Consider the following 57,671-nt stretch of genomic DNA (forward strand, 5'->3'; position numbering starts at 1 on the left):
GTTCAAGGCGCGCTGGCGAACGCGCGGGCCGGCACGCGGGCCGAGCGCCGCGACAGCCGTTCGAACTCGACCACGTCATGGCCGCAGCAGACCGTCACATGGCCGTCGCGCCGTTCCTTGAGCGCGCGCAGATGCCGCTGCGTGGCGAGCCGCGCCTCGCGGTCCTTTTCCATCATCCATTGATAGAAGCGCAGCCCCGGTGTGCACCAGGGCCGCACCGGGTCCAGCTCGCCGTGATGGAAGTAGGCATCGCCCGCTTGCAGCAGCCACTCGCCCTCGGCCTGCACCGCGATACCCGCATGACCGAAGGTGTGGCCCGGCAACGCGATCATCGCCACCTCCGGCGGCAGGCCGTCGAGCGTGCGCGCACGGTCGAAGCCGTACCAGCGCTCGCCGCCGTCGGGCGCATAGGTGCGCCAGCGCTCCTGCGTCGACCACTGCTGCGGGCGAAAGCGCTGGCGGTCCAGCCAGGTGCGCTGCAGCCGCGCATAGTCCCGTTCGGCCGCCAGCAGATGGACGGTGGCCCAGGGGAAATCGTCGAGTCCGCCGGCGTGGTCGAAGTCCAGGTGCGTCAGCACGATATGCCGCACATCGCGCGGATCGAAGCCCAGCGCCTCCACCTGCCGATAAGCGGTCATCTCGTCGCGGAAATCGGGCCGCAACAGGGTCAGGAAGAAGCCGCTCAGGCGCGAGCGCGGGTCCTGCACGTCGCGCCGTCCCATGCCGGTATCGACCAGCATCAGACAGTCCGGCAACTCGACCAGCAGGCAGTGGCAGGCCAGTTCGCCCCGCTCCAGGATCGAGCGGGAACGTCCGTCCATCAGGCGCCCGCCGAGCGGGCAGGTCGAGATGCAATTCAGATGGTGGATCCGCATGAAAGCCCTCCTGCAGGACTCATCCCTCGTGCAAGTCCCATTCCATGCCGTCCGCCGGTCGAAGCGAGCCTGTCTGTGACCGGCCGCACCGACCTGCACTGTACGCCGGCGCACCATCGTTCCGGGCTATTTCACGCGCTTGCCGCCACGCGCTTACCAGGACAGCCGATGCTGATTACGCAAGACGATCCGACCATGGGCCCCTCGTTCTCGCTGGGGAACCGCGTGCAGCGACAGATCTGGAACTGGGTCTGGCTGTTCCTGTTCCGTCCCAGCCCGCGGCCCGCGCACGCCTGGCGTGCGGCGCTGCTGCGGCTGTTCGGCGCCGAGCTGGGGCGCAATGTCCACGTCTACCCCGGCGTCCGGATCTGGGCGCCGTGGAATCTGCGCATCGGCAACAATGCCGGCGTCGCCGATGGAGTCACGCTGTACAACATCGAGCGGATCGACATCGGCGAGTACTGTGTGGTGTCGCAAGGCTCGCATCTGTGCACCGGCTCGCACGACTACAACAGCCCCAACTTCCAGTTGATCGCCTTCCCCATCACGCTGGCGCCGCGCGTGTGGATCTGCGCGGAGAGCTTCCTGTCACCGGGCGTGACAGTGGCCGAAGGCGCGGTGGTGGCGCCGCGCTCGGTGGTCACCAAATCGCTGGGCACGGCCTGGACCGTCTACGGGGGCACACCGGCGCGCCCGATCGGCAAGCGCAAGCCCCTTCCACGCTGACCGATTCCGGTGGCCGCAACGGCAGGCCGCGGTCAGCGCGCCAGCTCCATCACGATCTGCTGGTAGGTTTGCGCGAAGCGGCGGCGACGATGTGCCAGGTCGTCGCGTGCGATGCGCGCCTGCTCGGCTTCGTCGCCGGGCGAGAGAGAGCGGCCCAGGGCCTGTTCCATGGCATCGGCCAGCGCCGGCGCATCGTCGGGTGCGAAATACACGCCGCGCGCCGGCGCCTGTTCGCGATGGACCTCGATATCGGACAGCAGGATCGGCTTGTTCAGCGACTTGGCCTCCTCCACCGTGGTGCTCCACCCTTCGAAGCGCGACGGGTTGATCAGCGCGATCGCGCCGCGCATCAGCCCGGCCAGGTCGTCGTGCGGCACCACGCCCAGGATGCGGAAGTTCCGCTGCAGGCCTGCCTGCTCCGCGCTGCGCAGCAGCTGCTGGCCATAGCCAGGCTGCCGATGATCCGCGGTCTGGCCCGTCGACAGCACCAGCGCCTCGATGCCGCGCCGTCTCAGCAGGCGCAGCGCCTCGATCACGATGCCGTGGTTCTTGTGCTGCCACAGCTGGTTCGGCAAATGGAAGTAGGGGCCGCGAAAGCCGTAGCGGCGCTCGAGTTCGGCCACGGGCGGCACGGGCGCGAGCGGATTCATGTTGGCGACGAACTGCAGCACGCGGGCGCGATCGGCCTGCGCCGGATAGCAGCGCTGCAGGTCGCGGCACGCGGCGTGGCTGCTGACGAGAATCCGCGCGGACCCATGGCACAGCGTCTCGAACAGGCGCTCGCGCAGCGCGATCTCGCTGGCGGAAAACAGCTCGGGCAGATGCAGATGCTGAAAGTCCGGAATCCAGCCGAGCGTGGGCACGTCCGCGCGCGGCCCGAGCGGGTTGTGGTGCGACAACATCGCGATACCCTTGCCGGACAGATAGCGCGCCAGCATCACGTCCGTGCCGCTCGCCGCCTGGCACGCCTTGCGCAGGCACCACCATGGATGGCGGCGATCGAGCAGGCCCGTGCGATGCACCGGCAGCGGCGGCATGCCTTCGAGCAGCTCCGGCGGCGTGCGCTGGCCGGTCAGGATCACCGGATCGATGGTGCGCTCGGGCAGCGTGTGCAATGCCCACAGCAGATTGCGAAAGTAGCTGATGCCGCCAAGCCAGCCACGATCCTGGAAGGCGAAGACAAAGCCGACCTTAATCACGGCACACCGCCTCGAACCACCGCGCATAGCGCCGCACGCCGGTTTCCAGTGGGATTTGCGGCGCCCAGCCCGTGCCCAGCGTATGGCCGATATCGGCGCACTGGTCGCACGGATCGCCGTTGCGGGGCGCCAGCGAGAAGCGTGGATGACGACACGGCGCCAGTTCGCGATACAGCAGCGTCAGCACCTGCCTGACCGTGGTGGCCGTGCCGCTCGCGCCGTTATAGACAGGACACGCGGGCGACGCCTGCGCGGCCACCGCGGCCACCAGGCGCGCCGCGTCGTCGGCATGCAGCCAGTCGCGGGATTCCTCGCCTGTCCCGAAATAGAGATCGTCGTGCCGGCAGATCTTGCGGCATGCATCCCACAGCAATTGCTTGCGCTGCCCCTCGCCATAGACCGAAAAGAAGCGCACCACCGCCACCGATACGCCGAAGTGCGCGCCATACGAGGCGCACAACTGCTCGGCCATCAGCTTGTGCGTGCCATAGGGCGATGCCGGCCGCAGTCGCGCCGTGCCCCCTTCCTTCGCGGGGCAATGCGCCGCATTGCCATAGACAGCGGCGCTGGACGGATAAACCACTGCCGTATGCGGCGAATGGCGCCGAACGTATTCGAGCACGGCGGCCGTGCTGACGACGGTGCGGGCATGGTCGGCGAACGGGTCGCTCAACGACGCCGACACCGAGCCGCTGCCCGCGCAGTGCACCAGCAGGTCGGGCGCAAGTTCGAGCCGCACCAGCGTCCCGAGATCGACATCGCCGCGGTGCCAGACCGCCCGGCCCTCGCAACCGCTACCCGGACAGCCGTGACCGAGGCCGACCACGCGCCAGCCCGCGGCGAGATAGTGCTCGACGACGAAGCCGCCGAAGAACCCTCTCGCTCCGGTCACCAGCACGGTCTTTTCCGTCATCTTGCGATCGCCCGCAACGCGTTATCCAGCCAAAAGGTCTCTTTGTGTAGACAAGGTAGCGTTCCGCCCCGCGAGGAACTGTTGCCTTGACCACATAAGGCCATGGATTCTTCCGGTTTATCGTGTTGCCGATGCGGGACGGCGCCGGCAGGCGCCGCGCTAGACGCAATGGCTGCGCAGCAACTGCTTGACGTGCTCGCCGGCGCTGCGCCAGTTCAGGCGTTCGGCGTATTCGCGGTATGCGCCGCGCGCCAGCGCGCCATAGTGCGGCGCGGACTGGAACACGCGCTCGATGTAGTCGCACCACTCGGTGGGATCGGCTTCGAGCTCGAACGTCATGCCGTTGCGCCGATCGCGCACCGCGGTCGGAATGCCGCCGACGCGCGTGGCCAGCGACGGCAGCCCGAAGGAGCTGGCCTCGGCCAGAACCACGCCGTAGCACTCGGCGGTCGAGGGCAGCAGCAGGAAATGCGCCTCGCTCATCAGGCGTTCGAAACGGCGCCGGCCTTCTTCGGTCGTCTTCGGCACGAAGCCGTGCAGCTTGACGAAGCTTGGCGGCTCGTACGGCGGGCGGCAGCCGACCACATGCAGCTCGGTCGGAAGACCGCGGCGGTTCAGGCATTGCGCCACCGCCAGCGCGGTCTCGCCGCCCTTGCGCATCCAGTCCACGCCGACCATCAGCAGCCGGCAAACGCGGTAGTCCTTGCCGAGCACGAGGCGCTCGATATCCTGCGAGGTGCGCCGGCAATCGAGATTGGCGCCGAATGGCACCACCTTGACCTTGGCCGGGTCGACGTCGTAGTGGCGCAGCGCCGTCGCGGCGGCCCATTCGGAGCTATAGATCGCCAGCCGGCAGCGCGACAGCGCCTGCTGCTCGAGCCGATGGCCGTCGCGCAGCGTTTCCGCGCAGAAGTTGCTGAAGCCGGGATAAAAGCCGACCATGCCGTCGAAGGTCGCGTCGGTCCAGATCGCGATCGGCCGGTCGGTGTCCAGGCAGGACACCGCCAGCGTGCCGGGGCTGAGCACCGCGTCGCAATGCGCGTCTTCCAGGCGGCGCTGCACGCGCTGGGCGTAGCGGCGCGCCACCGTCGGCGAGCGGTCGCGCTGGTAGTCGCGCCGCAGCAGCCGCCGATAGGCCAGCGCCTTGGCGCGCTGCAGGCAGGCCAGCACCGGCCCCTCGTCCACCTTGTCGATCACCTCGGTCTCGATCGCGCTGCTGCGCAGCGCGCGCGGGATATAGCTTGCCGATCCCGACCAGGCATGAGGGTCGGAAGCATCGTAGGTCGTCACGTACGCCACTCGCATGGTTCTCTCCAACGGTGGCGGCACTGGCCGGCGGCAAGGGCCGGCTAGAAAGGGTCGACAGCAAGGGCCGACTACAGGGGCAACTGCATCGCTCTTCGTCGCTGCTCCTGTACCTTCAGCACCACCATGTATTCGTAGATCGATACCAGTACGCAGTAATGAAAGCCGGCCTTCCCGTCGATGAAGCCGAACTTGAGCAGGTACAGGTACAGAAAGCGCGCCACCGGCCGCATCGGCAGGCGGAACGACAGCTCTTTCAGCGCCCGCCGGCGCGCCGGCGGATCGGACGACAACAGCGAGGAAAGGCGGAACTTGTCCTCGTCCAGGCTGCGGATCGTCTCCAGCGCCTCACCCATCGAATATTTGTTGTGCTTGTCGAACCAGGCGTCGAAGCCCTTGTTGAAGCTGTAGTGCAGGAAATGATGACGCAGGAAGCCGACCGACCCGTCGACCACCGGCGCAGGATTGACCAGCCGCTCCCAGCGGACCTTGTCCGGCTGGAAGAAGCGCAGTACCCAGATCGGATAGCCGCCGGCGAAGCGGATCCATTTGCCGAGAAAGTAGTTCTTGTAGCGGACGCGGTAGGCGACATGCTGCGTGCCGCCTTCGCCTTGGCCGGCGCGGGCCGTGCCTTGCGCGCCGCTGCACGCGTCGCCGGCCGTCCTGTCCGCGATGTCGCGCAGCTCCGCGGCCAGCTCCGGGCTGACCACTTCATCCGCGTCGGAGTAGTAGACCCATTTGTGCTTGAAGTCGATGTTCTCGTTGGCCCAGTTCTGATGGGCCGACCAGTTGTCGAACTTGCGCTGGTAGACGCGCGCGCCGTGTCGCCGCGCGATCTCCAGCGTCTGATCGGTGCTGAACGAGTCCAGCACGACGACATCGTCGGACCACGACACCGACTCCAGGCAACGCGCGAGGTTCTTCTCCTCGTTCAGCGTCAGGATCAGCACCGACACCTTCGCGGTCCTGGTCGGCACGGCCTGCGCGCCGTCGGCAGCGCCCTGCGGCGTGTCCGGGCGCGCCACCGTTTGCGCCGGCAGGGTACGGGCCAGCGGAGCGGTCATTGGCCGTACCTCCGCAGCGCGATGCCGGCGCGCTGCAGCGCCGTGCGCAACTCGCCGGCGCTGACCAGCGGATCGGTTTCGCAGCGCCGCCACGGCTCGGCATAGCCGGGATGGACCGAGATCTCGGTGATGCCCTCGCGCAGCAGCTCCGGCAGACGCGCGGCCCAGTCGGCGTCTTCGTGATTGATCGCCCCGTAGTAGTGGGTATGACGCAGTCCGTTGAAGTAGCGCTGGCAATAGTTGTTCATCACCGCCTGGCGCGGATTGGCGGTGAAGTAGAGGTTCTGCGGCCGCCGTACCCATTCGAGTCTGGCGCGTTCGAGCTCCTTGCGCAGCGCGCTGATCACGATCGGAAACTTGTGCAGATGGCCGTGACTGTCGACATGGGTTACCTCGACGCCGTTGTCGCGCAGCTCTTCCAGCTGGACGCGGAACTCGCGCGCGATATCGTCCTCGGACAGCATCCAGGTCAGCGCGCGCACGCGCTGCCGATGGCTGGCGCGAAAGCGCCCATCGGGCGTGCACAGCGACGAGGGCCGCCCGGCATGCGGCAGATGGCCATCGACGATATTGAAATGCAGGCCGAAGGAGAAGCGGCCGCGGTTGCGGCGCGCGTAGTCGTACGCCTGCTGCGACGCCGGCCTGCCGGTCATGATGGTGGCGCTGGTCAGCAGCCCCGCCTCGAAGCAGGCGATGGTGGCGTCGCAGGTATCGGCATCCCAGCCGAAATCGTCGGCATTGAGGATCAGTTCTCGCATCTGAGGTCTCCCGGTCAACCGCTAAGGGGCCGCATGCGAAAGCGCCGTCCCGGGATCGCGGTCGGCCGGCGGCGCGCCATCGGCGCGGCCCTGAATGATGTCCAGCAGGCGTTGTCCGACCTGCCTGCTTTGGAAGCGCTTCGCGAACGAGGCGGGCGCGGCGGCGCGCATGCGCGCGCGCGTGGCCGCATCGGCGGTCAGCCATTCGCGCAGCGCCTGTTCGGTGCCGTCGACCGTGTCGCTACGCACGATGCCGGCGCCGTCGGCCTCGATCTCGCGCCAGATATTGACCTTGTCGGAGATCAGCACCGGCACGCCGCAACCGAGCGCCTCGACCACGGCCACGCCGAAGTTCTCCTGGTGCGACGGCAGGCAGAACACTTCGGCGGCATGGAAGGCGCCCCACTTCTGCGGGCCGGACAGCATGCCGGTCCACACCACGCGCGGGGCGACGCCGACTCGCTCGGCCAGCATCTCGAGCTCCTCGCGCAGCATCGGCGTGCCGGGCCCCGCAATGACCAGCTGCAGCGCCGGATCGACGTTCGCCACGCGGGCGAAGGCTTCGATCAGCAGATCGCAGCCCTTCTTCTCGTGGATGCGTCCGAAGAACAGCACGATGCGCTTGCCCTCGGTCTGCGGAAAGGCGGCGTGGAAGGCGGCGCGCAGCGTGCCGTCGTCGGCGGGCGGCTGCGCGGTGCCATAGGAGGCGATGCGTTCGGTGCAGCGGTACCAGGGAAACGACAGGCGCGCGCGCCGGCGCTCTTCGTCGCAGGTGAACAGCACCCCGGTGGCATGGCGCAGCGCGCGGCGCTCGAACAGCAGCCAGTACACCAGCTTCTTCAGATGCTTGAGCGGATAGCGGGCCTTGAACCACGGGTCCAGCATGCCGTGGGTGAACACGTAATAGGGAACCTTGCCGCGCAGGACCAGCAGTGCGGCCAGGCTGTGGAACTGCCACAGGCCCTCGATGATGACCGCGTCGTAGCGCGCCCCATTCTCCCGCAGCCACGGCAGCAGGCGCGGGTTATAGGTGTAGATGCCGCGGGACGGCCCCAGGGCGATCACGTTGAGCTCGCTCTCGCGCACCCATGGCGCGTCCGGATCGTCGCCGCAGACCACATCGACGCGCACGCCGCGTTCGACCAGCGGCACGCGCAACTGGCGCAGGCCTTCGATCGGGCCGCCGCCGGCCGGATTGATTGTCGCAATGATGTGAAGAAGCTTCATGGCCCTGACCGTATCGGCATGCAGCAAGATGGGATGGCGCACCGCGACGAAACATCCGCGCGCCAAGACGCGCCGTGCTGGCGGGCGGCGCTCCGTGCCACAAAGCGTAGGCAGCGCGATGGGCAGGCTCTGTTCGTTGGCGCACCCAGCACGCCCGACGCGGCCAGGCCCGCGCCGCGCCCCCTCCCGATGGGCCGCGCCAAGGCGTCCAGGCGGGTTGGAGGCGGGGTGGAGGAAGGGTGGAAGTGGAGGGAGGAAACGGGACGATGTGCCCTGCCTTGCGGCCATCATCCTGATGGCGGAGACCCGCTCATCCTTTTGGCGGGCCTGCCGTCCGAGGAGCCCCATCGGTGTGCGCGGCGCGGTCCACGACGGTGACGTCGGCCGCTGTTTCAGCGCTGTATCGACAGCCGGCCGGGGCTTGCACTACTGCGATGGGAACGGCATTGGCGGCGACCGCCGTTTCAACGTTGAAACATTATCGGACGGGCATTGTTTCATTATTGAAACTCGAATCGCCCCATTTATTCTCACCCATTTGGGGAGGCTGGAAACGCTTATGGATCAAGGGTTACCGGATTATGAAAAGCGGTGGTAATCCCATCCTTCCGGCTCCACGGAGGTGACTTGATTTCGACTGACTCAACCCATAAGATGCCCTAAACGGATTAAAGATAAATGTTTTGGGGTGGGGAACAGGGTCGGCTATCGGGCCGGCGCACCACTGTGGCCTGGTGATGCCGAGACCGACAGACGGGGGGAAGGCCTGAGCCGCTTCGCCGGGAAGTCGCCTGCGACGAGGCAATTGCATTCACCAGTGTGTTACCTGTTTTCCTCCCACAGATACGGGGGAAAAAGAACATGAATGCACTGTTGATTGAAAGCCATCCCTTGCTCCGCCTGGGCCTGCACCAGATGCTGGAGCGCATCGAGGGAATCGATCAGGTCATCGCGATCGATCCCGCCGATGTCTCTCTCCTTGACGGCACCGACGGCGATACCGACCTGATGGTGTTCGGCATGCCGCAGGATGTCGACGCAGGTTGGCAGCTGCTGACCCAGGTCCGGCGCGTGCTCAACGCGCAGCGCGTATTGCTGCTGTCCGATATGGTGCCGCTGCAGGTGCCCGCTGCCGCCATGGCGCAGGGCGTCTGCGGCTGCCTGCCGAAGTCCGCCTCGCTCGCCGTGCTGGAAGCGGCCATCCGGCTGGCGATGGTGGGCGGCTATTTCGTGCGCGGCAACGGCGCCGCCGGCACGCTGTCGTCGTCGCTGCCCGGCGCCGGCTATGGCGGACCAGTGGTTGCACCGGCCTCGCTGGGCGCACGCCCGGCAATGGCGGGCAGCGCCACCGTGTCGCCGCATCCGGCGATGCCGGCGTCCTCGCGCAGCGGCATCGTGCCGCCGCACGCGGCCGCGGCCGCCCCGCGTCCCGCGCCGATCGACACCAGCAGTGCGGAATCGACCTACTACGACGAAGCCGAAATGCTGCAGATCACGCCGCGGCAGTACGAGGTGCTGGTGCTGCTTGCGCGCGGCCATCCGATCAAGACGGTCAGCCGCATGCTCAATATCTCGGTGGCCACGGTCAAGAGCCACGCCTGCACGCTGTACCAGCGCCTGAAGGTGCGCAACAAGGGCGAGGCGGTCTACACCGCGCTGCAACGCGGCGCGAAGCTCGAATGGGTTCATGGCGACGGCGCGGCGCCGGTGGCGTCGGTCACGCGCATGCCGCGTCCGGCGAACGAACGCGCAGAGATTACGGAACTGCCGTTGCAGGCGGGAGGCGGTATGCGCTGACGCTGCGGGGGTTGCCAACGAAGGCGGGCCGGAGATTCCGGCCCGTTTTCATTTGGGTACTGCGCGCGCCCGCGCGAGCTTGACCGCTGGCTGCCCACGTTCGCCAGCCCCTTCGCCCGGTCCCCAAACCCCGTCCGCATCAAATGTGTGACAACGCACCGATACCCAGTGCCTGCGCGGACACGATGGCAGCATCCGGGGGACATGGCCGTGCGCGTGTCCATGTGCAAGTCGCAGTGGGGGGAGGTTGCCATGAAAGCAATGGAACAGCATCAGCAACGCGGTCCACGCAGTGTGCGCCGCGGTCCAGGAGTGGCGGGGCTGCTCGCCGCCGGCGCGATGGGAGCGGCGGCGCTGCTGGCCGGCTGCGCCAGTTCGCCGGGCATGTATTTCGACAAGCAGGCGCCGGTCTCCGCCATCGGCCCCGATGCGGTGCCCAAGATCACGCCGATCACGATGGACCTGGTACGCGAGCTGCGCAACAACTCGCGTCGCGACAACGAGAACGTCGAGGAACTGTTCGCCTCGCCGCAGCCGTATCGCGTCGGCCCGGGCGACATCATCTCGGTGGTGGTATGGGACCATCCCGAGCTCGTGTTCCCGACCCAGACCTACAGCATCGGCCAGGCCTACGAACTGCCGAGCACCGGCGGCAGCCCCAACGTGCCGGGCTACGTGGTCAGCCCGCACGGCGACATCCAGTTCCCGTATGCGGGCGTGATGAAGGTCGCGGGCAAGACCGCCAACGAAGTGCGCGACCAGATCGCGAAGGCGCTGTCGCGCGTGGTGCGCGATCCGCAGATGACGGTGCGCGTGCTGGCGTTCCGCAGCCAGCGCGTCTATGTCGACGGCGAGGTCAAGACGCCCGGCATGCTGCCGATCGACGACGCGCCGATGACGCTGGTCGAGGCACTGAACCGCGCCGGCGGCGTGCTGACGCAGACCGGCGACAGCAGCCGCATCCGCGTCACGCGCGGCGAGCGCAGCTGGTACATCAACATGCCGGCGCTGCTGGCCAAGGGCGTCGACCCGTCGCGGATCCTGCTGCGCAACGGCGACATCGTCCGCGTCGAACAGCGCGAGGACAGCAAGGTGTTCGTCACCGGCGAAGTGCTGCGTCCCACCGCGCTGCTGATGCGCAACGGGCGGATGACGCTGAACGAGGCACTCGGCGATGCCGGCGGCGTGAACCCGAGTTCGGCCAGCGCCGACCAGATCTACGTGATTCGCAAGACGACGGCCGGCGAAGAGCCGAAGGTGTTCCACCTCGACGGCAGCTCGCCGGTGGCTCTCGCCATCGCGGAAGGATTCGAGCTCGAGCCCAAGGACGTCGTCTACGTCGATGCACGCGAACTGGTGCGCTGGAGCCGCGTCATCAACCTGCTGATTCCGTCGACCCAGCCGGTGATCGGCACGGCCGGCGTGGTCCGATAGGCGGGCGCGATGATCCGAACCATATTGGTGGTCTGTATCGGCAACACCTGTCGCAGTCCGATGGCCGAAGCGCTGCTGCGGCAGGCGCTGCCGGCGTGCGAGGTGGCCTCCGCGGGACTGGCGCCGCCGGTCGGCGCGGCGGCACACCCGTGCGCGATCGCGCTGATGGCTGGCGAAGGGCATGAACTGCGCGGGCACCGAGCCCGCCTCGTCGATGCGCAACTGGTGGACTGGGCCGATCTGGTGCTGGTGATGGACCTCGAGCAGCGCGACGAGGTCGAGCGCCGGTTTCCGGACGCACGCGGCCGCGTCTATCGCATCGGCGAGTTCATCCCGGCCGACGTGCCGGATCCCATCGGCTGCTCACACCGCATGTTCGCCATCGCACTCGGCTTGATCAAGACGGGCATCGAATCCTGGTCGGTACGCATACGAGCCATTGCGCCGGCCGAATGTCACGGGGAGGCATCATGAATAGCAACAACATCCGGAGCACCCACTCCGAGCGCGCGGACGAGCGCGATGGCATGGTCGATCTGACGTCCTGGTTCGACGTGCTGGCGCGATACCGGTGGACCTTCCTCACGGTGGCGGGGCTGGTCATCGCGCTCGGCGCCATCTATGCGCTGATCGCGCGGCCGGTCTATCGCGCCGACATCATGGTGCAGGTGGAGGAGAGCACCAACACCACCGCCGCCACCAACCGCGTGGCCGCACAGATCTCGCCGGTGATCGAGGTCAAGTCGGCGGCCTCCGCCGAGATCGAGCTGCTGCAGTCGCGCATGGTCGTCGGGCGCGCGGTCGACAACCTGATGCTGAACGTCGAGGCGTCGCCGCGCTACTTCCCGATCGTCGGCCGCGCGATCGCGCAGAACAACAGCGAGCTGTCGCGGCCGGGCCTGTTCGGCTGGGGCGGCTTCGCCTGGGGCAGCGAATCGATCCGCGTCAGCGAGTTGACGGTGCCGACCGAGATGGACGAGCGCAAGATCACGGTGACCGCGCTGGGCAACGGCGAATACCGCGTCAGCTTCGCCAGCGATCCGGCCCGCGCCAACGGCAAGGTCGGCGAGCCGCTGACGGTGCAGACCGCCTACGGCCCGGTCAACCTGACGATCAGCAAGCTCGACGGCCGTCCTGGCGCGCAGTTCGATCTGCGCCATCTGCCGCGCCTGGCCGCGATCGCGCGCCTGCAGCAGCAGCTGCACATCATGGAGCGCGGCAAGCAGAGCGGCGTGATCGGCGTCACGCTCGAAGGCGATTCGCCGCAGCTGACCGCGGCGATCCTCAACGAGATCGGCATGGAGTACGTCGAGCAGAACGTGCGCCGCAAGGCCGCGGAAGCGGAGAAGTCGCTGGAGTTCCTGCAGGGCCAGATGCCGCAGCTGCGGCAGCAGGTCGAGGCCGCCGAATCGCGCTATAACGCGATGCGCAACCAGCGCGGCACGGTCGATCTGAGCGAGGAATCGAAGCTGATCCTGGCGCAGTCGGTGCAGATCCAGACCCGCCTGCAGGAGCTCAAGCAGAAGCGGCAGGAGCTGGCGATGCGCTTCGTCGGCGATCACCCCAGCATCACGGCGATCGACAGCCAGATCGACAGCCTGACCGCGCAGCTGAACGGCGTCACCGGCCGCATCCAGCGGCTGCCCGATGTCGAGCAGAACGTGCTGCGGCTGATGCGCGACGTCAAGGTCAACACCGAGCTCTATCAGGCCCTGCTCAACGACGTGCAGCAGCTCAAGCTGATGAAGGCGAGCAAGGTCGGCACCGCGCGCCTGGTCGATCCGGCCAGCGTGCCGCTCAAGCCGGTGCGGCCGAACCGCCCGCTGATCGTCGCGGTGGCGGTGGGCCTGGGCGTGCTGGCCGGCCTGCTGATGGTGGTGGTGCGCCGCTCGCTCGACGGTGGGCTGACCGATGCCGACGAGATCGAGCACCAGACCGGCCTGACGGTCTACGCCACGATCCCGCTGAGCCAGCAGCAGACGCGCAAGTTCGGCGGCGCCAAGCCCCTGCCCGGCCTGCTCGCGCTGCAGGAACCCGAGGATCCCGCGATGGAGAGCCTGCGCAGCTTCCGCACCGCACTGCAGTTCGCGCTGGTCGGCAGCCGCAACCGGATCGTGGTGATCACCGGTCCGGCCCCGGGCGTCGGCAAGTCGTTCATCGCCGCCAACTTCGCCGCGATCCTCGGTGCCGGCGGCAAGCGTGTCGCGCTGGTCGACGCCGACCTGCGCCGCGGCGGGCTGAACCACCGCTTCGGCTCGCGCCGCTCGCCGGGGCTGAGCGACGTGCTGCTCGGCACGCCGCTGGACAAGGTGGTGCAGCGCCAGGTTGCACCGGGGCTGGACTTCATCCCGACCGGCGCGCAGGCGCCGCAGCCGGCCGACATGCTGAACAGCCCGGGCATGGAGGCGCTGATCGATGAACTGAAGTCGCGCTACGACGTGGTGCTGATCGATTCGCCGCCGGTGCTGGCGGCGGCCGATGCCGGCATCCTGGCCAGCCGGGCCGGTGCGGTGTTCCTGGTGGCGCGCGCGGATGTCACCACCGCCAGCGAGCTGCAGGCGACCGACAAGGCCATCCGCCATGCGGGCGGGGACGTCAAGGGCGTGCTGTTCAACGGTCTGCACGTCGAGGGCCGCTGGTACCGCTCGCACTACCACTTCGGCAAGTATCGCTATATGAACCAGTACAGCGCGATCAAGGCCAGGCGGGCCTGATCCGCACGGTCCTTCACCCTACCATCGTATGGACGCCGATCCCCGCCCTGAGCGGGGATCGGCGTTTTGTAGGACGGCTCGCGCGCGCCGCGTAAGAACGCGCTGTCGGTCTTTCGGCCATTTGTAAGGAGTTGTTGAAAGGCGGAAACGGCAACGACCGCTTGCCATCAAAAATCGAGCGAGTGGCACCATCGTTCGATCGTGCCGCCACCGAGTCCCCGCGGTCGCGACGGCCGCGGGCTTCGTTCGATAACAACTCACGAGGTCCGATATGTCCCGAAACCTGACTGTGCGCACCCGAACCGCGCTGGCGGCGCTGGCCGCGGGTCTGATCAGCGCGACCGCCTTTGCCCAGGCGCCGATGTCGCCCGCCACCGGCACCGGTGCCGACACCAGTGTCGGCGCGGGGGCCGCCGCTGGCGCTGGCGGTACCGGTGTTGGTGTCGGTGCTGGCGCCGGCGCTGGTGCTGGTGCTGGTGCCGGCACGATGGCGCCCGCCGGCGCCGCCTCGACCATGCCGACGACCGGCCCCGCTCCCGGCAGCGTTCCGGCCGGCATGGTCGCCACGCCTTACGGCCCGGGCGTCTACCAGCTCCAGCCGAAGCTCGATCCGCTGGTCGAACGGCGCATGGCACGCGCCGAGGCACGCGGTGAGTACCGCGAGCGCAAGTCCGAAGCGCGGCAGGAATACCGGCAGGAAGTGAAGGCCGCCAAGCAGGAGCGCAAGGCGGAGATGCGCGAGGCCAATGAGGAAGCCAAGCGCGAACTGACCAGCCCGGCGCGCTGATGCGTCGAGGGCCGCCGCTTGCCTGTGGACGGGCCGAAAGGCTGGTCCAGGGCTAGCGAGGCGGCCCGCGTGGCCGGCGGCCGGCGTAGCGGCCGATGAAGAGGCCGATGAAGAGGCCGAAGTAGAGGCCGAAGTAGAGGCCGAGGCCAATGCCGCTGTTGCCGGCGAATCCCCCGGATGCGAACAAAGCGCGCGGTCAATGACCGCGCGCTTGCCTTTTCAATGGCTGTCGAACGCTCGCAGAAACGGGTACGCTGCCCGCTTCACGCCTTGCCGGCGGCGGCCGCCACCGGACGTTCGAGCGCACGCGCCGCCGGTGTCGCAGGCGGCAGCGGCATGCCCAGATACGGATTGATGGTGGCGAAGTCGGCCCGGTTGCTGCGCCGCTGCGCCACGCCGTTGATGATGCCGCCGGCAATGCGCGCGTCGGCACGCGTGAGCCGCTTCAGCGCGTCGTCGACCTGGCCGGGCAGCGTCACGTCGGCGCGCATCACCAGCAGCGTCGAGCCGGCCAGGCTGGCCACCAGCATCGCGTCCGCCACCGACAGCACCGGCGGCGTATCGACGATGACCAGATCGAAACGCTCGTTGCACTGCTGCAGCGCGTCCTTCAGCGTCGGCAGCATCAGCAGTTCCGATGGATTGGCCGGCGTCGCGCCGGCGCCCAGAATGCACAGGCCCGCCACCACCGTCGGCTGCACCGCCGCGCCCACCGGAATGCGGCCGGCCAGCACGTCGGACAGTCCAGGCTCCGTGGCTTGTCCGAACCATGTCGCGACCTTGCCGCGCCGCATGTCGGCATCGATCAGCAGCACGCGCTGCCCTGCCTCGGCAAACAGCACCGCGAGATTGACCGCGGCGAAGGTCTTGCCGGCACCCGGCGCCGGGCTGGTAATCGCCAGCACGCCATCGGGCGCGCTGCGCAGGCCGAAGTACAGCGCGGCCCGCACGCTGCGCAGCCCTTCGACTGCCAGCGCATGCGGCGAGCGCCGCGCCAGCAGGAAGCGGTCGTGCAGAGCCTGGCCGCTGGGCGAGCAGGCCTGCGCACCGGTCTGCGGCTGCGCGCCGGCTTGCGCCTCGGCCAGCGCGGTGCCCGGCGCGGGCGCCGCCAGCCGTTGCCGCGCGGCATCGGCCAGTCCCATTGCAGCCATCGCACCGAAGCGCCGTTCAAGTTCGGCCTGACGCTCGAGTTCGGACTGCTCGTCGCTGAAGGCGACGTCGCCCAGCATCGACAGGCCAAGGCGCGCTTCCGCTTCGTTGGCGTCGGCAACCACCGGCTTGAAGCGCCGGCGCAGCATCACGCCACCGACGGCCAGCGCCAGCGCCGCCGCACCGCCGGCGACCGCCGCGGGCCACGGGCCGACGCCTACCGGCACGGTCGAAGCCGCCGCCGCATCGACGATGCGCACCGCGCTGCTGCGATCGGCCTGCACCAGCGACAGCTGCTCGATCTTGCGGCGCAGGGTCATGTACATGTCCTCGGCCACCTTGACGTCGCGCGTCAGCGCCACCGATTCGCGTTCGGACAGCGACAGGTTCTGCATGCGCTCGTCGAGCTCGCGCCGCTCGCGGATCAGCTGCTGGATCTGGCTGTCGACGGTCTTCACCTCGTTGGCATCGGTGGTGAAGCGCTGCAGCAGCTTGGTACGCTCGAGCCGCAGCGCGGCGATCTGGCGCTGGTATTCCATGCTGCCCTGCAGATACGACTGCGCGTCCTGGGTCGGCTGGATCGAACCGGAGCGGGAACGGTAGCGGGTCAGCGCGGCCTCGGCACGTTCGAGCTCGGCCTGCACGCGCGGCAGCTCGGCGGCAAGGAACGCCAGCGATTCGGCTGCGTCGCCGCGCCGCGCACTGGTCTGCCCGCGGATATAGCCGTCGGCAATGCCGTTGACCAGATCGGCGGCCTGCTTGCGATCACCGCTCTGCCACGCCAGCCGCACGGTGCCGCCCGGCATTTCGCTGACCTTCAGTTCGCTGGCGATGGCATCGACCGTGGCGACCGGGTCGCGCCGCATCAGCGTGAAGCGCGTACCAGGGCGCGCATCGATGCGCGAGATCAACACCTCGACGCCATCGGCCGCCGCCGACTCGCCGACGCGGCCTTCCAGCAAGGTACGGTTGGCATCGCTGAGGCGGAACGCGCCGCCGCTGAGCACCTCCAGCGTCAGCGGCTTGTTCAGCAAGCGCTCGGGCACCGCGAGCGTATCGAGCGCGATGCGCTCGCCGCCCCACGCATAGCCCATTGCCGACGGCCACGCGCCGCGCACCTGTCCCGGCTCGGACAAGCGCGCCGCCAGCGCACCGATCAGCGGCGCGCGAACGGGCTCGGCGGTGATGCCGAGCCTGAGCTGCTCGATCACCGGCGCGGCCACCGCTCGGCTCTTCAGGATGCTGGCATCGAAGCCAGCCGACGGGTTCGCTGGGCCGCCCGGCGAGCCGCTGACGGCGGCGTCGGATGGGGCGACCTGGATCAGCGCCGCAGCTTCGTAGCGCGGCGGCACCGTCAATGCGGCGAGCCCCGCCACGGCGGCACCGGCCAGCGCCGCGCCGACCAGCAGGCCGGCGCGATCCTGCAGCGCACGTGCATAGCCGGCCGGCCGCTGCGGCACCACATTGGGAGCCGGCATCGTTCCGGCGAATGACAACCTGTCCACGGCAATCTCCTGACGCACTGGCGCAGTTCACGCTTCGGCGAGGGCCGGCAGCAGCCGGTCGAATTCGCGCTTGACGAGCTTGTAGCATTCGCACGAATGCGCTTCGAGCCCATGACGATCCAGCACCGTGATATGGCCGCGGCTGTGGTGGATCAGGCCGAGGTCCTCCAGCTTGCCGGCGGCCTCGGTCACGCCTTCGCGGCGCACGCCGAGCATATTGGCGATGACCTGCTGAGTGATCACCAGCTCGTTGGTCGCCATGCGATCGAGTGCGAGCAGCAGCCAGCGGCACAGCTGCTTGTTCAGCGAGTGATGGCGATTGCAGACCGCGGTCTGCGCGATCTGCGTCAGCACCGCCTGCACGTACAGCAGCGTGGCGCGCTGAATCGCCGGCGAGCGCATGAACTCCTGACGCAGCGTGCCGGCCGACAAGCGATAGGCGAAGCCGGGCGTGCGCACCTCGACGCGGCACGGCATGGTGTCGCCGCCGGTCAGCACCGGAATGCCCACCAGACCTTCGTTGCCTATCGCGGCGATCTCCGCGGTCGCGCCGTTCTCCAGCAGCGACAGCATCGACACGATCGCCGTGGTCGGGAAGTAGACATGGTGGATGCGTTGACCCGAGTCGGTGAGCAGTTGTCCCGCCCGCATCCGTACCAGCTCCAGGTGCCCCGACAGCGTTTCCCATTCCTTGCGTGGCAGCGCGGCCAGCAGATGGTTGACGTGCAAATCCGAACGTTGACCGATCATTTTGTTTGCTCCCTTCTTGTCCTTTTTGTTCCTGTTCTTCCCCCGCTTCGCACCGATGCGCCTCGACGGCTTTCGTCACAACCACGAGACAGCGACGCTGACCGTGACGGCGACGCGGTGCGGCTTGCGTGCTTCCATTAAGTTCCATCTGTGGGACGCCCAACAGTAGCCGCACGGCTGAAACCTGCTCATCCTTCGGTAGGTGGGAATCGGGAGGGAGCCGCGTTACAGCTGTGCAACCATTTCGCGCAGCGCGTCGGCGACGTGCGAACGGGCTGTTGTCGGGATTGGCCTGCGCGTCGATGTGCCAGGTGCCGTAGCCAGGCAGACGAGACGCGTTCAATGCGCAAATCTCACCCATCGGGATGGCAGCGCTCGCCAGACGGCTTAGGCCTTTTTCGCCGCGCCCTTCGCCGCGCCCTTCGCCGTTGCATGGGCCATCATCCGCACGCAGCAGCACACGCGGTTCGCACCGGGGGCGAGAGGAAAGTCATTGCTTGCCGGTTGCAGGTTCGCAGCATCGCGCCCTCGCCGGAGATCGACACGCGATATCGGTCATCGCGCTGGTACAGCGGGGCAAAGCCTCGGCGCATCAGCAGCCGGCTCAGGGGCCGGCCCGGCGGCATGACGGCGCATGACGGCGGTGGCGATGCTCTCGCTGGCGTTGGGCGCGGTCGCAACCGCGCCCCTGGGGCGTCAGGGTTCGCCCTCGCCGACATAGGCCGCAAGCGCCGGCACCGCGGCCTCGTAGCAGGCTTCCATCTGGTCGAGGCAATCCTGGCAGGAATCCGGCCGGCGTCCGAGAATCGAGCGGATCAGCCGGAACTGCATCACCATCGCCTCCGACGCCAGCCGCTGGCATGCTGTGGCGATCGCGGTCGGCAACGGCTGGCCCTGCAGGCTGAGCCAGCGCAGGTATTTCCCGAGCAGCTCGAAGTTGGCGCCAAGTTGGCGCAGCACGTTGAAGGCGTACGGATGGAAGGCCGGTTCGCCGCGCGCCGACAGTTCGTCCAGATGCTGCGGAAACACCTGCCGGTACGCCGCGATCGGATTCTGCCGGGGGCGGCGCGCCAGATGCCGCCGCAACAGCGCCAGCGAGGCGCGCAGCAGCATCGGTCCTGTCAGCGGCGGATAACGGCGGCGTACCACCTCGGCGTACGGAAACAGCAAATGCGGATCGGCCTGCAGTTCGGGCAGCAGGCGGAACAGCCCGGCATAGTCGTCGCCGCGCGCGACGTGATAGCCATCGTTGTGGTAGTAGCCGACGCCCCGCGCTTCCGGCATCAGCACGTCGATGCCGATGGTGGTCTTGGTGTGCTGGCGCCGGTACGAGGTCGCGCGGTTGTCCGGCAGGTAGAAGCCATCTACCTCGAGCAGCACCACATGGCCGCGCGCGGTCTGCGTCGCGACATGGCGCTCCATCGCGTCGTACAGCGAAAGCTCCTGCACCACGACGCCATAGAGCCTTTCCAGATCGTCGACCGGGTATTTGAAGAAGGTGAACTGGTCGCCCTCGAAGTCTTGCGCGACGGTAAACGGCAGCGCCGCCAGCGGATCGAGCTGCCAGCCATGCAGCAGCTCGATCCACAGATCGACATAGCAGTTGGTCTGCGGCCAGACCGCCTGCTCGGTATGCAGAACATGCGAGGCATGCACGGAGTGCGCGAGCCTCCCGGTGCCGTCATACATGGCGCCGTCCCAGCAACCGCCGGCGCATGGTCTTGCGCATGCAGAACGGCCGCATGCGGAACAGCTGCATGCGCGCGGGATCGGCCGGCGCGGTGTCGGCAGGCTCGACGGCGCCATGGTGCCGGCCGCTCTGGTGGTCCATGCCGATTCTCCTCAATGCAAACGTTCGGCCAGCAGCAGGCTGGCGGTACGACTGGATGCTGCGACACAACTGGCGCGTCAGCATGCAATCCGGAATCTCGATATCGAAGGCGTTTTCGATGGCCAGCATCACGTGCACCGTGGCGTGCGAAGACAGTCCGGCTTCGTAGAGATCGGCATGGTCGTCCAGTGTGTCCGCGGGCACCTCGAGCCGGCCCACCTTCGCCAGAATTCTGCGTATGGTGGCTTGCATGGTCTCCTCCCCTGGGGTCTTCGTATGCCCCATTTGGCTCGACCGTACCCCAAGGCTCCGTGCGCTTGCCAACGCGCGCTAGCCACAGCCGTGAGCCGGATCCCGTTTCAGAATGCGCTCTTGCCGGTCCAGCCGTGCAGCGCGGTGCGCGCGATGATCCGCAGGTCCAGCTGGAAGGACCAGTTGCGGATGTAATAGATATCGAACTCGATGCGCGCGCGCATTTTCTCGACCGTATCGGTCTGGCCGCGCAGGCCGTTGATCTGCGCCCAGCCGGTGATGCCGGGCTTGACCCGATGGCGCAGCATGTAGCGGTCGATCAGTTCCTTGTACATCTCGTTGTGTTCGAGCGCATGTGGGCGCGGTCCCACCACCGACATCTCGCCGCGCAGCACGTTGAAGAACTGCGGCAGTTCATCGAGGCTGGTACGGCGCAGGAAGGCGCCGATGCGGGTCACGCGCGGATCGTTGCGCACCGCCTGCGTGACGCCGCGGTCCTGGTGGACCACCATGGTGCGGAACTTGAAGACGTCGAACGGCTTGCCGTCGATGCCCAGGCGCTTCTGCCGGAACAGCACGGGGCCGGGCGATGACAGCTTGACGCCGATCGCGATGGCGATCAGCAGCGGCGACAGCCCCAGCAGCGCCACGGCGGCGAAGACGCGATCGAAGCTTGCCTTGAGCAGGCCCGTGATGCGCGAATCGGGCGGGCTGTTCAGGTCGATCACCGGCAAGCCGAGGAATTCGCTGAAGCGGTGGCCGAGCAGCTCGACCGACATGATGTCCGGCACCCAGCGAATGTCGACCAGGTCGTTGCGGAACTGGTAGACCACGTCGCACAGATCGCGGCACGCGGCCATCGGCAGCGTCAGCCAGATCTCGCGCACGTCCTGGCTGCGCACGAAGCGCGTGACGTCGCTCATCTCGCGCAGGATCGGAACGCCCGACGGCAGCGCGTCGTCGTCGTGGTCGCAGTAGATGCCGACCACGTGGTAGCCCGCCTCGCGGATGCGCTGCACGCGCCGGTACATCTCGTTGCCGAGCGGGCCGTAGCCGAAGATCAGCACGCGCTTGGCGTTGATGCCCTGCTGCCGCACATTGCCCAGCAGCTGGTACAGCACCAGCCGCGAACCAACGAGCGCGAGCGAGACGACGCCGAACCACGAGGTCGACCACAGGCGCGACACCGCGCCTACCTGATGCATCAGATAGGCCAGCACCAGGCCGCTGACCGCCACCAGGCTCCATGCCGCCAGCGTGCGCAGGCCCAGTGCGGCGCGGCTGCGGCCGCGCCACGATTCGTAGAGTCCGCAGGCGGGAAACACGATCAGCGTGGCGACCGCGCAGAACGCGGTCAGGAAGCCATGTATCGGCGCCGCCGATGCCAGCCCTCCCTCGGGAAACCAGAATTCGCCAACCAGGATGCCGCAGATGCCCACCGTCAATGCGTCCGAGACCCGATACAGCAGTTGCAGCGCTGTCTGCCGCTCGACGATCGCTTGCGCGCTTGCCGTTGCCATGACCCTCTCCCCTTGCTGCCGTGTTCGATGCCGTGCGTCGGCATATCGAGAACATCGTCGCGTCCGGGGTGGCTGGGGTCTGTTTGGTCCCCCACACAGGTGGGGGCTGCCGCGGGCTTCGGTGGTCGGTGCGGGTGGTCGGTCTGGGTGGGCGGTTTCGGTGGTCCGACTTCAGTCGCGCGCGACGGATATCGTATCGATGCGCCACGGCGTACTACCAGGCGCGGATCTCGTGGCGCGAGGCAAGGATGGCACGATGGCCGCGGCTTCCGGCCGCTGCCAATCCTCGCGTTGAAAGGGACGCGCGCGGCCGGACAGGTACAACGCGATCTGCTCGATCCATTGCTCGGTCGGCGCATGCGCGCCCGATGCCGGCACGCCGAGCAGCAATGCGCCGATCAGCAGCAGCAGTGGCGCACGCGGCGAACGGCGCCGCCGCGGCGCGGTGGCCAGCAGATAGCCGCCGCTGACGGCGAAGCCAAGCGCCAGTCCTCCGGCCACTTCGCTCGGCGAATGCGCGCCCAGCGGCAAGCGCGAATAGCCCACCAGCAGCGCCAGCGATGCGCCGAGCGTTGCCGCGGCCCATCCCACGCGTGGCCACCGCCCCGGCAAGAGGCGGTGCATCAGCACCGGCAGCACGCTCGCGGCCATCATGCTGTGGCCAGAGAAGCCAGTGAAATCCAGCGCCGGCACGCCGATGCCCCAGCCAATGAAGGCGAGCTTCGAGGCCAGCGTCAGGCCCGCCGCGGCGGCGAACGCCAGGCACCAGTCGCGCGCCGCGCGCCATTCGCCGCGATGACACAGCGACAGCAGCAACAGCGCCGCGCACGGCAGCAGCAGCGCGGTGTCGCCGAAGCGCGAAATCAAATGCCAGTGCCACATGGTGTCGAGTGCCCCGCGCTGCCACGAGGCGGCCGCGGCCTGTTGGTCCTTATGGTTGATGGAAGTCGCAAGATCGATTGGATATCGTCAGTCTTGTGGTGGGCCAGGCGGAATCGGCCTGCCACTTTGGAGCCCGCATGGTCCCCCGGTCTGCGGGCTTCTTTTTTTCTGCTTCCCGCCTGAGGGTCTCGCCGCGTTTTCGGCCCTGGTCCCGCTGGTCCGTTCACGCGCGCTGCAAAAAAAGAAAGGACCGCGGCGTGCCGTCGGTCGAGCGGCGGCGGCGCCGTGGTCCGCAGATCCGGCCGGGCGATCGCCGCGGCCGAGACGCGCGTGTACGCATGTCGGTCGGTTCGTTGTCCAACATGCGGCTCCCCCGAGCACGCGCCTGGTTTTCCCCCCTTCGCTTCCGTTCCCCTGGCGCCGGTGGTTATCGGCCGTCCTGCCGTGGCGTCTTGATGTCGCGGCCCTCGCTGGCGCACGCGCCGGGTGCCACCGACAGGAACGATGTCGCCAGTCCCGCGGCGATACGCCGCCGCGCTTCGCGCTCGCCGGCTTCGCGGGCCGCGATCACCGCGGCATCCTCGCTGCAGAACGCGCGCCCATGCAGCTCGCCGCGATAGACCAGCGGCCCGTCGCAGGCCGACGCCAGCCGGATCTCGTAACAGCATGCCCACTTGTTGCGGCCCTCCGGCACGGCAAAGCCGCGCACGATCAGGACCGCCGATCCTCCATTCATATGACCCCCCGCTCCTGCCGGCGGCGGGCCTTCTGATCCCGGGCCCGGCTACGCCAGCAGCGTAGTGCGAGCATAGGCGTGCGGCCGATGGACGACCATCAGCCGCTTGCCGTAGATCCAGGGAGCAGAAAGTTGGAGGTCGGAGCCGGAGCGGGCGCCATCAGCCAGGCCATGCTGGCGCGCGGAAAGCATTGGCCGCCGGCGCTGACCAGCGCCACCGCGGCGGAAACGAGCTCGGGCGACGCCGGTGCGATCAGACAGCCGCCGGCTCCCAGCCTGGCGGCGCGCTGCGTCAGCGCCGCGGCGCCGGGGCTGACGATCAGCAGCCACCGGCGCGGTGCGATGCGCCGGCACAAGGCTTCGATCAGCGCGCCGGCATCCGCGTCGCTGCTGCTGCAATCGAGCAGCGCGAAGTCGATGGACTGTCTGGGCAATTGCGACGACGACGCGCTCAGCAGCCATTCCGGCGACTGCAGCGTCAACGGACATGAGGCCTGACGCTTGCCGAGGTGGCGCGACAGCGCGCGCAGCATGATCGCGTTGTTGGCCAGAAGAAGGGTCGTCATCGACTCGGTCGAGCTCAGGGGGGCGAGGTGACTGCCGGCGTGCATGTCCATAAGCCTAGCAAGCCGCATCCCGGGGCGCCTCGACCATTGGAATGAAGTCCCTCAACCGAAAGGATGAGTTCGCACGAGCACATGCCCCTCGCAGGACCGTTCCGCGGCTCAAGCCGCCTGGCAGACCGCCGGCAGCCGTATGCCCTCAGCGTGCAACGGTACCGCCCCAAGCGACGACGGCCCCGGCCAGTTCAGCTTGGCACCGCGCCGCAGCGCTTCGTAGACGGCCTCGCCCTTGTTGCGCACATGCAGCCGGTGGTACAGCGTGCAGGCGTGGGTCTTGGCGGTTGCCACCGAGATATTGAGCACGCGGCTGACCGTCTTGATCGGGTAGCCGCGCGCCAGCAGCGCCAGCACCTCGTATTGACGCTCGGTGATATTGAGCAGATGCGAACCGAACGACGGTGTCTCGATATCCGGCTGAATCAGCGGCGGAGGGCGCAGTGCGATGTCGGGGGACCGGCCGCCCGGGCCGCGCATCGACGCGATCGGTTCGTCCGGCCGTGTCGCGGCCCCTTCCTTGTTGCCGGTGGTCTGCATCGCGCACAGCCCGCTCTGCTGCATCGGTTCGGCGTGGGTCAGGGCGGGGAAGCATTCCCCGCCCGCGAGCACCAGCCGGATGGCGGCATCGAGCACCTCGGCACAGCAGTTCTTCGACAGCAGACCGGCCACCAGCGGCGGCACGGACTCGTGCGACATGCCCGACGGCAGTCCGTCGGCCAGCACCAGCACGCGTTGCGGCGCGAGGTAGCGGCACAGGTCTTCCATCGCGCGCCAGGTGCCGCTGCCATCGTCGTGCCAGCCGTAGATCAGCAGGTCGGCATCGCCCAGGCGGGCGTCATCCGGCGACGGCAACATGGCCGGTTCGACATCGATGACGTGGACAGGAAGCTCGGATTGCGCCAACAGCTGGCGCAGGCCCAATCGCAGTAGTGGATGAGGCTCGATCAACAGAATGGTGGCCATGCCGCTCTCGTTCTTGTTGCGACACGTGCGCCGCGACGGTCGCCCGTGTGATCGGAAGTGCGGCGCTATGTTGCACCTGCCCCTCCCTACGACCCACCCCGCTTCAGTCCGGCGCGGCTTCAGCGCGGCCGGCCCTTCCCGTCAAGCGTGATGCAATCGCCCCGTTTGCGTGTTGGCACGCGTTCGATCCCTCTAAAGACAGACTTAACTTTCACTTATTCTGCGGTCCAGCATATGCACCGCAAAACAGGAAAGCAAGGCTCGCCAGATGATCGGTAAGTCGCTTTTGTGCGAAGGCGTACGCACGGCAAGGGCAGACGCGGCGCTAAGGATTTTCCCTTACGTCCATCGCAAAGCGGCCGCGTCCTTAGGGTTCTGGAGCGATGCCGGACGGCTGTATGGCTGGTGACCGCCCCGGCGCGAGGCATCGACACGCTGTGCCGAGAAAATAATTTACATTACACTTCGGGTGGCAATTTGGGCAGGTTGAGCTACTCATCTGCCGAAAGTCGTTATCAATCAATCACTTAAGTCCGATTGCCAATGTCTGTGCGGGACGACACGCTGGACCCCTCCAAACTGACCCGGACCGAATTTGCCGTGGTCCGGGCGTACGCCCAGGGCATGGCCGCGGTCGACATCGCGAACCGGTACCTGCTGGATCCGGACGAGGAGGAGGCGCTGACCGAGCATCAGGCCGTGCAGCGCATCCTGCGGCTGCGCGACCGGCTGGTGCAGTTCGCGCTGCAGAACAATCGCCCCGATATCGCGGCGATGTTCGACTCGCTGAAGGGCCGCTCGAATGTGGCGATGGACCGGCGCGTCGACGCGCTGTCTTCGCTGGAGAGGCTGTCGCCGGGGCGGCCCGCGCTCGACCATGCGGTGTCGCTGTGGTTCGGGCCAAGTCTGTCGCGCCGGCTCGCGGCGGGTGGCATCGCGCGCATCGGGGATCTGGTGGAGCGGGTCAACCGGCGCGGCGCGGCGTGGTGGCGCGGGGTGCCGCGCCTCGGTGCCAAGTCCGCCGACGTCGTGCGGCACTGGCTCGAGCGCCAGCGTGACACGCTGCGCACGAGCGACGGTGGGCCGGTATTGGGTCCGCAGGCCGGCGCGCTGGTGGCGCCGTCGCAACGGCCGCCGATGTCGCCCGCCCTGTTGGACGACCGGCTTGTCGAGCCGGTGCCGCTTGAATATATGCTTTCTGAGACACTTTCAGGCAGCTGGCGATCCGACGTGGGTGAAGAGCTGCAATGGGTACGTCAATGGCTCGATGGCAAGCGTCCAGGCTCGCATACCTGGGCCAGCTATCGGCGCGAGGCGGAACGGCTGTTGCTGTGGGCGGCTCGGCGGCAGCGGCCCCTGCGAACCATGACCGCGGAGGATCTGACCGCGTACTGGGCCTTCCTGGCCGATCCTCAACCGGCGGCATTCTGGCAGGGGCCGGCCGGACCGCGCGATCGGAAGCCATGGCGCCCGTTCGAGGGGGGCTTGCGCGACAGCTCCCGGCAGGCGGCCATGCGGGTGATCCGGGCGTTGTTTGGCTGGCTGCGCCAACGTGGTTTGCTGGCGCACCATCCCTTCGACGGGTTCGCGATGCCCGTTGCGGCCGATGCGGCCGTCGCACCCGTTTCCGCCATTGCGGGCGGCTCGCCTGGCGAGGGGGCCGACGAGCGTGACGCGGCCGACAGCCCCGACACGAGTGTCGCTGCGTTCCGCCGCTGGCTGGAAGGGTCGGACGGCACGCCGATATGGCGGACGGCCAATGCCGCTGCCTATCTGCTCGGCGATTGCGGGTTGCGGATCGGAGAAGTGGTGGTGGCCACGGGCGGCCATCTGCGGCTGGTCGACGGCGGGCGATGGTTGGTCCGCCCACGGTTTGACCGCAATGGGCCGGCGATCGCCATGCCCGACGTTGGCGCCGGGCTGGCCGACATGAATCTTGCAATGTTGAGCGAGGACGCGTGGGGCGCGCTCTCCCGGCATTGGATAGACCGCGGATTGGCGGCCGACCGCCTGCCGGACACCGCGCCATTGTTGGGTCCGTTGATGTTGCCACCCACCTCGCGGGGGCAGGCCAAACGGGCCAGTCAACCCCTCGCCGGTTATTCCCCGAGCGGGCTGGACCGGCTGCTGCGGGCGGCGTGGCGGGACTTTGTGGCGGTGCCCGAGCATGCGGACCACCGCGCCGTCCGGTTCACGCCGCGCATGCTGGTGCGGAGGCAGGCTGGTGCGGAGACAGGCTGAGGCGCAGTAATGGCTCGCCGCGCGCCTTGGTTTTTTATCCCCCAGGCACGCCACCGGCAATGTCGGCTTACAGCAGCGATTTGTCCAGACCGAAACGCGCTTTCAGCGCCTCCAACAGCGCTTCGCGGGCGTCGCGGTCGGTCAGCTGGACGTCGAGCACGACGCGGCCCGAATCCCATTCCTTGATCGTGCCGAGCAGTTCGCCGCCGCTGGTTCGGATCTTGTACTGGCGGCTGATCTCCTTGACCTTGCGCGCCTTGCCCTCCTGCGCCTGCTTGCGGATCGCCTCCACTTCGCGGCTGGACAGGCCGTCGTTCATGACGCGCATCGCCAGTTCGCGGGTGCGCTCCTCCCCCGCCAGCTTGTAGTACAGCGTCAGCTCGTAGCCGGTGGCGATGCCGATCGCGCTGGGACGCTCGCGCATCACCATCAGCACCGACTCCGGCAGTTTGAGCAGCGCCAGCGTCTTGTTGACGGTACCCGCCGACATGCCGGTCAGCTCGCAAATATCTTCTTCCTTGGCGACCTTGCCCTCGTCCAGCAGTTGCCGCCAGGCGATGGCATTGTCGAGCGCCGACTGGTCCGAGCGCTGCTCGTTCAGCAGGAAGGACAGCCGATAGAAGTCGAGGTCGCTGAGATTGCTCTCGACGAAGCATTCCATCTCCAGCTTGCCGGCCGCGGCGAGCGCGCGCTTCCGGTAGTGGCCGTCGATCAGGATGTAGTGGCCAGGACGGGACGGGTCCGGCGCGGCGAGGCCGGGGGTTTTCTGGCCGTGCGTCGCGATCGATGCGGCACGCTCCTGCACCACCGCGGGATCGTAGATCCGGCGCGCGTTGAGCGGGTTGTCATGCAGTTGCGCCAGCGGAATGCGCTTGAGTACGCGTCCGTCGGCGGAGCGCTCCTCGTTTTCAGCGCTGAAAGTACGCGGCGGTTCGGCGGCCTTGGCCTTCAGCAGGCCGTGCGGATTCTGAGCGATCGCCGCTTCCGCTCGGGCGAAGCGGTCCAGCGTGTCGGCGCGGTTCTTTTCTGCCGCCATGCCCGCCAGCATGCCGGCCCGCAAATTCTTGATCTTCGTTGCCATTCTCTTTACTCGATCAGGGACAGCACCTCGTCCACCATGATGTCGACCTCCTGCACCGCCTCGCGTGCGCCGGGCACGCCGTGCACTGTGCAACCGATGGCCTGGCACTCTCGAAACGCGGAGCGGGAGCCGATCATCGACTGCAACAGCGGGAAGTCGCCGTCGTCACCCAGGATTTCGATTGCCTGGCGCGCAATGGAGACGCGACGTTGAACCATGTTGGCCATCACGCGGACGGTCAATGTTTCGTTCTGGACTTGCGCATGCTGCGCGAGCGTCTTGGCCGCCACCGCCGCCCACAAATCCGGCGGCGAAGGGACCACGGGGATCACGGCCAGATCGGAGATCAGCAGAGCGCTGGACGGCGCCGCCGAGTGCACGGCGGGCGGACAATCGACAACGATATAGTCGTAATCCTGGACGAACTTGCGCACCTCGCGGTGCATCGCGCCGCCGGAAGCCGCCAGACCGATGACGGACGCCGGAAACGGGCGCTCGTCCGAAGCCTGGGCCGCCCAACGCGTGGCGGTTCCCTGTTCGTCCATGTCGACCAGCATCGCGCGCGCACCGCGCAAACCCAGGGTGCCGGCCAGGTGCATGCTGACTGTTGTCTTGCCGCAGCCGCCCTTCTGATTGAACACCGTGATGATTTTCGCTGCCACCGGGGCCTCTCTCTTTCAGCGCTGAAAGCGCGGTTTGACTGTAGGCGAAACTTTAGTCAATCGCCTCTGTACCATCAACCGATTTCTTCAAATAAACGAATTTGTTGCGGCTGGGAAGCGAAAAAGCCGCATACGTTTGTTCAAAAGTTGTGCTTGAAAATCGGGCGAGAATCGGCCTACATTAGAGGTTGTGCGTTGTACGCCGCACATGACACGATCAGACAAACTGGATATGATGCCCAACACAGTCGCGTCAAGTCGTGTCACCCTCGTCGGCTTCCGTTCGGTATCTGCGAGAAATCAACGTGCTTGAACGGTTGTTTGCGTCGTGTACAAAGAACTTGCGTCGAAAGGAAACTCACATGGCAACCGGTACGGTTAAGTGGTTCAACGAAACCAAGGGGTTCGGCTTCATTACCCCTGACGATGGTGGCGCGGACTTGTTCGCCCATTTCTCGGAAATCCAGGGCACTGGATTCAAGACGCTGAAGGACGGCCAGCGAGTGACCTTCGAAGTCAAGGAAGGTCCGAAGGGCAAGCAGGCTTCCGGCATCAAGCCGGCCTGACCCGCCCGCGTCGCCGCTGGTTCGCGGCACTCGTCGGGAGCCAGCAAAAAAGCAGGTGTTCAACACCTGCTTTTTTTATTGCCGCCCGGTAACGGCCGGTTGGGGCGTGCCGCTCAGGCGAGCTTGCGCACGCTGGTGCGCGAGGGCTGCAGAATCAGCGCCTTCGACGAATCGGCGTCGACCTTGGCGTCCGGGTACACCACCAGCACGTCCTTCAGCGCCTTGCGGAACAGCGCGCGGAATTTGCGCTCGCTTTCGGTCTCGGTCCCGAACTGCATCTGCAGCGCTTCCCAAGGGATCTCGGTGCGCCGCTGGATGGTGAAGAACCGATAGGTCAGCCAGGAATAGACGTCCAGCGCGAACGGCGACTGCTTCAGCGCTTTGAGCGCGCGCATATCGACCGGCACGGGACGATTGACCAGCTCGTTGAAGAACGGCTCGGACAGCACCACGAAGCTCTCGAACATCGAGCCCTGGCCGGGCTGCATCGGATCCCACCAGGTCGACAGCTGGTCCGCCAGCAGATAGCCCACACGGTCGATCGACATCGGCTCGTGATTGTTGGTCTGGTTCTGGGTCGGCGCGGACTTGTTCTGGACGATCGCAATGGTCGCGGAGAACAGGCGGATCATCTGCTGGCGCACCAGCGTCATGGTCCCGCGCTTGCCGCCAGTCGCCATCGGAATGCCCAGGTTGTACATGAACTCCGACAGCGAGTTGCCCAGCGAGATGCGGCGGTCGTCGACGGTGCCGGTAAACTCGCCCCGCTTCTTCTTCGCCATGATCTCCTTGCCGATCCACGCCAGCATCAGGCGGGGATAGGAGCCATAGGGGTACCCCAGCGACACGGTTTCCGACACCAGCTTCTGGCGGCCGTTGCTGGCGCGCTCCGAACGCTGCTGCGTGAAGTAACCCGGCTGGATCATCAGCGAGATATTGCCGCTGGTGCGGGTCCAGACGGGCGGCGCGCCTTTCGGGGCGCGATAGGGCAGTGTGACCTGCACGCTGGCACGGCTCAGAAAGCCGACTTCGCCACTTTGCCAGGCGTCCTCGCGCTCCATGGCCTGAGCTTCGTCGAACAGCCGCTGAAATTTTTCGGACGGAACCAACGGCGCATCGTTGCCAGGAACGATGATGCGCGAGGGACCGGTTTCCACGTCAGTAACGGTGCGGTCGTCCGGGATGGCCAGGGAACGTTTGATCGGCATGTCGGCGTGCTTCGAATTACCCGCCTTTTTACTTGATGCCGCCACCCTTGTCACGCAGAAACGGGTACGTTGGAAGATTCGGGCGTATACCCGTTGGCTGGCCGGGTTTACGCGGACTGTGCACCGGTTGCCAGGGCCCTTTGGCTGTAGGGCGATGTTTCTCCCTTGCCAGCTCGCATGCCGTGCGGCAGGGGGCAACCCGGCAGGGTTGTCCACTTCCGCGCGGTCATCCACTACAAGCAATTCATACCTTTACGGTTAACTACTCGTAAACCGTATACGCGCCGCCTAAGCCGTTGAACCGTAAACGTAAACCGACCCTGTCCGTACCCGATTCTGCGGTGCAGCGTACTCGATTCTGCGAAGCCTCGAACCCGAATCTGCGTATACGCGAACCCGTTTCAGCGCAAGGCCCGAACCGCTTTCTGCGGGGATAACTTCCGCATTGCACAGGCTTATCCACAGGCGAGCGATGTTCCCGGCGTACCCATTTCTGCGCCTCTGGCGGGCGCGAAGCGGGCCCAAGGGGAAACAAAGAGCCGTATGAAGCACATAAACCCCGTCGCAGCGAGGAAGCCCATCGCAGCGTACCCGTTTCTGCGCCGCTGGCGGAAGACGCGGCTCCGCCTCTAGGCGTACCCGTTTCTGCGGCGTACCAACTTCTGCGAGTCGCCGGTCCACCCGCCGATCGTCAAAAGCGTACCTGTTTCTGCGTACGAAACCGAGAACCGATGTGGCCGGAGCGTACCTGTTTCTGCGGCAATGTGGGGCCGGCAGAAGGCTGCCGCGTTTCAAGACCTCCACGTATACGTAGGCCATGTCGAAAGCGGGCGCTCGCATACGGATCTATGCAAAGGGGGGTGGCCACGGCCGTCTGCGTACCCGTTTCTGCGTCCGATAGCCGGATGGACCCACGAGGGCGGCGAGCAACCGCGCCAAAGCCGTACCAGTTTCTGCGCCTCGACCCGCGCGTCTGGCCGTCCATTTGCGTACCCGTTTCTGCGGCGACCACTCGAGCGCGAGCGTAGAGGCGAGCCGTTCGCGGACCGTACCCATTTCTGCGTCGGGCAAAAAAAACCGTCGAGCGTACCCGTTTCTGCGTGGGTATTCGGAGGAGGAACGGCTGACCGGGCGGTGACTTTGGCAAGACCGTACCCGTTTCTGCGGAGGCCGCGCCTTGGTCCGGACGGCATGCCGTACCCGTTTCTGCGTCGGCCAGCGCCTCATCCTGAAGGCGCGGGGCGGCTCCGTACCCGTTTCTGCGAACGGGCGCGCGAGCCAAAACCGTACCCGTTTCTGCGGGGGAGGCGGCCGTAGCAGTCACTGCGTTGACGACCTGTCAACGCCGGCAAAGGTGGCGAGGGAAGCGGCGGGAAGCGATAAGGCGAGGGAAGGCCGGTGAGCAGGCCGAGCTGGTATTGGCCCGACGCCATCGCCGAGCCACAAAAACAAAAAGCCCCGCACGGGGCGGGGCTTTCAGCGTTTTCTCGCCCTAAGGCGAGAGGCGCAATGCTTACAGCGGGGTGATGTTCGCTGCTTGCAGGCCCTTCGGGCCGTTCTTCACTTCGAACGAAACGCGCTGGTTTTCCTGCAGCGACTTGAATCCAGAACCCTGGATTTCCGAGAAGTGGGCGAACAGATCATCACCGCCTTCGTCCGGCTTGATGAAACCGAAACCCTTGGCGTCGTTGAACCATTTGACGATACCGGTTTTCATGGTCTTGCATTTCCTAAAAAAAATTAAAAAACGGAGGCGCGCGGCGCTTCCGGCAGAGCAACTCAAGGAAAGGACACCATGGACAACCGAAGTACCATGACGGTGGCTAACGAATGTGCTGTTGCCTCGTCGCTTGAATCTAGCGCGCTTTATACGGGGGATCCGAGCCCACGTCAAGAGCGGCGTTCCCCTGCTGCAGGCTAGATCACGCGAGTGCCCTCGTGAGATCATCACCCATTTTGCATACAGTCTATTTGTCCGTATCGGCGCACCTGTATACAAAAGTGTAAGACAGTACGTGTGCCTCCCGAGCTGAAGCGCCGCGAGGCTCTTGCCTTTGCAAGAGACGGGACAAAACGATACAGGAGACACAGCATGTCGATGCCCGAACCCCTTTCCGAACCCAACGACACACCCGCCATGACCGCGCCGGCGCGCCGCTCACCGATAGAGCGCCTGTTCAAGCTGAGCGAGCATCAGACCGACGTGCGCACCGAGATACTGGCCGGGGTGACCACCTTCCTGACGATGGCGTACATCATCTTCGTCAACCCGACCATCCTGGGCGATGCGGGCATGCCGAAGGACGCCGTATTCGTCGCCACCTGCGTGGCCGCGGCGCTCGGTACGCTGATCATGGGCTTCTACGCCAACTATCCGATCGCGATGGCGCCCGGCATGGGGCTGAACGCCTATTTCGCCTATACGGTGGTCAAGGGCATGGGCTTGCCGTGGGAGGCTGCGCTCGGCGCGGTGTTCATCTCGGGCTGTCTGTTCCTGCTGGTGACGCTGCTGCGCGTGCGCGAGATGATCGTCAACGGCATCCCGCATTCGATTCGCGTGGCGATTACCGCGGGCATCGGGCTGTTTCTTGCCATCGTCGCGTTGAAGAACGCTGGCATCGTCACGGCGAGCCCGGCCACGCTGGTCACGCTCGGCGATCTGCACCAACCGTCGGCGGTGCTGGCCATCGTCGGCTTCCTGGCGATCGTGGCGCTCGATCGCCTCAAGGTGAAGGGCGCGATCCTGATCGGCATCCTGCTGACCACGCTGCTGAGCTTCGCGTTCGGCGGCAATACCTTCCAGGGTATCGTGTCCGCGCCGCCGTCGATCGATCCGACGCTGTTCAAGCTCGACATCACGGCCGCGCTGTCGATCGGCATCATCAATGTGGTGCTGGTGTTCTTCCTGGTCGAGCTGTTCGATGCGACCGGTACGCTGATGGGCGTAGCCAACCGCGCCGGCCTGCTGAAGGCGGGCAAGATGGATCGGCTGAACAAGGCCCTGATGGCCGACAGCACCGCCATCATGGCCGGCTCCTTTCTCGGTACCTCGTCGACCACCGCCTATATCGAAAGCGCCTCGGGCGTGCAGGCCGGTGGGCGCACCGGGCTGACCGCGGTGACGGTTGCCGTGCTGTTCCTCGCCTGTCTGTTCATTGCGCCGCTGGCCGGCACCGTGCCCGCTTACGCCACCGCGCCGGCGCTGCTCTACGTGTCCTGCCTGATGCTGCGCGAGCTGGTCGACATCGACTGGAACGATGCCACCGAGGTGGTGCCCGCGGTGCTGACGGCGCTCGGCATGCCCTTCACCTATTCGGTCGCCAACGGCGTGGCCTTCGGCTTTGTGACGTACGCGGGGCTGAAGCTGCTGACCGGCCGGGCCAAGGACGTGCCCATCATGGTATGGATCATCGCCGCCGTGTTCATCTTCAAGTTCTACTATCTGCCCGGGCATTGACCCGCTGCAGCGGCATCGCGGCAAGGGCGGCTACGGCCGCCCTTTTTCATGTCCCGGTTGTGTCGCCCGTCTCGCAGAACGGCCGGCGCAACGTTCGAATTTTCGCTGCAAGATGGCCGGACCGTACCCGTTTCTGCGCGCCCCGGCGGTCGGCGGCGGTGCCGAGCCGTACCCGTTTCTGCGTCCAAGGTAAGTGCTTATTTACCTCGTGCACCATGGTGGGTCCGCGTTGTTACGGTCATACCGAAGGATGATTTTGGATGCATGCCCCGCAGGGGGGCTAGACAAACGAAGCCAAATGCACTGAACTAGAGGCGTGCTATTCCAGGGGCGCTTCGAAGCGCCCCTTGTTGACTCCGGGCACCCGGAGTGCGCCGACGGCGCGACGCAGACCCATTCGATCCGCCGCAGCGGACGTACAGACAGACCGCCTTCAGGCGGCTTCGCCTCCACGAGAGCACGCGCATGACGCGTGCCGGAACAATAAGCGGAACAAGTGGTAATCGCGAACGTGTAGTGCCGGGGGATGTTGTTCAACGGGGAAGAATCATGACCGCAGGAGAAGTCCATCGGCCCGTTCTCGAGCCGACTCGATCCGCCACGCCTTCGATCACCCGCGCCTTGAGCCATCTGGCCGATGTCGCCGGTGCCAAACCCGATCACAATCCGAGCCAACCTCACCGCGAGCATCGCGACGAATCTCTCGCCGATGCCGTGGCCGCCTTGCTTGCGGCCGACGACGGCGTGCCGCCGAACCTGCGCCAGGCCATCGAAGGCCTGCTGCAACGCCACCGCCAGCTCGAGGCCGATGTCGCCCGCCTGCGCGCCCAGCGCGAGGAGTGGATCGTCAGCGTGCTGACCTACCAGGCGCTCTATCACCGCTATTCCGGCCAGACCCTGCATGCTCCCAGCGATCGCCTGATGCGCGAGCGCGACAGCATGCGCCGCACCATTCGTGAACAACTGCGTAGCGGCACGACGCCGACCGCAATGTTCGATGTCCCTCCCCACAGCGTTTCGAGCGTGTAATGGCGACCGCGCACATGGGTGCCCAGCCGCACCGCATACAACTGGACCGCAGCCCGATCCCGTCCGCCAGCCGGCGCAGCGAGACCGTCAGGCATGCGGCCACGCCAAACGCGCGGGAGAACGGGATGGACCGACTCAGCAAGCCGACATCGCGGGCCGCGCAGGTCCTGGTGGTATCCCGACAGCAGAACTTCGGCATCGACGCTAGCCAGTTCGGGCCGGGTTGGGAGATCCGCCACCATCACCAGCTGCGCGATCTGTCACGGGTGGTGCGCAGCAGCGCGCCGATGGCCGCGGTGCTCGACCTCGAGAGCGAATACACCGATGCCGAGATCGCGCTGCTCGAGCAGAGCCTGCAATGCCTGCACGTGATGTGGGTCGCGATCACATCGCCGCAGCGGCTCGAGGACGAGCGGGTGCGACGCCTGATTCGCGACTATTGCGTCGACTACGTGCGCGTGCCGTTTTCCTACAGCGAGCTCGCCTACACGCTCAAGCACGCGCACGGCATGGCAGCACTGCACGCCGCCCGCGGTCCGGACACGGCGGTGCAGGGCAAGATGATCGGCGAATGCGCCGCGATGCGGGCCATGTTCCGCTCGCTGGCCAAGGTCGCGCACAACGACGCCCCGGTGTTCATCTCGGGGGAGTCCGGCACCGGCAAGGAACTGGCCGCGCAGGCAATCCACGAGGCGTCGAACCGGCGCAAGGGACCGTTCGTCGCGATCAACTGCGGCGCGATCCCGCCGCACCTGGTGCAGTCCGAACTGTTCGGCTACGAGAAGGGCGCCTTCACCGGCGCCAATCAGCGCAAGATCGGCTGGATCGAGCAGGCGCAGGGCGGCACGCTGTTTCTGGACGAGATCGGCGATCTGCCGCTGGAGAGCCAGGTCGCGCTGCTGCGCTTCCTGCAGCAGGGGATGATCACGCGGCTGGGCGGCCATCAGTCCATCCCGCTGGATCTGCGCATCATCTCTGCCACGCATGTGGACCTGGTCGCGGCGCAGGCGGAAGGACGGTTCCGCTCCGACCTGTTTCACCGGCTTTGCGTGCTGACGCTGTCGATCCCGCCGCTGCGCGAGCGTGGCGAGGACATCCTGCTGCTGGCCAACGCGGTGCTGGCCGAGCATGGGCACGAAGCCCATCGGCGCATTCGCGGTTTCTCGCCGTGCGCAACGCAGGCGATGATGCAATACGGCTGGCCCGGCAACGTACGCGAGCTGATCAACCGGGTGCGGCGCGCGATCGTGATGACCGACAATCGCAAGATCACCGCCGAGGACCTGCAGCTGCACGGCAATAGCGACGCGCCGCGCAAGACCCTCGATGCGATCCGCGAAGAGGCCGAACGCGAGGCGATCCGTTCCGTGATGGCGAGCCACGGCTTCCATGTCGTGCCCGCCGCGCGCGAGCTCAACGTGTCGCGCGTCACGCTGTACCGGCTGATGCACAAGCACAATATCCGCGTCGAAGGCCAGTCGAACCACGCGGAGTAGCGATTCGCTGCGACGGCGGCAAATCATCGGGGCCGGCGATCCGTCGGCCCCTTCTTCATGGCGCTCGCGAATCAGCGCCGCGGGGCCAAGGACGAGGCGGGCTTCCAGCATCCCGATGCCAGGCCGCCGCCGTAGCCGACCAGGTCGGCCGACGCGGCCAGAAGATCGATCGTCAGGTCGGCAGCCTGCCGCGTCCTGCCGTCGTTGTCCTTCGCCGACTGCCGCCCGCGCGCCTCGTCCTCCTCGGCGCCGACGCCCAGCACGCCGAGCGACAAGCCGAAGCCCTTGACGTAGATATCGTTGCTCAACGCCGTATGGCTATGGATCTCGGCATCGTCGGACCGGTCCAGATGGCTGAAGCTGCCGGCCGGTGCGCCGGGACAGAACGCGGCCATCACAGCAAATACGCAAAGCTTGGTTTTCATTGGCTTTCTCCTCCCTGATCGGATGCCGGACAGGCCATCTGCGTGCAGCGCGCACGGACCGGCCGACCGGCGGACGGCATGGGGCCGTCGACGAACCACGGAAGGACTGCTACGGCCGCGTCCGGCTGCGGAAGGCCGCGATCGGCAGGACGCGGTTGGTCTCGGTGCAGAACGACGATGTCGCCCGATGCGGCAGCCGCGGCGCGGCCAATAGCGGGGGCGACAGCAGTTGCAATACCGATGGCGCGGCACACGCCGGCCGCTGGGCGCGGCGTCGTGCCGTCATGCGTGCTGGAGGGTGACGCATGGTGGGGCGCTCTCCCGTGGCTAAAGCGTGGATCGTGGCTCTCCACGACTCGTTGCGACAAGCATGCCAAGGGGCGGCATCCGTTGTCCGGACTAGGTTTGCCGGCACGCCAACCACGGGCGGCCAGGGCCCGCGGGCAGCCCGGTCCGATTCTGTTGCGGCCATGAAACCGGGGTGGCGGCGACGCCCCGCGCCGCGTACCTGTCCCGGCCATCGTGTCGCCGCCAGGCCGTTTCGCTTGCTGAGCCCCGGCACAACGACGACCGCACCGACATCCATCGGAAGGAGGAAGTTCGGATGAGGTCGGGGCACAGAACGGGCGGATGGGCTCGCCGATAAGGTGGAAGCGCAGCCCGGCCGCGATGCCGGGAGCGAGAGGGCTGGGCGGTTACAGTGCCTTAACGGGCCTGGGCCTGAGCACGCCGGCACCACACCTGCGAGACTGACGGGCAAAGCGGACGCAGAAACGGGTACGCCTCGCTGCCGCGTCCACTGTGGCCATCATTCCTTGCGTGCCGGCGGGTTGGTCGACGGCGCGGTGTCGGCGGCAGGCGTATCGCCCGAAATCGGCTTGGGCCCGGGTTGGCTGCGCTCGCAGCCGGCGGTCGCGAAGAGGGCAGCGACGCCCAACACGACCGTGGCGAGCCGAGCCGTCGAGAAAGGGGCGATCAGAATGCGGATCACGGTACCTCCTGTTGAAGACCAGACAGACGAGAGACGAAACACCAAAGCCCGGCGGCGGAACGGCGCGCCGCCTGCTGTAACTCTAGCAGTTGACCGCGCCGGCCCTTTGAGCCGATGAGCCGATGAGCCGATGCCGGCTTGGGCACCGGCGCGAGGCGCGGTATCCTGAACACTGCCTCCGCCGCCCGGCGGCAGCAGCCGGCACACAGCGGCCCACCAGCCTACAAGCCCGGCCTGCCCGGACACCCGCCCACCGACAAAGCCAGGGAGCGCCTTCTTGCCGATGTACCAACCCGACCCCGAGCACCGCCACGACCGCTGGCACGGCCTGACCCGCATGCTGCCCGACCGTCATACGCTGCGCCGCACCGCCATGGTGGTGACCGCCGCGGTGCAAGCCTGGTTCGCGCACCGGGCCGCCAGCAAGGGCGCCGCGCTGTCGTTCTACATGCTGTTCTCGCTGGCGCCGATCCTGGTGCTGGTGATCTCCATCGCGGGACTGTTCTTCGGCGCCGAAGCGGCGCGCGGCGAAATCTTCGACCAGCTCGAAGGGCTGCTCGGCACACAAGGCGCGGCGGCGATCCAGCAGATTCTGGCGGCGACGCATCGTGCCGGCGGCAGCGGCGTGGCGGCGCTGATCGCCACCGGCATCCTGATCCTGGGCGCCACCAGCGCCTTCGCCGAGTTGAAGGCGAGCCTGGACGACATCTGGGAGGCCGACGCGACCCCGGCCAGCGGCTGGCGCTCGCTGGTGCGCACGCGTCTGCTGTCGTTCAGCCTGGTGCTGGTGCTGGCCCTGATGCTGCTGGTCTCGCTGGTCGTCAATGCCGCGATTGCGGTGGTGCAGCGCTTCTGGGACGGCATGTGGTTCGAGTCGTGGCTGGCGCCGGTCGCCACGACCATCTCCAGCGGGTTCTCGTTTGCCGTGGTCACCGTGCTGTTCGCGGTGGTGTTCAAGATGCTGCCGCGCGTGCGCGTGACCTGGCGCGACGTGACCATGGGCGCGATCATCACCGCGGTGCTGTTCTCGGTCGGCAAGCGCCTGATCGGCATCTACCTGGGCAACAGCGCGGTGGCGTCGTCGTATGGCGCGGCCGGTTCGGTGGTCGCGCTGATGCTGTGGGTGTACTACTCGGCGCAGATCTTCTTCTTCGGCGCCGAACTGACGCATCAGTACGCGCTGCAATTCGGCAGCCTGCGCGAGCGGCAGCGCCGCGGCGAGGTGCCGGAACCGGCCAGCGCCGGGAACCGGTAGAATAACGGCCCATTCCCTCGGGGCGCCCGCCGCGACAGCCCACCGACAGCCGACCCGCTCGGCCGCCGCGGATCGCGGCACAAGGCGCGGCGCGATCGGCATCGCCATCGCCGCGCCCGCCGGGTCCCGATCCATCCGCCTGCCATCCGACCGTCCTACCGTGAGCTCGCTCGTATCCGAAATTGCGCGTCGTCGCACCTTTGCCATCATTTCCCACCCCGACGCCGGCAAGACCACGCTGACGGAAAAGCTGCTGTGGTTCGGCGGCGCGATCCAGGTCGCCGGCGAGGTGCGGGCGCGCAAGGCCGACCGCCACGCCACCTCCGACTGGATGGAGCTGGAAAAGCAGCGCGGCATCTCGGTGACCTCGTCGGTGATGCAGTTCCCCTACCGCGAGCACATCGTCAACCTGCTCGACACCCCGGGCCACGAGGACTTCTCGGAAGACACGTACCGCACGCTGACCGCGGTCGATTCGGCGGTGATGGTGATCGACTCGGTCAACGGCGTCGAGGCGCAGACCATCAAGCTGCTGAACGTCTGCCGGCTGCGCGACACGCCGATCCTGACCTTCATCAACAAGCTCGACCGCGAAGGGCGCTCGCCGATCGAGCTGCTCGATGAAATCGAGGATGTGCTCAAGATCCAGTGCGCGCCGATGACCTGGCCGATCGGCATGGGCAAGTCCTTCCGCGGCGTCTATCACCTGATCGACGACAAGGTGCAGCTGTTCGATCCGCACGGCGACAAGGGAACTGCCGCCATCGTCGACGGGCTCGACAATCCCGAGCTTGACCGCGTGCTGGGGTCGCAGGCCGACGAACTGCGCGTCGAGATCGAGCTGGTGCGCGGGGCTTCGCACGCCTTCGACAAGGATGCCTTCCTGGCCGGCAAGCAGACCCCGGTCTATTTCGGCTCGGCGATCAACAACTTCGGCGTGCAGTCGCTGCTCGATGCGCTGTGCGACCTGTCGCCGTCGCCGCAGCCGCGCGCGGCCGAGAGCCGCACGGTGCAGCCGGAAGAGGCGAAGTTCACCGGCTTCGTGTTCAAGATCCAGGCGAATATGGATCCGCGCCACCGCGACCGCATTGCCTTCGTACGGGTCTGTTCGGGACGCTTCACGCGCGGCATGAAGCTGCTGCACGTGTCGGCCGGCAAGACCGTGGCGATCAACAATGCGATCACCTTCATGGCGCAGGATCGCAACACCACCGAGGAAGCCTACGCAGGCGACATCATCGGCGTGCCCAACCACGGCACGATCCGCCTGGGCGACGTCTTCACCGAGGGCGAGCCACTGAAGTTCACCGGCATTCCGTCGTTCGCGCCGGAGTTCTTCCGCCGTGCGCGGCTGAACAACCCGCTGAAGGTCAAGCAATTGCAGAAGGGCTTGCAGCAACTGGCCGAGGAAGGCGCGACGCAGATGTTCCGCCCGATCGCCTCGAACGACCTGGTGCTCGGCGCGGTGGGCATTCTGCAGTTCGATGTGGTGGCGCACCGGCTCGAGCACGAGTACGGCGTCGACGCGATCTTCGAATCGCACGAGTGCGCGACTGCGCGCTGGCTTAAGGGCGACCCGGCCGAGATCGAGAAGCTGATCGAGAAGGCCGGCCACAACGTCGCGCTCGACGGCGCCGGCGACCACGTCTATCTGGCGCCCAGCATGGTCAACCTGCGGCTGACGCAGGAACGCTTCCCGAACCTGCAGTTCATGGAGACGCGCGAGATCGTCTAGGCGGCGCGTTTAAACGACGGCGCTGAAGACGCTGACACGTCGTCGTCCCCGCGCACGCCGAACCCGGCATCTTGCCGCATCACGCCGGGCCGCCCTGCGGCGGCCTGGCATCGCCACACCTTCAGAACGCCAGCGTCGCCTGCACGTAGAACGTGCGCGGCATGCCGACGTACTTGCCGAGGTTGTTGTCGGTCGAGCGCGTGAAATAGCGGCGATCGAACAGGTTCTTGACGCCCACCGCCACCTTCAGATTCGACATCGACTTGCCGAAGTCATAGCCCAGGCGCATGTGCACCAGCGCGTAGCCCGGGATGTCGCCCAGCGCGCCGTTGGCGCTCTCGGCCGTCTGGTAGGGCGTGCCGTCGGTGGGATCGCCCGGCGAATGCTGGCGCGACTGCGCGAAGCCATCCACGTTCAGCGTCCATCGATTGCGGCTGTAGCGCACGCCGGCGGTCGCCACATGGCGCGAGTAGAACGGCAGATCGCGCCCGGCGAAGGTGCCGAGGTTGTAGGTAGCTTCGGTAAAGGTATAGCCGGCATACGCGGACAGGCCGGCCAGCGTCTTCGACAGCGTGCCGAAGTCGTAGCGCAGCGAGCTCTCGATGCCGCGGTGGCGCGTCGCGCCGAGATTGGTCCACGCGTCCGGGCTGCCCATCGTGCCGCCGCGCAGCTGCAGCTCGTCGTCGAAGTCGATGTTGAACAGCGTCAGCTCGCCGCCCCAGCCATTGGCGTTGAAATGCGTGCCCAGCTCGTAGGTCTTGGCTTTTTCCGGCGCCAGGCCGTTGGTGGTCTGCGCGATCTGGAAGTACTGCAGCGGGCCGAACGAGACGCCGGCATTGCCGAACAGCTTCCAGTTGTCGCTGACGTGGTACATCACCGCGAGCGAGGGCAGCGGCTCGTCCGACTTGATGTCGGTGCGGCGCTGCGTGAAATGGTCCGTCACGTTGGAGCGGATCATTTCATAGCGCAGCCCCGGCGTGATGGTCCAGTTGCCGATGTTGATGGTGTCGTCGATATAGACCGCGTTGGCGGTGGTGCCGCCGCTGCGCCATTGGTACATCGGCGAGGCGATCGTGGTCGGATCGACGGTGCCCGGCGTGTAGAACGCCGTGCGCGATGCCTGCTCGTCGCTCGACTCGCGCAGGTAGCGGTAGCCGACGCTGACCTCGTGGCTGATGTTGGCGCCGCGGAACAGCTGCGAATAGCGCGGCTCGACGGCGAAGGTGTGATAGTGGCGGGGGAATGCTCCCAGGCGCCGCTCGACCCGGTTGCCGACAGTGCGCTCGCTCTCGATCTGGCTGCCGCGGAAGCTGTCGGTGTAGTAGGTCAGCACCTCGAACTTGCGGTTGTTGTCCTGGTGCGAGTATTTCAGCGAGACGTCGTTGCGGCGGCCGGCGAAGGTGTCGTACGGCCGCACCGACTGGAACGGATCGGCGGCGTACTGCGCGGCCGTCAGCCCGCCGGGCATGTCGGCCAGCGCCTCGTAATAGTGGTAGCTGGCGGTGATCTGGTCCGTGCTGGAGATCCGGTACGACCCCTTGAGCATCAGGTCGTCGATATCGACGCGGTCGTTGCTGCGGCGATAGCCGTCGCCATGCACGCCCGAGTACATCAGCGCGCCGCCCAGGCCGTTGTCGTTGGTGCCGCCGATGAAGACGCTCGGCATGGTCTTCACATTGCCGCCGTGCGTCGCGATCTCGGTTTCCACCGACGCCTGCGCGGCGAAGGTCTGCGGAATCGGCCGGGTCACGAAGTTGATGATGCCGCCGACATTCTGCGGGCCATAGCGCACCGAGCCGGCGCCGCGCACCACGTCGATGGTGTCGATATTGCCCATCGACAACGGGGCCATCGACAGCTGGGGCTGGCCGTAGGGCGCCACCGCCAGCGGAATGCCGTCGAGCAGCACGGTCGAGCGCGGCGACAGGCGCGAGGCCAGGCCGCGCACGCCGACATTCAGCGAGATGTCGCTGCCGCCGGTGCCGTTGCTGTCCTGCACCTGCACGCCCGGCATCCGGCGCAGCACCTCCCGCACATTGGTGGCGCCGCTTTCCTCGATGGTCCGCCGGTCGGCGATCGAGCGCGCGCCCGGATGCTCCAGCACCTTGGTCTCGTTCGGCTGGTCCAGCCAGTTGCCGACCACGGTCACCGTGTTCAGCGTCTTGTCGGCGTCCGCGATCGCCGGAGCGGCCTGCGCCTGAGGTTGCGCCTGCGCTTGCGGGGAAGCCTGGGCGGTCACGACGGGCTCGGCCGAACGGGCCGAGGACGACAGGCACAGCAGGGCGACGCCGGCGGCTGCGGCGGTCAGGCGGAAGGCGGCTTGCAAGATCGGATCCTGAGGAAAGGCGGGAAAGCGGCGTCGGGTTCGCGAGACAGCGCGATTGACCGACACGCGAGCAGGTGAAGGCGCATCACGGCGTCGGCGTCACCCGCGAAGCGGCGAATTATAAATGCGAAGCATTCTCAGGCGCACAAACCCGCCGCGCCGTTATGGTCGACGTTGCATAAGGCCAACATCGCGCCAACACCGGGCCAACACCGGGCCAACGCCGGGCCAACGCCGGGCCAACGCCGGGCCAACACCGGGCCAACACCGGGCAAACACCGCGCCGCCGGCAGGGATTCATGTAGCGTGCAGCGCGCCTGACGCCGCTCCGCTAGAATTGCGGCTTGCCGACGGAGCGAACCATGGGCAACCCATGGGCGAGCCACACCGGCCTCCCGCTGTCCCGGCAGCCGCCAACGTACAAGGCGGCGCCGCTTCTCTCTCCCGCCATGCCTTCCACCCCTGCCCGCACCGCCCCGGCCGCTTCCGATCCGGATTCGGTCTTTCGCGACCCCGGTTTCCGCATGTTCTGGTGCGCCCGTCTCTGTACCACGATCGGCTACCAGATCCTGACCGTGGCGGTGGGCTGGCAGATGTACGACCTGACCGGCGATGCGCTGATGCTGGGGCTGGTCGGGCTGGTGCAGTTCCTGCCGTCGGTGGTGCTGCTGCTGATGTCGGGGCACGTCGCCGACCGCTTCGACCGCCGGCAGATCGTGCGGATCTGCCAACTGACCGAGGCGGCCATTGCGCTGGGCATGGCGGCGGCCAGTCTGGCCGGCTGGGTCCGCCACGAGCACATCTTCATCTTCGTCGCGCTGCTCGGCGCGACCCGCGCCTTCGAGACCCCAACGCTGCAGGCGCTGCTGCCCAGCGTGGTGACGCCGCGCCAGCTGCCGCGCGCGGTGGCGCTGTCGAGCTCGGCGACGCAGACGGCGATCATCGTTGGGCCCGCACTTGGTGGCTTTGCCTACGTGGCCGGCCCGGGCGTCGTCTACGCGATCGGCGCGCTGCTGTTCCTGGCCGCCGCCACGCTGATCACGCTGCTGCGATTGCGCCAGCGGCCTCAGCGGCTGACCGCGCCGATCAGCGTCAGCACGCTGTTTGCCGGGTTTGCCTATATCCGCAGCCGGCCCGTGCTGCTCGGCGCCATCTCGCTCGACCTGTTCGCCGTGCTGCTGGGCGGCGCCACCGCGCTGCTGCCGATCTATGCGCGCGACATCCTGCATACCGGTCCGTGGGGGCTGGGCCTGCTGCGCTCGTCGCCGGCCATCGGCGCGCTGGCCACGGCGATCTGGCTTGCCCGCCGTCCGCTCGAGCGCAAGGTGGGCCGGGTGATGTTCGGCGCGGTCGCGCTGTTCGGCCTGGCGACGATCTGCTTCGGGCTGTCAACCTTCCTGCCGTTGTCGATGCTGGCGCTGGTGGTGCTGGGCGCCTCGGACATGATCAGCGTGGTGGTGCGCTCGACGCTGGTCCAGCTCGATACGCCGGACGATATGCGTGGGCGGGTCGGCGCGGTCAACTCGGTCTTTATTGGCGCCTCCAATCAGCTCGGCGAATTCGAGTCCGGCGTGACGGCGGCGTGGCTGGGCCCGGTTGGCGCGGTGCTGCTGGGCGGCATCGGCACGCTGGTGGTGGTGGCCGTGTGGGTGCGGCTGTTCCCGGCGCTGGCGAACCGCAACCGGCTCCACGACAGTCCCGGGGCCACTGAATCCAGCTGATTCCGACCTGACTCGGAACTGACTCGGCACTCACTCGGCACTGACTCGAGCTGAATCCGACCTGGTTTCCCACCCGGACCGTACCCGTTTCTGCGTGGCGCCCTGCCGATCGAAGCGGCGCGGACAGCACTCTCCCCGATATTTTTTCAATCCGCTGCAGCCCTTGCCCAGCAAGGGCTCGCGCCCGCTCGCCGCGCCGAGCGGCAAATATTCACTGAAACCATTTCTCCATCGATCTGTCCCGAAAATATTGTCAATTTCGATTATCTGTAGGCGAAGTCCGACATTGCGTCGGATAGGCGCGGGCAGACCCCGGCATCGCCGCGTGCGATAAGCAAGGGAGTCCCGCACGCCTGCGGGAGGGAGCAGACCATCGATGTGCGGTATCGCAGGAGAGTTACGTTTCGATCAACAAATGGCCGACCTTCACGCCGTGGCCGACATGGCGCGGGTGCAGGCCGCGCGCGGCCCTGACGGCGAAGGGCTGTTCGGTCTGGGCCGGCGCGCCTTCGGGCATCGCCGGCTGCGGATCATGGATCTGTCCGAGCGGGCGCATCAGCCTTTCATCGACAACGCGCTGGGGATGGGCATCGTCTTCAACGGCGCCATCTACAACCACCATGCGCTGCGCGAGGAGTTGAGCGCGCGCGGCTACACCTTCTCGTCGACCGGCGATACCGAAGTCATCCTCAAGGCCTGGCATGCCTGGGGCCCGGCGGCGCTGGATCGCCTGGCCGGCATGTTCGCGTTCGCGCTGTGGGAACGCGATACCGGCATCACGCACCTGGTGCGCGACCGCCTGGGCATCAAGCCGCTGTACTACAGCCAGAACGCGCAGCGTCTGCGTTTCGCCTCGACGCTGCCGGCGCTGCTGGCCGGTGGCGACATCGACACCGCGCTCGATCCGATTGCGCTGCATCACTATCTGACGCTGCACGCCGTGGTGCCGGCCCCGCATACGATCGTGCAGGGCGTGCGCAAGCTGCCGCCGGCCACGCACATGACGGTGCATGCCGATGGCCGCACCGAGACGCACACCTGGTGGCAGCTGGACTTCGTGCACGACGCCGCCGACGAGGCCCGCACCTTCGAGGAGTGGCGCGACATGACGCTCGCCGCGCTGCGCGATGCGGTGCGCCTGCGTACCGTGGCCGATGTACCGGTCGGCGTGCTGCTGTCCGGTGGCGTCGACTCCAGCCTGATCACCGGGCTGCTCGCAGAAACGGGTACGCCCGACCTGCGCACCTATGCGATCGGCTTCGAAGCGGCCGGCGGCGAGGCCGGCGACGAGTTCCACTATTCCGATCTGGTGGCGCGGCACTTCGGCACGCGCCACGAGAAGATGATGATTCCCGCCGCCGATCTGCTGGCCGCGCTGCCGGATGCGATCCGCGCGATGAGCGAGCCGATGGTCAGCCACGACTGCGTGGCCTTCTATCTGCTGTCGGCCGCGGTCGCGCGCCATAGCCGCGTGGTGCAGAGCGGGCAGGGCGCCGACGAGGTGTTCGGCGGCTATCACTGGTATCCGCCGCTTGCGGCCAATGCCGATGCCGACGGCGGCGTCGCGGCCTATCGCAAGGTGTTCTTCGACCGTACGCAGTCGGAGATGGCCGAGCTGCTGTCGCCGCAATGGCTGGCCGACGATCCGAGCGGCCGCTTCCTGGCGGCGCATTTCGCCATGCCGGGCGCCGACAACGCGATCGACCGCGCGCTGCGGCTCGACACCACCGTGATGCTGGTCGAGGATCCGGTCAAGCGCGTCGACAACATGACGATGGCGCACGCGCTGGAGGCGCGCGTGCCCTTCCTCGATCACCGGCTGGTGGAGCTGGCCGCGCGCATGCCGGCGCGCCACAAGATCGCCGCGGGTGGCAAGCACGTGCTGAAGGAAGCCGCGCGTCAGGTAATTCCCGCCGAGGTGATCGACCGTCCGAAGGGCTATTTCCCGGTGCCGGCGCTGAAGTATCTGCGCGGCCCGTTCCTGGACTACGTGCGCGGCCTGGTCGACAGCGATGCGGCGCGCCAGCGCGGTCTGTATCGGCCGGGCGTGGTCGAGTCGATGCTGGCCGAGCCCGATGCCCACATCACGCCGCTCAAGGGTTCGAAGCTGTGGCAGGTCGCGCTGCTGGAGGCGTGGCTGCAGACGCATGGCCTGTGAGGGCTGCCATGACTGGCGAGAAAGCCGACAAAGCGGACAAAGCCGACAGAGCCGACAGAGCCGACAGAGCCGACAGAGCCGACAACGCGGCAGCGCCCGCCCCCCAGGATGAAGCCAACGGCCGCCGTGCGCGGCCGACACCCCGTGTCGGCAACGAGCGGGGCAAGCACATGGATAACAACGAGGAGAAAGATCGAATGTCGACCGTCAATGCGGAAGTCCGTCCGGCCAAGCCGTCGGTGCTGGCCGATTCCCTCCATCTCGGTGCGCCCGTCGATGGCGAAGGCCAGACGCCCCGCGCCGTGATGCACGATGCCGGCGGCGCGGCGGCGCAGCCGGATCCCTCGATGCAGCCGAGCCCTGCGCCGGCGCCGGTATCCGCGCGCCCGAACGCGATGCTCGACTGCGGCTGGGGCCGGCTGATGTTCGCCCCGTCGTTCGAGTCGCCGGCGCGGCTGGCCGCCGAACTGCAGCAGGAAGCGCCGGGCCGGCGCGATATCGCGCTGTATGTCGAAGCGCCGCAGCTGCTGCTGGCCGAGGCACCGCAGACGCTGTTTCTGGACCCGTCGCTGCTGTTCCGCCGCACGCTCGAAGACGGCGATGCGGCCGCGGCCGCCACCGGCGCGGCGGGCGTGACGATCCGCCGCCTGTCGACCCGCGCCGATATCGCCGCGATCAACCGCCTCTATTCGGCGCGCCACATGGTGCCCCTCGATCCCGCCACCGTCTGGCGCCAGCGCGATCATGACGCGGTGATCTACCTGATCGCCGAAGACGAGTCCACCGGCGACATCATCGGCTCGGCGATGGGCGTCGACCATCTGCTCGCCTTCGGCGACGAACGCGGCGGCAGCAGCCTGTGGTGCCTGGTGGTCGATCCGCAAACGCATCTGGCCGGTGTCGGCCAGGCGCTGGTGCGCGAACTGATCGCGCTGTTCGCCTCGCGCGGGCGCAAGCACCTCGATCTGTCGGTGCTGCACGACAACCAGCACGCGATCGGCCTGTACCACAAGCTCGGCTTCGTGCAGATCGACGGCTTCGTCGTCAAGCACAAGAACGCCATCAACGAGCCCTTGTTCGCCGGCTCCAGCGAGTGCGACAACCTCAATCCGTATGCCGCGCTGATCGTCAAGGAAGCGCGCCGGCGCGGCATCGGCGTCGAGATCATCGATGCGGACGCCGGCATCTTCAGCCTGCGCTACGGCGGCCGCGAGATTCTGTGCCGCGAGTCGCTGTCCGAGCTGACCGGCGCGGTCGCAATGACCTGGTGCCAGGACAAGGCGCTGACGCGCAAGCGGCTGGAGCAGGTTGGGCTGAAGGTGCCGGCGCAGCGCCAGGCCGCGACCGACGCCGAGAATCTTGCCTTCCTCGCCGAGCACGGATCGGTGGTGGTCAAGCCAGCCTTCGGCGAGCAGGGCCGCGGCATCAGCGTGGACGTTCGCACCGAGGATCATCTGCGCAGCGCGATCGACACCGCGCACCAGGAGGGCGGCACCGTGCTGCTCGAATCGTTCTGCCCGGGCCAGGACCTGCGCATCGTGGTGATCGGCTACGAGGTGGTCGCCGCGGCGATCCGCAAGCCGGCCGAGGTGGTCGGCGACGGGCAGGCCGACCTGAAGACGCTGATCGAGCGCCACAGCGCGCGGCGCAGCGCCGCTACCGGGGGCGAGAGCCGCATTCCGCTCGATGCCGAGACCGAACGCTGCCTGGCCGCACAGGGGCTGACGCTGCAATCGGTGCCGGCCGCCGGGCAACGCGTGCCGGTGCGCAAGACCGCCAACCTGCATACCGGCGGCACGCTGCACGACGTCACCGGCCAGCTGCATCCGGTGCTGCGCGAAGCCGCGCAGACCGCGGCGCGCGCGCTGCGCATCCCGGTGGTTGGCCTGGATTTCCTGGTGCCGGCCGCCGATCAGCCCGAGTACGTGATCATCGAAGCGAACGAGCGGCCCGGCCTGGCCAACCACGAGCCGCAGCCGACCGCCGAGCGCTTCGTCGATCTGTTGTTTCCCTTTACGTCCTGAATGACTTCCTGAATGACTTCCTGAGCGCGCGCGCCCAGGCATCGCCTATCCATGCAGAAACTGAAGATCGACCGGCTGTACCTGAAGACTGCGCTGCTCGAGCTGCTGTCCATTCCCAGCCCGGCGGGTTTGACCGACGAGATCGTGCACTACACCGCCCGCGTGCTCGACGGTCTCGACATTCCCTATCAGCTGACCCGGCGCGGCACCATTCGCGCGACGCTGCGCGGCAATAGCGCCAACAGCGGCATGGGGCCGGACTGCGCGATCGTCGCGCACCTGGACACGCTGGGCGCCATGGTGCGCGAGATCAAGCCCAACGGGCGGCTCGCGCTGGCGCCGATCGGCACCTGGTCCAGCCGCTGGGCCGAGGGCGGCCGCGTGACGCTGTTTACCGAGCACGGCCGGCATCGCGGCTCGGTGCTGCCGCTGCTGGCCTCGGGCCACGTCTACAACGAGGCGGTCGACACCCAGCCGGTCAACTGGGACCAGCTCGAGCTGCGGCTCGACGAACCCGCCTCGACGCCGGAGCAGCTGCGCGCGCTCGGCATCCAGGTCGGCGACTTCGTGGCCTTCGACGCCAATCCGGAGATTCTCGACAACGGCTATGTCGTCTCGCGCCATCTGGACAACAAGGCCGGCGTCGCGGCCGTGCTGGCCGCGCTGAAGGCGGTGCGCGAGAGCGGCGCGTCGGTGCCGATGGACTGCCACGCGGTGTTCACGCTGACCGAGGAGGTCGGCTCGGGCGCCACCGCGGTGATCGAGGACGACGTCAGCGAGGTGATCGGCATCGATATTGGTCCGGTGGCGCCGGGGCAGGGCGCGCGCGAGGAAGGCGTGACGATTCCGCTGATGGACTCGGCCGGTCCGCACGACTATCACTTGACGCGGCGCTTGCTGCGGCTGTGCGACGAGCATGGCATTCCCAGCCATCGCGACGTGTTCCGTTTCTACCATTCGGACGCGGGGGCCGCGGTCAGCGCCGGCCACGACGTGCGCACCGCGCTGCTGTGCTTCGGCGCCGATGCCTCGCACGGCTACGAGCGGACCCATCTGGACGTGCTGGTGCATCTGGCCGAACTGCTGACCGTCTATATCCAGAGCGGGCCCACGTTGCCGGAGGACCGCCAGCGCCGCATGGGCTCGGTGGCCGGCTTCTCGCATCAGCTCGATCCGCGCCAGCTGACGCGCAGCGAGACGCCGTTGCCGGATGCCGGCGAGCTGGTGCACACCCGCCGCGACAATCCGTCCGACAGTTCTTCCTGATGCCCGCGATACCTCTCGCGATGCCGTTTTCTCCGGAGCCGACGCCATGGATCTGAATTTCATCGACGCCGACAAGCTGCAGGCCACATGGGCCTATCTGTTGCAACTGGCGGTGCACCAGGGCCTCAATGTGCTGGCCGCCCTCGCCATCCTGCTGGTGGGCTGGTGGCTCAGCGGGCGTGCCCGCAACGCGGTGCTGCACGCCTTCGACCGCCCCCATGTCGACGCGACGCTGCGGCCGATGCTGGGCAGCGTCACGCAGTGGGTGGTGCGCGTCGTTACCGTGATCCTGGTGCTGTCGCAGTTCGGCGTGCAGACCGCCAGCATCATCGCGATGCTCGGTGCCGCGGGCCTGGCGATCGGGCTCGCGCTGCAGGGCACGCTGCAGAATATCGCCGCCGGCATCATGCTGGTGCTGCTGCGCCCGTTCCGCGTCGGCCAGTACATCGACGCCCAGGGCATCGCGGGCACCGTGCGCGAGACCGGGCTGTTCATGACCGAGCTGACCACCTTCGACGGCGTCTGCCTGCGCGTGCCGAACAACAAGATCTGGGGCAGTGCGATCACCAACTACAGCGAAAATCCGACGCGCCGGCTCGATATCGAGGTCACGGTGCCGTTCGGCGCCGACGTGCAGACCGCCCTCGGCGTGCTCCGCCGGATGCTCGCGGACGACAAGCGCGTGCACGAGGTGCCGGCGGCCGAGGCGATGGTCGTCAACTTCACCAGCGAGGGCGTGACGCTGAACGTGCGCTGCTGGACGTCGAACGACGACTACTGGAATCTGCGCTTTGCCTTCTACGAGCGCATCAAGCGCGAGCTGCAGGCGGTGGGCATCGATATCGCGGTGCCGGTGCAGGAGTTGCGCGTGCCGGGCAATGGCGAGCAGGGCGCGGTGGTGCTGAACCATACGCCGCACGCGTCGCCGCATGCCGCGCCGCATTCGTCGCCTCCCTCGGCCATCGGCACGCCGCGGCGCGCCTAGCGGGAAAGCATTGGGCGCGTGAGGCCCTGCGCATGTCGTTCCCGCGAAAGCGGGAATCCAGCGTCTTCGAAAAGACACTGGGTCCCCGCGTGTGCGGGGACGACGGGTTCAATCATGCTTCGCTCGCGAACAGCGTGCAGGCCCCTTCCTCGGCCGTGCTGACGTTGCGGCGGAAATTGCCGAACAGGTCGCGCCCGACGCCATGGCGATGGCGGGTCAGATCGGGCACGTCGATCGTGCGCGCTTCCCACTCGGCCTGCGGCACCAGCGCGGTCAGGATGCCGGCTGGCGCGTCGACGCGGATCATGTCGCCGTCGCGAACCTTGCCGATGGCACCGCCCTTCAGGGCCTCCGGGCAGACGTGGATCGCGGCCGGCACCTTGCCCGAGGCGCCCGACATGCGGCCGTCGGTGACCAGCGCCACGTGAAAGCCGCGGTCCTGCAGCACCGTCAGCGTCGGCGTCAGCTTGTGCAGCTCCGGCATGCCGCAGGCCGCCGGGCCCTGGAACGGCAGCACGGCGACGAAATCGCGTTCGAGCTCGCCGCGCTTGAAGGCGGCCAGCATGTCGTCCTGATGATGGAACACGCGCGCCGGCGCCTGCACCACCTGATGCTCGGCCTTGACTGCCGAGGTCTTGATCACCGCGCGTCCCAGATTGCCGTCCAGCACCTTGATGCCGCCGTCCGGCGCGAACGGCTCGCCGGCGCCGCGCACCACCGAGGCGTCCAGCGATTCGGTGGGGCCGTCGATCCAGACCAGCTTGCCGTCGCGCAGCGCCGGCTCGCGCGTGTAGTCCTCCAGGCCCTGGCCGACGATGGTCGTGACATCGTCATGCAGCAGGCCGCGCGCGAGCAGGCCGCGGATCACCAGCGCCAGGCCGCCCGCGGCCTGGAAGCCATTGACGTCGGCCTGGCCGTTTGGATAGACCCGCGCCAGCAGCGGCACTACGGCCGACAGCTCGTCGAAATCGTCCCAGGTCAGCATGATGCCGGCCACGCGTGCCATCGCGATCAGATGCAGCGTGTGGTTGGTCGAGCCGCCGGTGGCAAGCAGACCGACGATGCCGTTGACGAAGGCGCGTTCGTCCAATACCTGCGCGATCGGCGTGTAGCGCTCGCCCCCGTGGACCAGCCGCAGCGCCTGGCGCGCGGCCTCGCGCGTCAGCGCCTCGCGCAGCGGCGTGTGCGGGTTGATGAAGGCGGTGCCCGGCAGATGCAGGCCCATGATCTCCATCAGCATCTGGTTCGAATTGGCGGTGCCGTAGAAGGTGCAGGTGCCGGGCGAATGGTAGGACCTGCTCTCGGCTTCCAGCAGTTCCTCCCGCCCGATCTTGCCCTGCGCATACAGCTGGCGGATGCGGGCCTTTTCCTCGTTGGGGATGCCGGTCGGCATCGGCCCGCCCGGCACGAACACCGCCGGCAGATGGCCGAACGACAGCGCGCCCATTACCAGCCCGGGCACGATCTTGTCGCAGATGCCCAGGTACAGCGCGGCATCGAACATCTGGTGCGACAGCGCGACCGCGGTCGCCTGCGCGATCACGTCGCGCGAGAACAGCGACAGTTCCATGCCGTCCTGCCCCTGCGTCACGCCGTCGCACATCGCCGGCACGCCGCCGGCGAATTGCGCGGTGCCGCCGGCCTCCAGCGCGGTCTCCTTGAGCCAGGCGGGGAACTCTCCGAGCGGTTGGTGCGCCGAAAGCATGTCGTTGTACGAAGACACGATCGCCAGGTTGGGCCGTTCCTCGGCCTTCAGGCGGATCTTGGCGGGCTCCGGCATCGAGGCGAAGCCGTGGGCAAGGTTCGTGCAGGACAACTGCGCGCGTTGCACCTTGCTGCCGGCCATGGCTTGCGTGCGGGACAGGTAGGCCTGCCGCGTCGGTGCGCTGCGGGCCACGATGCGGGCCGTCACTTGTTCGAGTACGGGATGGGACATGGGGCTCTCTCCAGCGGAATTCTTCGATGTCGCGGGGAACGTTGCCGTTCAGCCTAGCGCATGTCATCGGGGCTTGCACGGAGCATGCCCGCCGCGCCGCGAGTCCACGCGCTGGCTGCCGCGTGGCTCGCAATGCGCCCGCGACTCACGTAAACTGGCCGCATCGGCCGCGCTACGGGGTCTCTATCAAGCGACAAGGAGGTCAGGGTGAGCATGCCCGATTTCGACATGGTGCTGGTTGGCGGCACCGGTGACCTGGCCAGGCGCAAACTGCTGCCGGCCTTGTTCGACGCGCATCGCGCCGGATTGTTGCATCCCGCGGCGCGCATTCTGGCCACGGGCAGCCATCCTTCCACTACCGAGGAGTACGTCGCCACGCTGGAGCAGGGCATGCGGCCCGGCCTCGAACACGCGCCGCCGGGCGACTGGGCCAGCTTCGTGCAGCGGCTGTGCTACGTGCAGGCCGACGCGCGGCAGCCGGAACACTTCGATGCGCTGGCGCGCAAGGTACTGTCCCGCCAGCCCGAGGTCGTGGTCTGCTACCTGGCCACCGCACCGCATCTGTTCGTGCCGATCTGCGAGCAGTTCGGCCGCACCGGCCTGAACCACCCCAATGTGCGCGTGGTCCTCGAAAAACCGCTGGGCCACGACCTCGATTCGAACGAGGCGATCAACGCGGCGGTGGCACGCTACTTCGCCGAGGAACAGATCTACCGGATCGACCACTACCTGGGCAAGGAGTCGGTGCAGAACCTGATGGCAATCCGCTTCGGCAACGCGCTGTTCGAGCCGCTGTGGCGCCGCGAGTGGGTGCAGGACGTGCAGATCACGATCGCCGAGGAGCTCGGTGTCGAGGGCCGGGGCGATTTCTACGACCAGACCGGCGCGCTGCGCGACATGGTGCAGAACCACCTGCTGCAGCTGCTGTGCATGGTCGCGATGGAGCCGCCCACCAGCCTGACCGAAGACGCGGTGCGCGACGAGAAGATCAAGATCCTGAAGGCGCTCAAGCCGATCTCGCCGCAGGAGGTCGCCGAGAAGACCGTGCGCGGGCAGTACCGCGCCGGAGCCATCGCCGGCAAGCCGGTGCCCGGCTATCTCGAGGAAGAAGGCATCGCGCCGGACAGCCGCACCGAGACCTTCGTCGCGATCAAGGCCGAGATCGCCAACTGGCGCTGGGCCGGCGTGCCGTTCTACCTGCGCACCGGCAAGCGGATGCAGTCGCGTGTCGCCGAGATCGTGATCCATTTCCGCGACGTGCCGCATGCGATCTTTCCGCGCCCGCTGACGCTGTCGCCGCAGAACCGGCTGGTGATCCGGCTGCAGCCCGAGGAAAGCATCCGGCTGTACTTTCTGGTCAAGCAGCCCGGCGACACGGTCGCGCTGACCCCGACCTCGCTCGATCTCGATTTCGCCAACTCGTTCAAGGTGCGCCGCGCCGGCGCCTACGAACGCCTGCTGCTCGACGTGATACGCGGACGGCTCGGCCTGTTCGTGCGCCGCGACGAACAGGTGCAGGCATGGCGCTGGGTCGAGCCGATCATCGATACCTGGGCCGAGAGTTCGCTGCCGCCCAAGCCCTATACCGCCGGCACCTGGGGGCCGGCGGCGTCGTCCGCGCTGCTGTCGCGCGACAACGCGCTGTGGCACGAGGAGGTTTGACCCCCCGCGTTGACGTCATCCCCTGCGTTCCAACGAACCCCGAACCCCGAATCCGGAAATCGCCATGCGCCGCTTCGAACATCCCTCGCTGCTCGACCAGGCCGAAGCGCTGGCCGCCTCCGTCAGCCACGCGCTCGACCTCGCCATCCAGGTCCGCGGACACGCGGTACTTGCCGTTTCGGGCGGGCGTTCGCCGGTGCCGATGTTCGAGCGGCTGCGCTATCGGCCGGTGCGCTGGGACGCGGTGACCATCACGCTGGTCGATGAGCGCGCGGTGCCGCCCGGACACGAGGACAGCAACGCCCGTCTCGTGCAGGAGCATCTGCTGCATGATGCCGCGGCCGCGGCCAGCTTCGTGCCGCTGATCGCCGATGCGCTCGAGGCATCCGAGCCCGCGCGGGCGGTGGTGCGCCTCAATGCCGCGTTTCGCCAGCCCGACGTAGCGGTGCTCGGCATGGGCGAGGACGGCCATACCGCCTCGCTGTTCGCCGATGCGCCGGAGCTGGGCGAGGCGCTGAACGGCGATACGCCCTGCTATGTGGTGACGCGCCCGGCCAGCGCGCCGCATGCGCGCGTGACGCTGAATCTGGCCGCCCTGCTGGCCGCCGAGCGCGTGTTCCTGGCGTTTGCCGGCGCGGCCAGGGCCGAGGTGTTCGAACGCGCGCTGCAGCAGCCCGGGCCCGCGTTGCCGGTGGGGCTGGTGGCCAGCCGGCATCGCTACGGCTTCGACGTGTTCACCGCGTGAAAGCGCCGCCCGAATTCGCTGACTCAATACGCTGACTCAATACGCCGACTCAATACGCCGCCTGAACGCGCCGTCCGGATACGTAGCCCGAATGCACGCGTTGCCGCCACGGCCCGATTTTCGCCCGATGTTTCCCGCCCTGCGATGACTACCTACCCCCGCCTGCTCGCCGATGTCGGCGGCACCAATGTCCGCTTCGCCCTGCAGACCGCGCCCGATGCGATCGGACCGGTCACCGCGCTGAAGGTCGCCGACTATCCGTCGCTGGAGGCGGCGATGCGGCAATACCTGTCGCAGCTGTCCGGTCCGCAGCCGCGCCACGCGGCGATCGGGCTGGCCAATCCGGTCACCGGCGATCGCGTCAAGCTGACCAACCACGCGTGGGCGTTCTCGATCGAGGCGGTGCGCCAGGCGCTGGGACTCGAGACGCTGCTGGCGTTGAACGATTTCACCGCGCTGGCGCTGGCCCTGCCGTACCTGCAGCCCGGCGAGCTGGCGCCCGTGCGTGCCGGCACGCCCGCGGCCGACACGCCGCTGGCCCTGATCGGCCCCGGCACCGGTCTCGGCGTGTCCGGCCTGATCCCCGGCCGCCATGGTGCGGGGCCGGTGGCGCTGGCGGGAGAGGGCGGGCACGTCGAACTGATGCCCGCCACCGACGACGAGTGGATCGCCTGGCATGCCGCGCATCGCGAGCACGGCCGCGTCTCGGCCGAACGGCTGCTGTCGGGCATGGGACTGTCGCATACGCATGCCGCGCTGGCCGCAGAAACGGGTACGCCCGTGCGCGTGCCGCTGACTGCGGCGGAGGTGACCGAGGGCGCCTTGCAGCGGGGCGACGCGCTGTGCCAGCGCGCGCTCGCGGTGTTCTGCGGGCTGCTCGGTTCGGTGGCGGCGGATGTGACGCTGATCCTCGGCGCGCGCGGCGGCGTCTATATCGGCGGCGGCATCGTGCCGCGCTTCGTCGACGCGCTGGCAGCATCGAGCTTCAACGCCCGCTTCGTCGACAAGGGGCGCATGCGTGCGTTCCTCGAGCCGGTGCCGGTGCAGGTGATCACCGCGCAGTTTCCCGCGCTGCCGGGGCTGGCCCACGCGCTGGCCGAAGCGGTCGATCGGCAATGAGCCGCCGCGGCGGCCCGCAGTGGCGAACCAACGGAGCGAAGCGATGCGCGTGCTGCTGATCGAAGACGACACGATGATCGGCGATTCCGTGCGGCTGGCGCTGCGTCAGGAAGGCTTCGCGGTGGATTGGGTGCGCGATGGCGAGGCCGGCCTGTCGGCTGCCACGCAACCGCCCGGCGTCGGCGCCGGCGGCGCAGCCGAAGGACAGCACGATCTGGTGCTGCTCGATCTCGGCCTGCCGCGCCGTTCGGGCCTCGATGTGTTGTCCGGCATGCGGGCGCGCGGCGTTGCCACGCCGGTGCTGATCCTGACCGCGCGCGATGCGGTCGCCGATCGCGTCGCCGGTTTGAACGCTGGCGCCGACGACTACCTGGTCAAGCCCTTCGACCTGCAGGAACTGGTGGCGCGCATCCACGCGCTGGCGCGGCGCGCGCAAGGCCGCGCCGAGCCGCTGGTGCGCTACGGCGCGATCGTGCTCAATCCCGCCACGCGCGAGGTCACGCTGTCCGGCGAGCCGGTCCATCTGTCGGCGCGCGAATACGCGTTGCTGGCGGCGCTGCTGGCCCGGCCCGGCAA

General features: G+C 67.5%; 46 protein-coding genes and 1 pseudogene (1 of these 47 running past the window's edge). 22 read left to right on the forward strand and 25 right to left on the reverse strand.

Features of this window, described 5'->3' with window-relative positions; all coding sequences use genetic code 11:
- Positions 1–2 precede the first annotated feature (2 nt).
- Positions 3–875 carry an MBL fold metallo-hydrolase gene (locus tag HTY53_RS18585; protein WP_174107989.1) on the reverse strand — a complete coding sequence of 291 codons (873 nt, stop codon included), beginning with the start codon at positions 873–875 and terminating at the stop codon, positions 3–5.
- Positions 876–1,043: 168 nt separating this feature from the next.
- Here HTY53_RS18585 and HTY53_RS18590 point away from each other — a divergent pair, with 168 nt between their 5' ends.
- Complete coding sequence (locus HTY53_RS18590; RefSeq protein ID WP_174107990.1) at positions 1,044–1,601, forward strand: putative colanic acid biosynthesis acetyltransferase; 558 nt, start codon at positions 1,044–1,046, stop codon at positions 1,599–1,601.
- Positions 1,602–1,633: 32 nt separating this feature from the next.
- Here HTY53_RS18590 and HTY53_RS25090 read toward each other — a convergent pair whose 3' ends face one another.
- From HTY53_RS25090 to HTY53_RS18620, 6 genes are all read right to left on the reverse strand, one after another.
- Positions 1,634–2,800: a glycosyltransferase family 4 protein gene (locus HTY53_RS25090; protein ID WP_174107991.1), complete on the reverse strand. Its 1,167-nt coding sequence runs from the start codon at positions 2,798–2,800 to the stop codon at positions 1,634–1,636.
- On the reverse strand, positions 2,793–3,713 hold the full coding sequence (locus HTY53_RS18600) for an NAD-dependent epimerase/dehydratase family protein (protein ID WP_174107992.1): 921 nt from the start codon (positions 3,711–3,713) through the stop codon (positions 2,793–2,795). Before HTY53_RS18600 ends, HTY53_RS25090 begins: the two co-directional genes overlap by 8 nt.
- A gap of 159 nt (positions 3,714–3,872) precedes the next feature.
- Positions 3,873–5,018: a glycosyltransferase family 4 protein gene (locus HTY53_RS18605; RefSeq protein ID WP_217435672.1), complete on the reverse strand. Its 1,146-nt coding sequence runs from the start codon at positions 5,016–5,018 to the stop codon at positions 3,873–3,875.
- A 71-nt stretch (positions 5,019–5,089) separates the two neighbouring features.
- Positions 5,090–6,082: a glycosyltransferase family 2 protein gene (locus HTY53_RS18610; protein ID WP_174107993.1), complete on the reverse strand. Its 993-nt coding sequence runs from the start codon at positions 6,080–6,082 to the stop codon at positions 5,090–5,092.
- Complete coding sequence (locus HTY53_RS18615) at positions 6,079–6,840, reverse strand: ChbG/HpnK family deacetylase (protein ID WP_174107994.1); 762 nt, start codon at positions 6,838–6,840, stop codon at positions 6,079–6,081. The genes HTY53_RS18610 and HTY53_RS18615 overlap by 4 nt, the downstream gene beginning before the upstream one ends.
- A 21-nt stretch (positions 6,841–6,861) precedes the next feature.
- The gene (locus tag HTY53_RS18620; protein ID WP_174107995.1) at positions 6,862–8,067 is read right to left on the reverse strand and encodes a glycosyltransferase; all 1,206 of its coding nucleotides are present in this window, start codon (positions 8,065–8,067) and stop codon (positions 6,862–6,864) included.
- Positions 8,068–8,928: 861 nt separating this feature from the next.
- Here HTY53_RS18620 and HTY53_RS18625 point away from each other — a divergent pair.
- The 5 genes from HTY53_RS18625 (at position 8,929) to HTY53_RS18645 (ending at position 14,799) form a co-directional block, all read left to right on the forward strand.
- Positions 8,929–9,864, forward strand: a complete 936-nt coding sequence (locus HTY53_RS18625; protein WP_174107996.1) for a response regulator transcription factor — start codon at positions 8,929–8,931, stop codon at positions 9,862–9,864.
- 339 nt (positions 9,865–10,203) lie between these two features.
- Positions 10,204–11,298 (forward strand): polysaccharide biosynthesis/export family protein, encoded by a 1,095-nt coding sequence (locus tag HTY53_RS18630; RefSeq protein WP_174108053.1) that lies wholly within the window; start codon positions 10,204–10,206, stop codon positions 11,296–11,298.
- A gap of 9 nt (positions 11,299–11,307) precedes the next feature.
- Entirely contained in the window at positions 11,308–11,772 is a 465-nt protein-coding gene (locus tag HTY53_RS18635) for a low molecular weight protein-tyrosine-phosphatase (protein WP_174107997.1), read from the forward strand.
- Positions 11,769–14,012 (forward strand): polysaccharide biosynthesis tyrosine autokinase, encoded by a 2,244-nt coding sequence (locus HTY53_RS18640; protein WP_174107998.1) that lies wholly within the window; start codon positions 11,769–11,771, stop codon positions 14,010–14,012. Before HTY53_RS18635 ends, HTY53_RS18640 begins: the two co-directional genes overlap by 4 nt.
- A 271-nt stretch (positions 14,013–14,283) precedes the next feature.
- Positions 14,284–14,799: a hypothetical protein gene (locus HTY53_RS18645; RefSeq protein ID WP_174107999.1), complete on the forward strand. Its 516-nt coding sequence runs from the start codon at positions 14,284–14,286 to the stop codon at positions 14,797–14,799.
- Between the two features lie 263 nt (positions 14,800–15,062).
- On the opposite strand, the gene HTY53_RS18650 is transcribed toward HTY53_RS18645, so the two are convergent.
- The 9 genes and pseudogenes from HTY53_RS18650 to HTY53_RS18690 all read right to left on the reverse strand — a co-directional run bounded on the left by HTY53_RS18650 (position 15,063) and on the right by HTY53_RS18690 (position 25,007).
- Positions 15,063–17,453, reverse strand: coding sequence for a polysaccharide biosynthesis tyrosine autokinase (locus HTY53_RS18650; RefSeq protein ID WP_368041034.1), 2,391 nt, complete (start codon positions 17,451–17,453; stop codon positions 15,063–15,065).
- Between the two features lie 27 nt (positions 17,454–17,480).
- On the reverse strand, positions 17,481–18,203 hold the full coding sequence (locus HTY53_RS18655; RefSeq protein ID WP_174108000.1) for a Crp/Fnr family transcriptional regulator: 723 nt from the start codon (positions 18,201–18,203) through the stop codon (positions 17,481–17,483).
- Positions 18,204–18,899: 696 nt separating this feature from the next.
- Entirely contained in the window at positions 18,900–19,892 is a 993-nt protein-coding gene (locus HTY53_RS18660; protein ID WP_174108001.1) for a DUF1839 family protein, read from the reverse strand.
- A gap of 190 nt (positions 19,893–20,082) precedes the next feature.
- Positions 20,083–20,286 (reverse strand): annotated as a pseudogene (locus tag HTY53_RS18665) (acyl carrier protein); the annotation flags it as partial.
- A 107-nt stretch (positions 20,287–20,393) separates the two neighbouring features.
- Positions 20,394–21,806 (reverse strand): undecaprenyl-phosphate glucose phosphotransferase, encoded by a 1,413-nt coding sequence (locus HTY53_RS18670; protein WP_238512024.1) that lies wholly within the window; start codon positions 21,804–21,806, stop codon positions 20,394–20,396.
- A gap of 171 nt (positions 21,807–21,977) precedes the next feature.
- The gene (locus HTY53_RS18675) at positions 21,978–22,688 is read right to left on the reverse strand and encodes a phosphatase PAP2 family protein (protein ID WP_174108002.1); all 711 of its coding nucleotides are present in this window, start codon (positions 22,686–22,688) and stop codon (positions 21,978–21,980) included.
- A gap of 427 nt (positions 22,689–23,115) precedes the next feature.
- Positions 23,116–23,424 carry a hypothetical protein gene (locus tag HTY53_RS18680; protein ID WP_238512022.1) on the reverse strand — a complete coding sequence of 103 codons (309 nt, stop codon included), beginning with the start codon at positions 23,422–23,424 and terminating at the stop codon, positions 23,116–23,118.
- 98 nt (positions 23,425–23,522) lie between these two features.
- Complete coding sequence (locus tag HTY53_RS18685) at positions 23,523–23,990, reverse strand: response regulator transcription factor (RefSeq protein WP_174108003.1); 468 nt, start codon at positions 23,988–23,990, stop codon at positions 23,523–23,525.
- Between the two features lie 159 nt (positions 23,991–24,149).
- Positions 24,150–25,007 carry a LuxR C-terminal-related transcriptional regulator gene (locus HTY53_RS18690; protein WP_174108004.1) on the reverse strand — a complete coding sequence of 286 codons (858 nt, stop codon included), beginning with the start codon at positions 25,005–25,007 and terminating at the stop codon, positions 24,150–24,152.
- A gap of 543 nt (positions 25,008–25,550) precedes the next feature.
- On the opposite strand from HTY53_RS18690, the gene HTY53_RS18695 reads away from it, so the two are divergent.
- A complete protein-coding gene (locus HTY53_RS18695; RefSeq protein ID WP_174108005.1) occupies positions 25,551–27,248 on the forward strand; it encodes a phage integrase family protein in 1,698 nt (565 codons plus the stop codon).
- A gap of 67 nt (positions 27,249–27,315) precedes the next feature.
- Here HTY53_RS18695 and HTY53_RS18700 read toward each other — a convergent pair whose 3' ends face one another.
- Entirely contained in the window at positions 27,316–28,329 is a 1,014-nt protein-coding gene (locus HTY53_RS18700; RefSeq protein WP_174108006.1) for a ParB/RepB/Spo0J family partition protein, read from the reverse strand.
- A gap of 5 nt (positions 28,330–28,334) precedes the next feature.
- Positions 28,335–28,991, reverse strand: a complete 657-nt coding sequence (locus HTY53_RS18705) for a ParA family protein (RefSeq protein WP_149318590.1) — start codon at positions 28,989–28,991, stop codon at positions 28,335–28,337.
- Between the two features lie 362 nt (positions 28,992–29,353).
- On the opposite strand from HTY53_RS18705, the gene HTY53_RS18710 reads away from it, so the two are divergent.
- A complete protein-coding gene (locus tag HTY53_RS18710; RefSeq protein ID WP_006576252.1) occupies positions 29,354–29,557 on the forward strand; it encodes a cold-shock protein in 204 nt (67 codons plus the stop codon).
- A 113-nt stretch (positions 29,558–29,670) separates the two neighbouring features.
- On the opposite strand, the gene HTY53_RS18715 is transcribed toward HTY53_RS18710, so the two are convergent.
- Together HTY53_RS18715 and HTY53_RS18720 are read right to left on the reverse strand one after the other, a co-directional pair.
- Positions 29,671–30,765 carry a replication protein RepA gene (locus HTY53_RS18715; protein ID WP_174108007.1) on the reverse strand — a complete coding sequence of 365 codons (1,095 nt, stop codon included), beginning with the start codon at positions 30,763–30,765 and terminating at the stop codon, positions 29,671–29,673.
- Positions 30,766–32,278: 1,513 nt separating this feature from the next.
- Positions 32,279–32,482 carry a cold-shock protein gene (locus tag HTY53_RS18720; RefSeq protein ID WP_006576725.1) on the reverse strand — a complete coding sequence of 68 codons (204 nt, stop codon included), beginning with the start codon at positions 32,480–32,482 and terminating at the stop codon, positions 32,279–32,281.
- A 375-nt stretch (positions 32,483–32,857) separates the two neighbouring features.
- Here HTY53_RS18720 and HTY53_RS18725 point away from each other — a divergent pair, with 375 nt between their 5' ends.
- The 3 genes from HTY53_RS18725 (at position 32,858) to HTY53_RS18735 (ending at position 36,747) form a co-directional block, all read left to right on the forward strand.
- Positions 32,858–34,222 carry an NCS2 family permease gene (locus HTY53_RS18725; protein WP_274383327.1) on the forward strand — a complete coding sequence of 455 codons (1,365 nt, stop codon included), beginning with the start codon at positions 32,858–32,860 and terminating at the stop codon, positions 34,220–34,222.
- 465 nt (positions 34,223–34,687) lie between these two features.
- Positions 34,688–35,251 (forward strand): hypothetical protein, encoded by a 564-nt coding sequence (locus HTY53_RS24830; protein WP_254600016.1) that lies wholly within the window; start codon positions 34,688–34,690, stop codon positions 35,249–35,251.
- 125 nt (positions 35,252–35,376) lie between these two features.
- Positions 35,377–36,747 carry a sigma-54 dependent transcriptional regulator gene (locus HTY53_RS18735; protein WP_174108008.1) on the forward strand — a complete coding sequence of 457 codons (1,371 nt, stop codon included), beginning with the start codon at positions 35,377–35,379 and terminating at the stop codon, positions 36,745–36,747.
- A gap of 71 nt (positions 36,748–36,818) precedes the next feature.
- Here the strand turns inward: HTY53_RS18735 and HTY53_RS18740 are convergent, their stop codons facing one another.
- From HTY53_RS18740 to HTY53_RS18750, 3 genes are all read right to left on the reverse strand, one after another.
- Positions 36,819–37,172: a hypothetical protein gene (locus tag HTY53_RS18740; protein ID WP_174108009.1), complete on the reverse strand. Its 354-nt coding sequence runs from the start codon at positions 37,170–37,172 to the stop codon at positions 36,819–36,821.
- Positions 37,173–37,281: 109 nt separating this feature from the next.
- Positions 37,282–37,458: a hypothetical protein gene (locus tag HTY53_RS18745; protein ID WP_174108010.1), complete on the reverse strand. Its 177-nt coding sequence runs from the start codon at positions 37,456–37,458 to the stop codon at positions 37,282–37,284.
- 522 nt (positions 37,459–37,980) lie between these two features.
- Entirely contained in the window at positions 37,981–38,163 is a 183-nt protein-coding gene (locus tag HTY53_RS18750) for a hypothetical protein (protein WP_174108011.1), read from the reverse strand.
- A gap of 283 nt (positions 38,164–38,446) precedes the next feature.
- Here HTY53_RS18750 and HTY53_RS18755 point away from each other — a divergent pair, with 283 nt between their 5' ends.
- Together HTY53_RS18755 and HTY53_RS18760 are read left to right on the forward strand one after the other, a co-directional pair.
- On the forward strand, positions 38,447–39,418 hold the full coding sequence (locus HTY53_RS18755) for a YihY/virulence factor BrkB family protein (protein ID WP_174108012.1): 972 nt from the start codon (positions 38,447–38,449) through the stop codon (positions 39,416–39,418).
- Positions 39,419–39,578: 160 nt separating this feature from the next.
- Positions 39,579–41,153, forward strand: a complete 1,575-nt coding sequence (locus HTY53_RS18760; protein WP_174108013.1) for a peptide chain release factor 3 — start codon at positions 39,579–39,581, stop codon at positions 41,151–41,153.
- 121 nt (positions 41,154–41,274) lie between these two features.
- On the opposite strand, the gene HTY53_RS18765 is transcribed toward HTY53_RS18760, so the two are convergent.
- Positions 41,275–43,479: a TonB-dependent receptor family protein gene (locus tag HTY53_RS18765; protein WP_174108014.1), complete on the reverse strand. Its 2,205-nt coding sequence runs from the start codon at positions 43,477–43,479 to the stop codon at positions 41,275–41,277.
- Positions 43,480–43,928: 449 nt separating this feature from the next.
- On the opposite strand from HTY53_RS18765, the gene HTY53_RS18770 reads away from it, so the two are divergent.
- The 5 genes from HTY53_RS18770 (at position 43,929) to HTY53_RS18790 (ending at position 51,633) form a co-directional block, all read left to right on the forward strand.
- Positions 43,929–45,200 carry an MFS transporter gene (locus tag HTY53_RS18770; protein WP_174108015.1) on the forward strand — a complete coding sequence of 424 codons (1,272 nt, stop codon included), beginning with the start codon at positions 43,929–43,931 and terminating at the stop codon, positions 45,198–45,200.
- Between the two features lie 415 nt (positions 45,201–45,615).
- Entirely contained in the window at positions 45,616–47,358 is a 1,743-nt protein-coding gene (locus tag HTY53_RS18775) for an N-acetylglutaminylglutamine amidotransferase (protein ID WP_438820972.1), read from the forward strand.
- Between the two features lie 197 nt (positions 47,359–47,555).
- Complete coding sequence (gene ngg / locus HTY53_RS18780; protein ID WP_254600017.1) at positions 47,556–49,382, forward strand: N-acetylglutaminylglutamine synthetase; 1,827 nt, start codon at positions 47,556–47,558, stop codon at positions 49,380–49,382.
- A 51-nt stretch (positions 49,383–49,433) separates the two neighbouring features.
- Positions 49,434–50,648, forward strand: a complete 1,215-nt coding sequence (locus HTY53_RS18785) for an osmoprotectant NAGGN system M42 family peptidase (RefSeq protein WP_174108017.1) — start codon at positions 49,434–49,436, stop codon at positions 50,646–50,648.
- A gap of 46 nt (positions 50,649–50,694) precedes the next feature.
- Positions 50,695–51,633, forward strand: coding sequence for a mechanosensitive ion channel family protein (locus HTY53_RS18790; RefSeq protein WP_174108018.1), 939 nt, complete (start codon positions 50,695–50,697; stop codon positions 51,631–51,633).
- 112 nt (positions 51,634–51,745) lie between these two features.
- On the opposite strand, the gene edd is transcribed toward HTY53_RS18790, so the two are convergent.
- Entirely contained in the window at positions 51,746–53,569 is a 1,824-nt protein-coding gene (edd, locus tag HTY53_RS18795) for a phosphogluconate dehydratase (protein WP_174108019.1), read from the reverse strand.
- Between the two features lie 213 nt (positions 53,570–53,782).
- Here edd and zwf point away from each other — a divergent pair, with 213 nt between their 5' ends.
- From zwf to HTY53_RS18815, 4 genes are all read left to right on the forward strand, one after another.
- Positions 53,783–55,231 (forward strand): glucose-6-phosphate dehydrogenase, encoded by a 1,449-nt coding sequence (gene zwf, locus HTY53_RS18800; protein ID WP_174108020.1) that lies wholly within the window; start codon positions 53,783–53,785, stop codon positions 55,229–55,231.
- Between the two features lie 64 nt (positions 55,232–55,295).
- Positions 55,296–55,976: a 6-phosphogluconolactonase gene (pgl, locus tag HTY53_RS18805; protein WP_174108021.1), complete on the forward strand. Its 681-nt coding sequence runs from the start codon at positions 55,296–55,298 to the stop codon at positions 55,974–55,976.
- A 144-nt stretch (positions 55,977–56,120) separates the two neighbouring features.
- A complete protein-coding gene (glk, locus tag HTY53_RS18810; protein ID WP_174108022.1) occupies positions 56,121–57,095 on the forward strand; it encodes a glucokinase in 975 nt (324 codons plus the stop codon).
- Positions 57,096–57,138: 43 nt separating this feature from the next.
- Positions 57,139–57,671, forward strand: partial view of a response regulator gene (locus HTY53_RS18815; protein WP_174108059.1) — the 5' portion only. 250 nt of this gene lie beyond the right edge of the window; 533 of the gene's 783 nt are visible here — the first part of the coding sequence; it begins with the start codon at positions 57,139–57,141; its stop codon lies beyond the right edge, outside the window.

It is taken from the genome of Cupriavidus gilardii, assembly GCF_013314895.1.
In the GTDB taxonomy this organism is placed as follows: Bacteria; Pseudomonadota; Gammaproteobacteria; order Burkholderiales; family Burkholderiaceae; genus Cupriavidus; species Cupriavidus gilardii_C.

Bases quoted from the DNA above. Each gene is read 5' to 3' on its own strand.
- HTY53_RS18585 (WP_174107989.1), bottom strand. From the start codon at position 875: ATGCGGATCCACCATCTGAATTGCATCTCGACCTGCCCGCTCGGCGGG.
- HTY53_RS18590 (WP_174107990.1), top strand. From the start codon at position 1,044: ATGCTGATTACGCAAGACGATCCGACCATGGGCCCCTCGTTCTCGCTG.
- HTY53_RS18600 (WP_174107992.1), bottom strand. From the start codon at position 3,713: ATGACGGAAAAGACCGTGCTGGTGACCGGAGCGAGAGGGTTCTTCGGC.
- HTY53_RS18605 (WP_217435672.1), bottom strand. From the start codon at position 5,018: ATGCGAGTGGCGTACGTGACGACCTACGATGCTTCCGACCCTCATGCC.
- HTY53_RS18610 (WP_174107993.1), bottom strand. From the start codon at position 6,082: ATGACCGCTCCGCTGGCCCGTACCCTGCCGGCGCAAACGGTGGCGCGC.
- HTY53_RS18615 (WP_174107994.1), bottom strand. From the start codon at position 6,840: ATGCGAGAACTGATCCTCAATGCCGACGATTTCGGCTGGGATGCCGAT.
- HTY53_RS18620 (WP_174107995.1), bottom strand. From the start codon at position 8,067: ATGAAGCTTCTTCACATCATTGCGACAATCAATCCGGCCGGCGGCGGC.
- HTY53_RS18625 (WP_174107996.1), top strand. From the start codon at position 8,929: ATGAATGCACTGTTGATTGAAAGCCATCCCTTGCTCCGCCTGGGCCTG.
- HTY53_RS18630 (WP_174108053.1), top strand. From the start codon at position 10,204: ATGGGAGCGGCGGCGCTGCTGGCCGGCTGCGCCAGTTCGCCGGGCATG.
- HTY53_RS18635 (WP_174107997.1), top strand. From the start codon at position 11,308: ATGATCCGAACCATATTGGTGGTCTGTATCGGCAACACCTGTCGCAGT.
- HTY53_RS18640 (WP_174107998.1), top strand. From the start codon at position 11,769: ATGAATAGCAACAACATCCGGAGCACCCACTCCGAGCGCGCGGACGAG.
- HTY53_RS18645 (WP_174107999.1), top strand. From the start codon at position 14,284: ATGTCCCGAAACCTGACTGTGCGCACCCGAACCGCGCTGGCGGCGCTG.
- HTY53_RS18655 (WP_174108000.1), bottom strand. From the start codon at position 18,203: ATGATCGGTCAACGTTCGGATTTGCACGTCAACCATCTGCTGGCCGCG.
- HTY53_RS18660 (WP_174108001.1), bottom strand. From the start codon at position 19,892: ATGTATGACGGCACCGGGAGGCTCGCGCACTCCGTGCATGCCTCGCAT.
- HTY53_RS18670 (WP_238512024.1), bottom strand. From the start codon at position 21,806: ATGGCAACGGCAAGCGCGCAAGCGATCGTCGAGCGGCAGACAGCGCTG.
- HTY53_RS18675 (WP_174108002.1), bottom strand. From the start codon at position 22,688: ATGTGGCACTGGCATTTGATTTCGCGCTTCGGCGACACCGCGCTGCTG.
- HTY53_RS18680 (WP_238512022.1), bottom strand. From the start codon at position 23,424: ATGAATGGAGGATCGGCGGTCCTGATCGTGCGCGGCTTTGCCGTGCCG.
- HTY53_RS18685 (WP_174108003.1), bottom strand. From the start codon at position 23,990: ATGACGACCCTTCTTCTGGCCAACAACGCGATCATGCTGCGCGCGCTG.
- HTY53_RS18690 (WP_174108004.1), bottom strand. From the start codon at position 25,007: ATGGCCACCATTCTGTTGATCGAGCCTCATCCACTACTGCGATTGGGC.
- HTY53_RS18695 (WP_174108005.1), top strand. From the start codon at position 25,551: ATGTCTGTGCGGGACGACACGCTGGACCCCTCCAAACTGACCCGGACC.
- HTY53_RS18700 (WP_174108006.1), bottom strand. From the start codon at position 28,329: ATGGCAACGAAGATCAAGAATTTGCGGGCCGGCATGCTGGCGGGCATG.
- HTY53_RS18710 (WP_006576252.1), top strand. From the start codon at position 29,354: ATGGCAACCGGTACGGTTAAGTGGTTCAACGAAACCAAGGGGTTCGGC.
- HTY53_RS18715 (WP_174108007.1), bottom strand. From the start codon at position 30,765: ATGCCGATCAAACGTTCCCTGGCCATCCCGGACGACCGCACCGTTACT.
- HTY53_RS18720 (WP_006576725.1), bottom strand. From the start codon at position 32,482: ATGAAAACCGGTATCGTCAAATGGTTCAACGACGCCAAGGGTTTCGGT.
- HTY53_RS18725 (WP_274383327.1), top strand. From the start codon at position 32,858: ATGTCGATGCCCGAACCCCTTTCCGAACCCAACGACACACCCGCCATG.
- HTY53_RS24830 (WP_254600016.1), top strand. From the start codon at position 34,688: ATGACGCGTGCCGGAACAATAAGCGGAACAAGTGGTAATCGCGAACGT.
- HTY53_RS18735 (WP_174108008.1), top strand. From the start codon at position 35,377: ATGGACCGACTCAGCAAGCCGACATCGCGGGCCGCGCAGGTCCTGGTG.
- HTY53_RS18740 (WP_174108009.1), bottom strand. From the start codon at position 37,172: ATGAAAACCAAGCTTTGCGTATTTGCTGTGATGGCCGCGTTCTGTCCC.
- HTY53_RS18745 (WP_174108010.1), bottom strand. From the start codon at position 37,458: ATGACGGCACGACGCCGCGCCCAGCGGCCGGCGTGTGCCGCGCCATCG.
- HTY53_RS18755 (WP_174108012.1), top strand. From the start codon at position 38,447: ATGTACCAACCCGACCCCGAGCACCGCCACGACCGCTGGCACGGCCTG.
- HTY53_RS18770 (WP_174108015.1), top strand. From the start codon at position 43,929: ATGCCTTCCACCCCTGCCCGCACCGCCCCGGCCGCTTCCGATCCGGAT.
- HTY53_RS18775 (WP_438820972.1), top strand. From the start codon at position 45,616: ATGGCCGACCTTCACGCCGTGGCCGACATGGCGCGGGTGCAGGCCGCG.
- ngg (WP_254600017.1), top strand. From the start codon at position 47,556: ATGTCGACCGTCAATGCGGAAGTCCGTCCGGCCAAGCCGTCGGTGCTG.
- HTY53_RS18785 (WP_174108017.1), top strand. From the start codon at position 49,434: ATGCAGAAACTGAAGATCGACCGGCTGTACCTGAAGACTGCGCTGCTC.
- HTY53_RS18790 (WP_174108018.1), top strand. From the start codon at position 50,695: ATGGATCTGAATTTCATCGACGCCGACAAGCTGCAGGCCACATGGGCC.
- edd (WP_174108019.1), bottom strand. From the start codon at position 53,569: ATGTCCCATCCCGTACTCGAACAAGTGACGGCCCGCATCGTGGCCCGC.
- zwf (WP_174108020.1), top strand. From the start codon at position 53,783: ATGCCCGATTTCGACATGGTGCTGGTTGGCGGCACCGGTGACCTGGCC.
- pgl (WP_174108021.1), top strand. From the start codon at position 55,296: ATGCGCCGCTTCGAACATCCCTCGCTGCTCGACCAGGCCGAAGCGCTG.
- glk (WP_174108022.1), top strand. From the start codon at position 56,121: ATGACTACCTACCCCCGCCTGCTCGCCGATGTCGGCGGCACCAATGTC.